Source organism: Eisenbergiella massiliensis, assembly GCF_003435485.1.
In genome coordinates, this window is sequence record NZ_QVLV01000008.1 from 57672 (window position 1) to 115342 (window position 57671).

At 50.5% G+C, this 57671-nt stretch carries 51 protein-coding genes (2 of these 51 cut by a window edge); 44 read left to right on the plus strand and 7 right to left on the minus strand.

The annotated features are described in order from the left end of the window. On the plus strand, window positions 1-528 hold the 3' portion of the coding sequence (locus DXC51_RS30030; protein ID WP_021635308.1) for a cob(I)yrinic acid a,c-diamide adenosyltransferase. 777 nt of this gene lie to the left of the window's left edge; the window shows 528 of its 1305 coding nt (coding positions 778-1305); its start codon lies off the left edge, out of view; the stop codon is at window positions 526-528. 98 nt (window positions 529-626) lie between these two features. Beyond that, complete coding sequence (locus tag DXC51_RS13100; RefSeq protein WP_021635306.1) at window positions 627-2963, plus strand: glycoside hydrolase family 20 protein; 2337 nt, start codon at window positions 627-629, stop codon at window positions 2961-2963. A 13-nt stretch (window positions 2964-2976) separates the two neighbouring features. Here the strand turns inward: DXC51_RS13100 and DXC51_RS13105 are convergent, their stop codons facing one another. Next, entirely contained in the window at window positions 2977-3876 is a 900-nt protein-coding gene (locus DXC51_RS13105) for a helix-turn-helix transcriptional regulator (protein ID WP_025491582.1), read from the minus strand. A gap of 377 nt (window positions 3877-4253) precedes the next feature. Between DXC51_RS13105 and DXC51_RS13110 the strand changes: the two genes are divergently transcribed. The 6 genes from DXC51_RS13110 (at window position 4254) to DXC51_RS13135 (ending at window position 10791) form a co-directional block, all read left to right on the plus strand. After that, window positions 4254-5306 carry a zinc-dependent alcohol dehydrogenase family protein gene (locus tag DXC51_RS13110; RefSeq protein ID WP_021635302.1) on the plus strand — a complete coding sequence of 351 codons (1053 nt, stop codon included), beginning with the start codon at window positions 4254-4256 and terminating at the stop codon, window positions 5304-5306. 97 nt (window positions 5307-5403) lie between these two features. Then, entirely contained in the window at window positions 5404-6417 is a 1014-nt protein-coding gene (locus DXC51_RS13115; RefSeq protein ID WP_021635301.1) for an aldo/keto reductase, read from the plus strand. Next, window positions 6411-6851: an RbsD/FucU family protein gene (locus DXC51_RS13120; protein ID WP_021635300.1), complete on the plus strand. Its 441-nt coding sequence runs from the start codon at window positions 6411-6413 to the stop codon at window positions 6849-6851. Before DXC51_RS13115 ends, DXC51_RS13120 begins: the two co-directional genes overlap by 7 nt. After that, on the plus strand, window positions 6851-8326 hold the full coding sequence (locus DXC51_RS13125) for an alpha-L-fucosidase (protein ID WP_021635299.1): 1476 nt from the start codon (window positions 6851-6853) through the stop codon (window positions 8324-8326). The genes DXC51_RS13120 and DXC51_RS13125 overlap by 1 nt, the downstream gene beginning before the upstream one ends. Window positions 8327-9093: 767 nt before the next feature. Continuing rightward, entirely contained in the window at window positions 9094-9960 is an 867-nt protein-coding gene (locus DXC51_RS13130) for an Rpn family recombination-promoting nuclease/putative transposase (protein WP_117544746.1), read from the plus strand. A 150-nt stretch (window positions 9961-10110) separates the two neighbouring features. After that, on the plus strand, window positions 10111-10791 hold the full coding sequence (locus DXC51_RS13135) for a YjjG family noncanonical pyrimidine nucleotidase (protein ID WP_021635100.1): 681 nt from the start codon (window positions 10111-10113) through the stop codon (window positions 10789-10791). A 93-nt stretch (window positions 10792-10884) separates the two neighbouring features. Here DXC51_RS13135 and DXC51_RS13140 read toward each other — a convergent pair whose 3' ends face one another. Then, window positions 10885-11787, minus strand: a complete 903-nt coding sequence (locus tag DXC51_RS13140; protein ID WP_021635099.1) for a LysR family transcriptional regulator — start codon at window positions 11785-11787, stop codon at window positions 10885-10887. A 531-nt stretch (window positions 11788-12318) separates the two neighbouring features. On the opposite strand from DXC51_RS13140, the gene DXC51_RS13145 reads away from it, so the two are divergent. From DXC51_RS13145 to DXC51_RS13240, 21 genes are all read left to right on the plus strand, one after another. After that, window positions 12319-14100, plus strand: a complete 1782-nt coding sequence (locus DXC51_RS13145) for an ABC transporter ATP-binding protein (RefSeq protein WP_021635098.1) — start codon at window positions 12319-12321, stop codon at window positions 14098-14100. A 4-nt stretch (window positions 14101-14104) separates the two neighbouring features. Further along, window positions 14105-15865 (plus strand): ABC transporter ATP-binding protein, encoded by a 1761-nt coding sequence (locus tag DXC51_RS13150; RefSeq protein ID WP_021635097.1) that lies wholly within the window; start codon window positions 14105-14107, stop codon window positions 15863-15865. A gap of 241 nt (window positions 15866-16106) precedes the next feature. Continuing rightward, window positions 16107-17213, plus strand: coding sequence for a C45 family autoproteolytic acyltransferase/hydrolase (locus tag DXC51_RS13155; protein ID WP_025491590.1), 1107 nt, complete (start codon window positions 16107-16109; stop codon window positions 17211-17213). Between the two features lie 470 nt (window positions 17214-17683). Continuing rightward, window positions 17684-18637 carry an Rpn family recombination-promoting nuclease/putative transposase gene (locus DXC51_RS13160; RefSeq protein WP_021635095.1) on the plus strand — a complete coding sequence of 318 codons (954 nt, stop codon included), beginning with the start codon at window positions 17684-17686 and terminating at the stop codon, window positions 18635-18637. Between the two features lie 263 nt (window positions 18638-18900). Next, on the plus strand, window positions 18901-20760 hold the full coding sequence (locus DXC51_RS13165) for an ABC transporter ATP-binding protein (protein WP_051358329.1): 1860 nt from the start codon (window positions 18901-18903) through the stop codon (window positions 20758-20760). After that, on the plus strand, window positions 20741-21283 hold the full coding sequence (locus tag DXC51_RS13170; RefSeq protein WP_021635092.1) for a hypothetical protein: 543 nt from the start codon (window positions 20741-20743) through the stop codon (window positions 21281-21283). The genes DXC51_RS13165 and DXC51_RS13170 overlap by 20 nt, the downstream gene beginning before the upstream one ends. 21 nt (window positions 21284-21304) lie before the next feature. Next, window positions 21305-22597 carry an ABC transporter ATP-binding protein gene (locus DXC51_RS13175; RefSeq protein WP_021635091.1) on the plus strand — a complete coding sequence of 431 codons (1293 nt, stop codon included), beginning with the start codon at window positions 21305-21307 and terminating at the stop codon, window positions 22595-22597. A gap of 133 nt (window positions 22598-22730) precedes the next feature. After that, a complete protein-coding gene (locus DXC51_RS13180) occupies window positions 22731-23462 on the plus strand; it encodes a LytR/AlgR family response regulator transcription factor (protein WP_021635090.1) in 732 nt (243 codons plus the stop codon). Further along, window positions 23447-24175: a sensor histidine kinase gene (locus tag DXC51_RS13185; protein WP_021635089.1), complete on the plus strand. Its 729-nt coding sequence runs from the start codon at window positions 23447-23449 to the stop codon at window positions 24173-24175. The genes DXC51_RS13180 and DXC51_RS13185 overlap by 16 nt, the downstream gene beginning before the upstream one ends. 53 nt (window positions 24176-24228) lie before the next feature. Continuing rightward, window positions 24229-24687 carry a hypothetical protein gene (locus DXC51_RS13190; protein WP_021635088.1) on the plus strand — a complete coding sequence of 153 codons (459 nt, stop codon included), beginning with the start codon at window positions 24229-24231 and terminating at the stop codon, window positions 24685-24687. A 104-nt stretch (window positions 24688-24791) separates the two neighbouring features. Next, window positions 24792-25487 (plus strand): GNAT family N-acetyltransferase, encoded by a 696-nt coding sequence (locus DXC51_RS13195; RefSeq protein ID WP_021635087.1) that lies wholly within the window; start codon window positions 24792-24794, stop codon window positions 25485-25487. Window positions 25488-25559: 72 nt separating this feature from the next. Continuing rightward, window positions 25560-26372: a GNAT family N-acetyltransferase gene (locus DXC51_RS13200; protein WP_035321293.1), complete on the plus strand. Its 813-nt coding sequence runs from the start codon at window positions 25560-25562 to the stop codon at window positions 26370-26372. 96 nt (window positions 26373-26468) lie between these two features. Further along, complete coding sequence (locus DXC51_RS29520) at window positions 26469-26621, plus strand: hypothetical protein (RefSeq protein WP_021635084.1); 153 nt, start codon at window positions 26469-26471, stop codon at window positions 26619-26621. Next, window positions 26611-27390 carry an HD domain-containing protein gene (locus DXC51_RS13205; protein ID WP_021635083.1) on the plus strand — a complete coding sequence of 260 codons (780 nt, stop codon included), beginning with the start codon at window positions 26611-26613 and terminating at the stop codon, window positions 27388-27390. The genes DXC51_RS29520 and DXC51_RS13205 overlap by 11 nt, the downstream gene beginning before the upstream one ends. A gap of 60 nt (window positions 27391-27450) precedes the next feature. Further along, window positions 27451-28008: a ribonuclease FAU-1 family protein gene (locus DXC51_RS13210; RefSeq protein ID WP_021635082.1), complete on the plus strand. Its 558-nt coding sequence runs from the start codon at window positions 27451-27453 to the stop codon at window positions 28006-28008. Between the two features lie 55 nt (window positions 28009-28063). Then, complete coding sequence (locus DXC51_RS13215) at window positions 28064-28852, plus strand: class I SAM-dependent methyltransferase (RefSeq protein WP_055725874.1); 789 nt, start codon at window positions 28064-28066, stop codon at window positions 28850-28852. A 162-nt stretch (window positions 28853-29014) separates the two neighbouring features. Next, complete coding sequence (locus DXC51_RS13220) at window positions 29015-29584, plus strand: GNAT family N-acetyltransferase (protein WP_021635079.1); 570 nt, start codon at window positions 29015-29017, stop codon at window positions 29582-29584. Window positions 29585-29646: 62 nt separating this feature from the next. Next, window positions 29647-30954: a glycoside hydrolase 5 family protein gene (locus DXC51_RS13225; RefSeq protein ID WP_021635078.1), complete on the plus strand. Its 1308-nt coding sequence runs from the start codon at window positions 29647-29649 to the stop codon at window positions 30952-30954. 117 nt (window positions 30955-31071) lie between these two features. Next, window positions 31072-31914 carry an AraC family transcriptional regulator gene (locus DXC51_RS13230; protein ID WP_021635077.1) on the plus strand — a complete coding sequence of 281 codons (843 nt, stop codon included), beginning with the start codon at window positions 31072-31074 and terminating at the stop codon, window positions 31912-31914. Between the two features lie 360 nt (window positions 31915-32274). Then, window positions 32275-33261 carry a hypothetical protein gene (locus DXC51_RS13235; RefSeq protein ID WP_021635075.1) on the plus strand — a complete coding sequence of 329 codons (987 nt, stop codon included), beginning with the start codon at window positions 32275-32277 and terminating at the stop codon, window positions 33259-33261. A gap of 133 nt (window positions 33262-33394) precedes the next feature. Next, window positions 33395-34291, plus strand: coding sequence for an AraC family transcriptional regulator (locus DXC51_RS13240; RefSeq protein ID WP_035321289.1), 897 nt, complete (start codon window positions 33395-33397; stop codon window positions 34289-34291). Window positions 34292-34331: 40 nt separating this feature from the next. Here DXC51_RS13240 and DXC51_RS13245 read toward each other — a convergent pair whose 3' ends face one another. Then, window positions 34332-35606 carry a helix-turn-helix domain-containing protein gene (locus DXC51_RS13245; RefSeq protein ID WP_035321288.1) on the minus strand — a complete coding sequence of 425 codons (1275 nt, stop codon included), beginning with the start codon at window positions 35604-35606 and terminating at the stop codon, window positions 34332-34334. Window positions 35607-35886: 280 nt separating this feature from the next. On the opposite strand from DXC51_RS13245, the gene DXC51_RS13250 reads away from it, so the two are divergent. The 7 genes from DXC51_RS13250 to DXC51_RS13280 all read left to right on the plus strand — a co-directional run bounded on the left by DXC51_RS13250 (window position 35887) and on the right by DXC51_RS13280 (window position 41784). Beyond that, the gene (locus DXC51_RS13250) at window positions 35887-36531 is read left to right on the plus strand and encodes a corrinoid protein (protein WP_021635072.1); all 645 of its coding nucleotides are present in this window, start codon (window positions 35887-35889) and stop codon (window positions 36529-36531) included. A gap of 26 nt (window positions 36532-36557) precedes the next feature. Beyond that, window positions 36558-37100: a DUF2284 domain-containing protein gene (locus DXC51_RS13255; RefSeq protein ID WP_021635071.1), complete on the plus strand. Its 543-nt coding sequence runs from the start codon at window positions 36558-36560 to the stop codon at window positions 37098-37100. A gap of 26 nt (window positions 37101-37126) precedes the next feature. Next, on the plus strand, window positions 37127-38149 hold the full coding sequence (locus DXC51_RS13260; RefSeq protein ID WP_035321286.1) for a uroporphyrinogen decarboxylase family protein: 1023 nt from the start codon (window positions 37127-37129) through the stop codon (window positions 38147-38149). An 11-nt stretch (window positions 38150-38160) separates the two neighbouring features. Further along, the gene (locus tag DXC51_RS13265) at window positions 38161-39651 is read left to right on the plus strand and encodes an ASKHA domain-containing protein (protein ID WP_051358330.1); all 1491 of its coding nucleotides are present in this window, start codon (window positions 38161-38163) and stop codon (window positions 39649-39651) included. A 66-nt stretch (window positions 39652-39717) separates the two neighbouring features. Next, entirely contained in the window at window positions 39718-40701 is a 984-nt protein-coding gene (locus tag DXC51_RS13270) for a uroporphyrinogen decarboxylase family protein (RefSeq protein ID WP_035321284.1), read from the plus strand. A 307-nt stretch (window positions 40702-41008) separates the two neighbouring features. Then, the gene (locus DXC51_RS13275; protein ID WP_035321283.1) at window positions 41009-41383 is read left to right on the plus strand and encodes a glycoside hydrolase family 2 TIM barrel-domain containing protein; all 375 of its coding nucleotides are present in this window, start codon (window positions 41009-41011) and stop codon (window positions 41381-41383) included. Next, window positions 41377-41784, plus strand: coding sequence for a hypothetical protein (locus DXC51_RS13280; RefSeq protein WP_035321280.1), 408 nt, complete (start codon window positions 41377-41379; stop codon window positions 41782-41784). The genes DXC51_RS13275 and DXC51_RS13280 overlap by 7 nt, the downstream gene beginning before the upstream one ends. A gap of 81 nt (window positions 41785-41865) precedes the next feature. Here DXC51_RS13280 and DXC51_RS13285 read toward each other — a convergent pair whose 3' ends face one another. Continuing rightward, window positions 41866-42732: an AraC family transcriptional regulator gene (locus DXC51_RS13285; RefSeq protein WP_021635065.1), complete on the minus strand. Its 867-nt coding sequence runs from the start codon at window positions 42730-42732 to the stop codon at window positions 41866-41868. Between the two features lie 242 nt (window positions 42733-42974). On the opposite strand from DXC51_RS13285, the gene DXC51_RS13290 reads away from it, so the two are divergent. The 4 genes from DXC51_RS13290 (at window position 42975) to DXC51_RS13305 (ending at window position 47805) form a co-directional block, all read left to right on the plus strand. Next, a complete protein-coding gene (locus tag DXC51_RS13290) occupies window positions 42975-43919 on the plus strand; it encodes an ABC transporter permease (RefSeq protein WP_035321347.1) in 945 nt (314 codons plus the stop codon). Between the two features lie 27 nt (window positions 43920-43946). Further along, complete coding sequence (locus DXC51_RS13295) at window positions 43947-44870, plus strand: carbohydrate ABC transporter permease (protein ID WP_021635063.1); 924 nt, start codon at window positions 43947-43949, stop codon at window positions 44868-44870. A gap of 49 nt (window positions 44871-44919) precedes the next feature. Next, entirely contained in the window at window positions 44920-46566 is a 1647-nt protein-coding gene (locus tag DXC51_RS13300) for an extracellular solute-binding protein (protein WP_035321278.1), read from the plus strand. A gap of 66 nt (window positions 46567-46632) precedes the next feature. Then, the gene (locus tag DXC51_RS13305; protein WP_021635061.1) at window positions 46633-47805 is read left to right on the plus strand and encodes a glycoside hydrolase family 183 protein; all 1173 of its coding nucleotides are present in this window, start codon (window positions 46633-46635) and stop codon (window positions 47803-47805) included. A gap of 50 nt (window positions 47806-47855) precedes the next feature. On the opposite strand, the gene DXC51_RS13310 is transcribed toward DXC51_RS13305, so the two are convergent. Both DXC51_RS13310 and DXC51_RS13315 read right to left on the minus strand, forming a co-directional pair. Beyond that, window positions 47856-49649, minus strand: a complete 1794-nt coding sequence (locus DXC51_RS13310; RefSeq protein ID WP_021635060.1) for an ABC transporter ATP-binding protein — start codon at window positions 49647-49649, stop codon at window positions 47856-47858. Further along, window positions 49642-51357: an ABC transporter ATP-binding protein gene (locus DXC51_RS13315; RefSeq protein WP_035321277.1), complete on the minus strand. Its 1716-nt coding sequence runs from the start codon at window positions 51355-51357 to the stop codon at window positions 49642-49644. Before DXC51_RS13315 ends, DXC51_RS13310 begins: the two co-directional genes overlap by 8 nt. Before the next feature lie 390 nt (window positions 51358-51747). Here DXC51_RS13315 and DXC51_RS13320 point away from each other — a divergent pair, with 390 nt between their 5' ends. Beyond that, the gene (locus tag DXC51_RS13320; protein ID WP_021635057.1) at window positions 51748-53601 is read left to right on the plus strand and encodes a sensor domain-containing diguanylate cyclase; all 1854 of its coding nucleotides are present in this window, start codon (window positions 51748-51750) and stop codon (window positions 53599-53601) included. A gap of 16 nt (window positions 53602-53617) precedes the next feature. Here DXC51_RS13320 and DXC51_RS13325 read toward each other — a convergent pair whose 3' ends face one another. Then, the gene (locus DXC51_RS13325) at window positions 53618-54604 is read right to left on the minus strand and encodes a MerR family transcriptional regulator (RefSeq protein WP_035321276.1); all 987 of its coding nucleotides are present in this window, start codon (window positions 54602-54604) and stop codon (window positions 53618-53620) included. 232 nt (window positions 54605-54836) lie between these two features. Here DXC51_RS13325 and DXC51_RS13330 point away from each other — a divergent pair, with 232 nt between their 5' ends. From DXC51_RS13330 to DXC51_RS13340, 3 genes are all read left to right on the plus strand, one after another. After that, window positions 54837-55517, plus strand: coding sequence for a response regulator transcription factor (locus DXC51_RS13330; RefSeq protein ID WP_025491628.1), 681 nt, complete (start codon window positions 54837-54839; stop codon window positions 55515-55517). A gap of 85 nt (window positions 55518-55602) precedes the next feature. Further along, a complete protein-coding gene (locus DXC51_RS13335; RefSeq protein WP_021635053.1) occupies window positions 55603-56829 on the plus strand; it encodes a sensor histidine kinase in 1227 nt (408 codons plus the stop codon). 150 nt (window positions 56830-56979) lie between these two features. Beyond that, window positions 56980-57671, plus strand: partial view of a COG1470 family protein gene (locus DXC51_RS13340; protein WP_021635052.1) — the 5' portion only. It continues 502 nt past the right edge of the window; 692 of the gene's 1194 nt are visible here — the first part of the coding sequence; it begins with the start codon at window positions 56980-56982; its stop codon lies beyond the right edge, outside the window.

Sequence of the window (57671 nt, forward strand, 5' to 3'; positions counted from 1 at the left end):
CTGGAAAGAGGACTGATTCATTTATATACGGGAGAAGGAAAGGGAAAAACCACAGCAGCCATGGGACTGGCCCTGCGTGCGGCAGGATCGGGGAAAAAGGTGCTGATTGTGCAGTTCATGAAGGGCAGGGATACGGGGGAGCTTCACAGCCTGGCCCGTATCCCTGAAATCAGGCTTCTGCGCAGCGAAAAGGATTTCGGATTTTTTTCCTCTATGACCCTGGAACAGAAGGAGGAGCTGACAGAAATTCATAACCGGATTCTGGAGGAGGCGATTTTGCAGGCACAGGAGGGAAAGGCCGATGTCCTTGTGATGGATGAGGTGACCTATCCTGTGAACTGGGGGCTGCTGGACGGCGGCAGGCTGAAGGATTTCCTGCTGCATAAGCCGGAGGCTGTGGAGGTGGTATGCACCGGAAGGGATGCCCCCGCTTTTTTGACGGATGCTGCGGACTATATTACGGAAATGCGCTGTGTCCGCCACCCTTACCAAAAAGGAATTATGGCCAGGAAAGGGATAGAATTCTGAGTGGATCAGAAGAACAGGCAGCTGAGGACCTGTTGGCAGGAAAAAGAAAAATATACGCAGCTGTGAAGCTGTAAAAGCGCTTCAGCGGTAGGAGTAATATGGCAAAGAATAACGACAAAACTCAAAGATATTATCCAGGAATAAAAACAGCCTGTCTGGCAATGCTGGCGCTGCTTTTTCTGCTGGTGTGCGTCTTGCTTCAGGGGGACGGGGGAGAGAGCCTGGGTGGAGGAGACGCGGCTGCCGGCGCTGGTGAGCATGGTTTTTATTATGAGAATCTGGCCCTGATGCCCGGTGTGGAGGTGACGGCGGACAGTGTGGAGAATGATAGCTTCCTGCCGCAGCTGGCGGCGGATGGAAAGAAAAATGCCGGCGCCGGCCGCTGGTCCAGCGCCAATGAGGCGGGAGCGCCGGAGCACTGGCTGCAGTTTTCTTTTCCACAGGAGCAGAGCTTTGCCTTTGTCAGCCTTTACTGGGAACGTCTGAACGTGCTGGGATTTGTAATCGAGGTATCCCGGGACGGGGAGCACTGGACACAGGCCGCCCTGTGGGAAGGTACGCCGGAAACCAATGAGCAGCATGTGGTTTTGGATAATCAGGCGCAGGGCAGGTTCCTGCGCCTGAGAACCACGGCGGTTTCCGATACGGAGGAAAACCAGTACCTTTATTATCAGAATGTTTCTTTGCTGGAAATGGAAGTGTACGCCCAGGCTCCGGTATCCTGGTGCCTTCAGGTTCCGGAAATCAGGACAGCGGAAGACGGAAGCCGTTTCCTGCCCCTTCCCGAAGCGCCCGCAGGATATGAAATCCGGCTGCTTGGATCGGATTATGAGGAAATCATTGACGAGGACGGCACGGTATATCCCACGCTCGAGGAAAAAGCGGTTACCGTGGGATACCGGATTTCGCAGGGCGATAAATATGAGGATTCCCCTTCTTATTATGTAACGGTTCCGCCCTCCGTTTTTACGGACAATCCGGAATCGCCCGCGGATAATTCTGAAGCGTCTGTGGATAATTCTGAAGCGTTTGTGGTAAATGATCGACCGCGGCTATCGCCTGAGGTCTCGGAATGGAAGGGAGGCGCCGGTTTTTTCCCTCCAGAAGATGCGAAGCGCATTGTGATGCAGGCCGGCAGGGAGGCAGAGCTTAGGCAGCCTGCCCTGGATTTACAGGAAAGCTGGAAAAAGCTGTCCGGTGGGGAGCTGACGGTGGTTTCCGGTGAGGAAGCTTCCCTGCAGACGGGGGATATTTATCTGGGCTTTGCCGGAAAAGAGATGGGATTGAAGGAAGAAGGCTATTGGCTCGATATCCGGCCAGGCACTATGGTGCTCCGGGCAGAGAAGCTCCAGGGGCTTATCTGGGCAACGGTCACGGCCGCCGATCTTCTTGAAAATGCCGGAGAGGGAATCCCCTGCGGCACGATCCGGGATTATCCCCGCTATTCCGTGCGGGGTTTTCATATAGATATCGGCAGGAGGATGGTTTCCCTGGAAACCCTGAAACAGATTGTCCTGACTCTGAGTGAACACAAAATGAATAATCTGGGTGTGCATCTGAATGACAATGAGATTCTTTCCACCAGCGGAAAAAACGATTCCATTTCCAACGCGTTTACCGCTTATGCGGGCTTCCGTCTGGAGTCCGGGCTGAAAAACAGCAGGGGAGAGGGAATCACCTCCCAGGATGGTTCCCTGACCAGGGAGGAGTGGAAGGAACTCACCCGTTTTGCGGCAGAAAAAGGGGTGCAGGTGATCCCTGAAATTGACACGCCCGCCCACAGCCTGGCGTTGACAAGGATTTTCCCGGAATATGCCCTGGCGGACGAGCCGGATAATGTGGATCAGCTTGATTTGGGTAAAAAAGGGACAGTTGACCTGGTGCAAAAGCTTTGGAAGGAATATCTGGAAGGGGAGGATCCCGTTTTTGAAGCAGGCGGGCTGGTCCATATCGGGATGGATGAATATTTTGCGGACGGGGAGGATTACCGCAGCTTTGCCAATGACATGATAAGCATGATTCAGGAAAGCGGCCGCACCGTGCGTATGTGGGGCAGCCTGAGCCGCCTGCCCGGCAGGACGCAGGTGGCTTCGGAAAATGTGCAGATGCAGATCTGGAATATGGAATGGGCCGATCCGCAGGATATGTATGAGGAAGGTTTTACCATCATCAACTCCCTCAACAGCAGTCTGTATATTATCCCGGGAGGCGGCTACGACCGCTTGGATCTGGAAGCATTGAAGCAGTGGGAGCCAAATCTTTTCGCAGCTGGGACACAGGCGGAAATGCTGCCTGCCTATTCCGGGCGGATGGCGGGGGCGGTTTATTGCCTTTGGAACGATACGATAGGAAGCCTGGATACGGGCGTCACAGAGGAGGAAATTCTGGAACACTTTCTGGAACCGCTGCCGCTGCTTTCGGGAAAGCTGTGGTAGAATTTGATTGCGGCTACGGCTCCGGAAAGCTGTGATAAGCCCCTTCCTTCCGGTACTGCCTTGGACTGAGCTGGTAATAATTCTTAAATGCGGAGGAAAAATGCTCCATGGAGGAATACCCCAGGGCTTCAGCCACGGAGGTGATGCTCCGGCTGCTGTCGGAAAGCAGGATGGCAGCGGCGGACATACGCGCCTCCGTTTTTTTCTGCAGAAAGGTCTTGCCGTAATGCTTCTGCAGGAGCCGTTCCGTCTGCCTTGTGCCAAGCCCCAGCTTGCCGGCCAGCTCCTCTAAGGACAGGCTCTGATATTCATAGAGAAAATAATCTTCAATGATCACGGAGGTTTTATCAGCCGCCGCAGAGAAGCCGGAAGCCCTCCCGGTTTCTTTTTTTTCTTCATAATTGCGCACCAGCCTGACCAGAAGCTGCTGTAGCAGCAGCTCCACCTGCAGCTGAAAACCGGTATAGCGGTTTTCCAGTTCGGAAAAAAGCTCTTCCATCAGAAAAGCCACATTCTGGGTATCCTGGCCGAACCAGAAGGTGGTCCCTTCAAACAGGGACAACGCCCGTTCCCTGCCGTCTGGCTGCGGCCCGGCGGAGGGCTGGGAGCGGCGCTTTTTTTCCGTTTTCAGATAAATGCAATATTCACACATGGGATCCTCCAGGTGCGGTGTCTGCGCGTGCTCCACATGCGGCCCGGTCACATAAAGCGTCCCGGGCACAATATCATAAAAACGCCCATTGATGCGTGCACGGCCGTAGCCGCGGGGAATATAGTGGATTTCATAGCTCCCGCTGCCATGGCTGTGGCTGGGAACCGTGCGGAGAAATCTTTCATAGATAATATTAAGTGCCTGAAACCGCGTATCCCCAATGGTGAAGCGGATATCCAGATCGCTGAAATTCGTGCGCATATCTTCTGTTTCCTTTCAAATATCATCCAACCGTTTAAAAGCTCTGTGTGATGGGCCGGCGGCTGGCTGCTGCCGTATATTCGTTCGGCCAACGCAGTAATGTGGGGCCTGCCTGACCTGTTTCGTTCTGTCTTATATATTAATGTAACGTTTCCTGGCCGGGAAGTCAAGAAACCTGCGCTGATGCGACATAAAATGAAGCAAGTTGTCAAATCCTTCTCTAATACTTTTTCCCATTAGCTTTTATAATAAGGATATCAGTTAACACACAATTTGTGACATATGGTCACTGCTGCTGTAAAGCGGCTGAAGGCTGAAGAAGAGCGGCTGTTCACTGTCCTGACGGTTGCTTTTTTAGAAAAGAAAGGGGTTAAACAATGGAAAAAATGAGAATGAGAGGGGCGACACTGCCCGGCAACAGCTCAGTGGAAATGAAGGAATTTGAAATTCCCAAGCCCGGTCACGGCCAGGTGCTGATCCAGACCAAGGCTACCACCATCTGTGGAAGCGATATCCGCTGCATCTACAGGGAACATGTGGGAAAAGGCCCGGAGGGCTACATTCCCGGTATGGTTGCAGGCCATGAGCCCTGCGGCGTTATCGTGGAAGAAGGAGAGGGTTTAAAACGCTTTAAAAAAGGAGACAGGGTTATTGTTTACCATATTTCCGGCTGCGGCGTATGCAACGACTGCCGCAGAGGCTATTACATATCCTGCAAGAGCCGTTTCCGTCAGGCTTACGGCTGGCAGAGGAACGGCGGCATGGCGCCCTACATCCTGGCGGATGAAAAGGATCTGATCGCGCTGCCTGACGAACTGACCTACAAGGACGGCGCACAGGTAGCCTGCGGCTTCGGCACGGTATATGAAGCCATTGAAAAAATCGGCATCTGCGGCAACGATGCGGTGCTGGTAACCGGCCTGGGCCCGGTGGGACTGGCTGCGCTTATGCTTGCAAAGGCCATGGGAGCTAACATGCTCATCGGCGTGGAAATGAATGATTACCGTATCGGCCTGGCAAAGGAACTGGGACTGGTGGATTATGTGTTCAAACCGGACGAAGCCATGGACGGCATTATGAAGGTAACGAACGGAAACGGCGTGGAGCGCGCCATTGACGCCAGCGCCAGCGATCCGGGACGCCAGCTTGCCATCCGCGCCACAAGGGAATGGGGCAAAATCGCATTCGTCGGCGAAGGCGGCACCTGCACCTTTAATCCCAGCCCCGACATCATCCATGGACAGAAGACCATTTATGGCTCCTGGGTGACCTCGCTGTGGAGAATGGAGGAACTGGTGGAGCGTCTTGTCCGCTGGGGCATCCATCCGGAGGATCTGATTACCGATGAGTTCCCGCTGGAAAAAGCAGGCGAAGCCTATGCGCTTATGGCAGGCGGAAACTGCGGTAAGGTAGCAGTTGTTTTTGACTAAACAGTAACCGGTGAAAGCCGGCGGTAAAGGCGGATGCTGTGTGAAACGGCAGCCGTGAATTTCCAAAGTAAATTCCTGCCGGCAAAAAGGAGAGAATATGACAGCAATCATAGATCAGAATAAAATCCCCCGCCGCGCCCTGTACACAGGCGAGACCATTCCTGCGGTAGGGCTTGGAACCTTCGGTTCCGACAAATACGGCCCGGAACAGGTGGCGGAAGCCGTTTACGGAGGAATAAAGGCGGGCTACCGCCTGATTGACTGCGCAGCGGTATATCAGAACGAAGACAGAATCGGAGAAGTGTTAAAACGCGTTATGCAGGAAGGCATCGTGGAAAGAAAGGATCTGTTCGTAACCTCCAAGGTATGGAACGACATGCATGGTGAAGGCAAGGTACTGGAATCCTGCCGTAAAAGCCTGCAGGATCTGCAGCTTTCCTGTATTGATCTTTATTTTGTCCACTGGCCCTTCCCCAACTATCATGCGCCCGGCTGTGACGGAGATTCCCGGAATCCCGATTCCAGGCCCTTTAGTGTGGAAGAATTCATGAGCACCTGGAGACAGTGCGAACAGCTGGTGGATGAAGGAAAGGTACGCTATATAGGCATGTCCAACATGACCGTTCCCAAGCTGGAGGCAGTGCTGCCGCTGTGCAGAATCCAGCCGGCGGCCCTGGAAATGGAACTGCATCCCGGATTTCAGCAGCCGGAGCTGTTTGATTATGCTGTAGCCCACGGCATTCAGCCTATCGGTTACTGTCCCATCGGTTCCCCTTCCCGTCCGGAACGGGACAGAACCGCAGAGGACATCGCTGATACCCAGATGCCGGAAATCGTGGAAATCGCTGAAAGACACAACATCCATCCTGCCCTTGTGTGCCTGAAATGGGCTGCGCAGAGAGGCCAGATCCCCATTCCTTTTTCCGTGAAGGAACCCCAGTATGTAAGCAACCTTGCCTGCGTAACTGAGGATCCGCTAACCGAAGAAGAGATGGAGAGCATCCGCAGGGCGGATAAAAACTGCAGACTGATCAAAGGACAGGTATTCCTGTGGGCCGGGGCAAAGGGCTGGGAAGACCTGTGGGATATGGAGGGAACAATCACATGTTAAAAGGAATTCCGAAAATTTTATCCCCCGAGCTTCTGAAGGTTCTGTGTGAAATGGGCCACAGCGACCGCATTGTCATAGCAGACGGCAACTTCCCCGCAGAATCCATGGGCAAAAATGCGAAGGTAATCCGCATGGATGGCCACGGCGTCCCTGAAATACTGGATGCCATACTGCAGGTATTTCCGCTGGACAGCTATGTGGAAAAGCCCTTTTCCCTCATGGAGGTAATGCCCGGTGATAAGGTAGAGACGCCTATCTGGGAAACCTATGCGCAGATCGAGGAAAAATATGAAAGCCGCGGCAGAGAGGCTATCGGCCACATAGAACGGTTTGCTTTTTACGAGGAAGCAAAAAAAGCGTATGCAATCATAGCGACAGGAGAGACGGCGCTGTATGCCAATGTCATGCTCCAGAAGGGTGTGGTGACGGACTGATGGCGGAGCTGAAGGAATATCTGGAAAAAATAGAAAAGGTAATCGCACAGGGACCTTATAAGGATACCTGGGAGAGCCTGGGGAACCATCCCATGCCTGACTGGTTCGTGAAGGCAAAATTCGGTATTTTTATCCATTGGGGCGTTTACAGCGTTCCGGCCTTTGCCAATGAGTGGTATCCCCGGAACATGTATATTCAGGGAACGCCGGAATTTGAGCATCATGTGAAAACCTACGGGCCGCATAAGGAATTCGGCTATAAGGATTTTATCCCTATGTTTAAGGCGGAAAAATTCAACCCGGAGGAATGGGCTGATCTGTTTGAAAAGGCGGGAGCCAGATACGTGGTGCCCGTAGCGGAGCATCATGACGGCTTCCAGATGTACAAGAGTGAAATTTCCCACTGGAATGCCGGGGAAATGGGACCCAAAAGGGATACGCTGGGAGAACTGACGGAAGCCTTTGCAAAAAGAGGGCTTATAGGCGGCGCCTCCTCCCACCGGGCGGAGCACTGGTTTTTCCTGGGGCATGGAAAGGAATTCGACAGTGACATTAAGGAGCCTCTGAAAAGAGGGGATCTGTACTGGCCGTCCATGGCGGAGCCGGATCATCAGGATCTGTACGGGAAACCGGAGCCTACGGAGGAATATCTTCAGGACTGGCTGGTAAGAACCTGCGAAATCATTGATAAATACCAGCCGAAGCTTCTGTATTTTGACTGGTGGATACAGCACAGCGCCTTTAAGCCTTACCTGAAAAAGCTGGCCGCTTATTATTATAACCGTGCAGAGGAGTGGGGTGAGCAGGTCCTCATCAACTACAAGCATGATGCTTTCATGTTCGGCACGGCGGTGGTGGACATTGAACGCGGGCAGTTTGCGGATGTGAAGCCGTACCACTGGCAGACCGATACTGCGGTTGCTCTGAATTCCTGGTGCTATACGGAAAATAATGACTTCAGGCCTGCGAAGGATATCATCTGTGATCTGGTGGATATCGTGAGCAAGAACGGCAACCTGCTTCTGAATATCGGCCCGAAGGCGGACGGAACCATTTCGGAGGAGGACACCCGGATTCTGACAGAAATCGGCGACTGGCTGAGAGATAACGGGGAGTCCATTTATGACACAGGGGTGTGGAGAAAATACGGAGAAGGCCCTACGCAGATTGTGGAAGGACAGTTCTCCGACGGAATCAAAAAGGATTTTACCCCTGCGGATGTGCGCTACACGGCGAAGGGAGATCATATCTATGCCACAGCCCTGAAATGTTCGCCGGAGGGCAGCTATCTGTTCCCCGCGCTGGGTGAACAGGATGCTTCCAAGAAGCCCAACTTCCATGGAATCATCCGTAACGTTGAAATTCTCGGCTTTGATTCGGAGTGCAGCTGGTCCAGGGATGAGGAAGGGCTGCATGTGAAGGTGACCGGCGTCAATACCGACAAGCCGGTGGTGTTCCGGGTTACGGTGGACTGATGCGCCAGCTTTGGCAGTGATTTGCGTTTACTCCCGTGGGCAGTGAGCCAAGTAACCATGCTTGCATGGATATTTGGCGACTGCCGCGAGGGTCAAATACCCCGCTGCTTAGCAGCCCTGCAAGTTTGATATCCTGTTGCCGCGGGGGATTTGATTGCGCAGAACATATGAATAAGTGAAAAAGACAGGCATCCAACCAGACAGAGATTGTCGGCGGCGGGATGCCTGATTTTTTAAGCCTGAACTGTTACGGTTATACAAATAAATACTATCAGGAATTGTTGCAGAAACTATATCTGTATGCTACAATCGGGATAAGCAATGACTTCAACAAATCTTTTTATCTTTTAAGATTCTGCGCCGCTCTGTGAAGGCAATTCAGCCCACAGATCGGTATCTGCACGCAGCTTCGCGTGTGCATGGACGGCATATGTACAGACTTCTGCCTGACGGAGGTTTTCATTTTTACATATGTACTGTAATGCATGAACTCCTTGCTGACAAATGAATAAGCAGGGAGGACAAAGCGGCTGCCGGATAATCTGTGCAGCCGCAGAAGGCATGGTTCTCTCTGCAAAAAAAGAAAGAGAGGAATGCCTATGAATTCTAAGACAACCGGAACGGCTGCCATGCAGGCGCTGTCCCAAAACTATCAGTTTAATCTGAGTGATTTTGCTTTATTCTTATCTGTCATGAAGAGTCAAATACCCCGCTGCAAGCAACGGGGTATTTGACTCTCGCGGCAGTCGCCAAATAGCCATGCAAGCATGGCTACTTGGCTCGTTGCTCGCGGAAATAAAACCGCTTATGAAAGTACGCTGAGCATTATTCTGGATGAGCCGGATTTGAAGCTGGCGGAGGTAGAGGTGGAGCAGGTAGTGCTCAACAAGAGCGGAAAACGGGCTATCCGGTTGGATGCCTGGGCACGGGATGTATCTGACCGCCGTTTTAATACGGAGATGCAGAATGATACGGAAGCGGACGATGTGAGGCGGAGAGCGAGATTTTATCAGGGCCTGCTTGATACCCCGGTTTTAAAGGCAGGAAAGACGACCCGGTATAAGCACCTGCCGTCAACTGTCATTATTTTTATCACGCAGGAAGACATTTTCGGACGGGACCGTGCAATCTATACCTTTACGGAACAATGTGAAGAATTTTCAGATCTGCCCCTGGATGACGGCACGAAGAAAATATTTCTGAACATGACCAGTAAAAATGGCCGTCCTGAGCTGATAAGCCTGCTACAGTATATGAAAAATACCACGATTGATAATCCTGAGGTCAAGATAAAGGATAAACGGATTATTACGTTGGATAAAATCGTAAATGAAGTGAAGCAATCGGAAGAATGGGAGGCTGTAAAGATGAATATTCTTGAGATTGGTATTGAAAAAGGAAGAGAAGAAGGAAGAAAAGATGGATTGCAGGATGGATTAAAAATAGGCCGTGCCGAAGGAGAAGCAAAATTAGTATCTATGATAAGAAGAAAACTGAAAAAGGGGCTTAATGCTACTGCAATTTCAGAAGCATTGGAGCTGGAAGATGCTTATGTACAAAAGGCAGTCGATTTAATAACGGAGGATTCTTCCAAAAGCGATCTGGACATAGCTAAGATGTTACTTAACCAATAATCCAATGCCTATATAAACAGGGGCAGCTAAATGCGCTCTATGATGGAGCAGATGTTTGCTGCCGCCGCATATTCTTACAGTCTGTATATTAACTATGCAGACTGTAAGAATTATTAAGATATATTATTTTTTTTACAGAGAGGAAGAAACATGGAATATACTACCTTGCTTTTGGATATGGACGGGACCTTTCTTGATTTCTCAGCAGCGGAGCATTCTGCCTTTTACCGCGCTATGGAGGCTCATGGTTATCCGTGTGACGAGGAAAGCTACCGGATTTATTCCCGGATCAATCATAGTCTGTGGGAGGCCTTTGAACGGGGCGAGATAGATAAGCCGACGCTGCTTTTTACCAGGTTCGGCAGGCTGTTTGAACAGCTTGGGATCGATGGAGACGGTGCTGCTTTTGAAGAAGAGTATCAGATGATGCTGGGAGAGGGGCATGAACTCATTGAGGGGGCGCAGGAGGTTCTGGACTGGCTGTTTCCAAGATATGACCTTTACGTGGTCACCAACGGTGTGGAGGCCACCCAGCGCAACCGGCTGAAGCTGTCCGGGCTGGACCGTTTTATGAAAGATATTTTTGTGTCGGAGGCGGTGGGCTACCAGAAGCCCCAGACGGAATTTTTCGACTACTGCTTTCAGAGAATCCCGGATTTCCAAAGGGAAAAGACCATGATTATCGGGGATTCCCTGACGTCGGATATCCAGGGCGGCAACAATGCCGGGATTGCCGCCTGCTGGTTCAATCCCGCAGGAAAGCAGAATACCCCGGGGCTGCGGATTGAGCGGGAAATCAGAAATTTGCGGGAATTGAAGGATTTTCTGTGAAAGATAAAATGGTGATATTGTTTTTGCTCTGTTGCTTTCGGCGGGGTATTTGACTGACAGTTCTGTTATCCGGACTGCGATCCGTGCGGCAGGTCAGTGCATTTCGGTGATTAAATGTTTTAAGAACATACGGGCGATAGTGGACAGATACGCATTTTTGTTATGGATAACGGAAATGCTGGTAAAGAGTCTGCTGTCGCTTATTTTGTATACTTTTGTATGTGGATTTTGAAGCAGCGGCTGCGAGGAAGCAGGTACGATTCCCACGCCCAGGCCGGCGTCCGCCCAGCGGACGGAGGTCCTGGCATCGTCATTGAGGCAGAAATAGGAGGGGGAAAGTCCTTCCCGGGTAAAAGCGTCGTGCAGGGGTGTCTCCCATCTGCGGTATACGATCAGAGGCAGGCGGCTCAGGGCCTCCAGAGTAATGCAGCCGTCAAAACAGCCGGAATCAGAAGGCACCACAGTTTTTTCCGGGAAAAAGGTTTCACTTCCCACCGCCAGCATCGGTTCCTCGCACAGGGAAGTGCAGACAAAGCCTTCAGCATGAAAAGGAGTACGCACAATGGCCAGCTCCAGCAGGTTGGAGCGCAGCTGTTCCAGGAGCTGATAGGTATTTGCCTCAAACAGTTCAAAGCGTATGTCGGGGTAGGCCTGATGGAACGCGGCGGCCCAGAGCGGCAGCAGGCTGCTTCCCACGGAGGAAACCACACCCAGACGCAGCGCCCCGGTCAGACCGCTGTTATAGTCCAGTAGCTCCCTGCGGGTTGCTTCCGAAAGCTCCAGCATGGTTACGGCTCTTTCATAGAGCAGCTGCCCGGCCTCCGTCAGTTGTATTTTCCGGGAACCGCGTTCAAAAAGGACGCAGCCGAACTCGTCCTCCAGCTGTTTCATCTGGGTACTCAGCGGCGGCTGCGACAGATTCAGTTTCCTGGCGGCGCCGGAGATGGTACCTTCCTTTACCACGGTTACAAAATGTGAAAGCTGTTTTAATTCCATGAATCTACCTCTCCTGTGATTGTTTTTGGGTGAGAAGCAACCGAGGCATCCTGGGTCTGGTGTCCCGGCGCTTTGGCTTCCTGTCCCTCCAGCCGGCTTTCCTGCTGCCGGAGGGTTACCGTAAAACCTGGATCAGAATTTCGGTAATGTATTTGCTAAGAGTATGGGGGTAATAAACCGGGAGCAGAATTTGAGTAATATATATGTTAAAAATATGGATTATATATAAATATAATAATTTTAATATACCTGATTTTATGATACGATAGACGAGGAAATTTGGCAAGTAACTGTTTGGCAGGTGGAACAGCAAATGTAACAGTTCAGGCAGGTATGCGCATTCACTGCGCAAACCGTGAGAAAACGTGATGCCAGCAGGCATCCGCCCCTCGCCGAAGGCGACTTATCATGGGCGGATGCAGTAACAGGTCGGCCTAAGGCTGAACTGTTACCAGCAGATCAGGGCAATTGCTGTGAAGGTGGATTGAACAGTTATTTGGGATTTTTAAAATATACTGAAGGAGTGAGGGTGTGAAGAAGTTACTTGTTTTCTTGAAGGATTATAAGAAGGAGACGGTTCTGGCGCCGTTGTTTAAGCTGCTGGAGGCTTCCTTTGAGCTGTTGGTGCCGCTTGTTATGGCGGCGATTATTGATAAGGGGATTGGGAATGCCGACAGAGGGTATATTGGCAGAATGTGTTTTGTCATGATCATGCTTGGTGTCGTGGGGCTGGTATGTTCCATTACGGCCCAGTATTTTGCGGCGAAGGCGGCGGTCGGGTTTGCGGCGAAGATGAAGCATGCGCTGTTTGCCCATATCCAGAGCCTGTCTTTTACGGAAATGGATACGGTGGGGACGTCCACGCTGATCACGAGAATGACCAGTGACTCCAATCAGGTGCAGAACGGGGTGAACATGGTGCTGCGTCTGTTCCTTCGTTCCCCGTTTATCGTATTCGGCGCTATGGTTATGGCCTTTACCATTGATGTGAAGGCGGCTCTTGTATTTGTGGTGACCATTCCGCTGCTTTCCGTTGTGGTATTCGGAATCATGATGCTGACCATGCCTCTTTATAAAAAGGTGCAGGGAGGGCTGGACAGGGTGCTGGGGATTACCAGGGAAAACCTGACCGGTGTCCGTGTGCTTCGGGCTTTTAATAAGGAAGAAAACGAAATCGACAGGTTTGAAACAAGCAATAATACGCTGACCTCCATGCAGAAGCATGTGGGTAAAATCTCCGCGTTGATGAATCCCGTAACCTATGTGATTATTAACGGCGCGATCATTGTTCTGGTTTGGACCGGCGCGTGGCGTGTGGAAAATGGCATAATTACGCAGGGCGCGGTGGTTGCGCTGGTCAATTATATGTCCCAGATTCTGGTGGAGCTGATTAAGCTTGCCAATCTGATTATTACAATTACCAAGGCTATCGCCTGCGGAAACCGTATCCAGAGTATTTTTGAAATAGAATCCAGTATGAAGGACGGGAACGGCTGCCAGGATGATGGACACAGAGGTAGTGTATCAGGCCAGGACACTGGCGCCGTTGGGAAAAAGGCTTTGGACAGGCTCCCTTCCGTGGAGTTCGATCATGTCTGCCTGACCTATAAAAATGCAGGGGCGGAGTCTCTGACGGATGTTAGTTTTAAGGCCTATAGGGGAGAAACCATAGGAATCATCGGAGGAACCGGTTCCGGAAAATCTTCCCTGGTGAACCTGATTCCCCGTTTTTATGATGCCACAAAGGGACAGGTACTTGTGAGCGGTAAAAACGTGAAGGATTATTCGTTAGAGGAACTGCGCCGGAAGGTGGGAATGGTGCTGCAGAAGGCGGTTCTGTTTAAGGGAACCATCCGGGAAAACCTCCGGTGGGGAAAAGAGGACGCTACGGAGGAAGAGCTTTTAAGGGCGCTGGATATTTCCCAGGCAAGGGAGTTTGTGGATACCAAGGACGGCGGGCTGGATGCTCCTGTGGCTCAGGGCGGGAAAAACCTGTCGGGCGGGCAGAAGCAGCGCCTTACCATCGCCAGGGCCCTTGTAAGAAATCCGGAAATCCTGATCCTGGACGACAGCGCCTCCGCGCTGGACTTTGCAACTGATGCCAGGCTCCGTAAGGCGATCAAGGAAATGGAAGAAGGACCCACTGTATTTATTGTATCCCAGCGGGCTTCCTCCATCCGTTATGCGGATCAGATCATTGTAATGGATGATGGGGAAGTGGCAGGCATAGGCACTCATGAGGATCTGCTGGAAAACTGTCCGGCTTACCAGGAAATTTATTATTCCCAGTTTGAAAAAAGGAAGGAGGCGTAAGCTCATGGCAAAAGCAAAAGAAGATAAGACAAAGCAGAAGGCAACCCTTGTCAAGGTGCTCCGGTATCTGAAGCCTTACTGGTTTTACCTGGGGCTTTCCCTGGTACTGGCCGCCGTCAGCGTGGCGCTCACCCTTTATGTGCCCAAGCTTACAGGGCGGGCCATTGACCATATCATTGCCAGGGGGCAGGTGGACTTCCCGGCAATTCTGGCCGTCCTGAAACAGATAGCCATAGCCATTGCCGTTACTGCCCTGGCTCAGTGGATCATGAATATCTGCAATAATAAAATGACATATCACATCGTAAGGGATATCAGGAACGAAGCCTTCCGAAAGATAGAAATCCTTCCGCTAAAATACATTGACAGCCACTCCTACGGCGAGATTGTCAGCCGGGTCATTGCAGATGTGGATCAGTTTGCGGACGGCCTGCTCATGGGCTTTACCCAGTTTTTTACCGGCGTAATGACGATTGCGGGGACTATCCTGTTCATGCTTGCAACCAATGTGGGAATTACCTTTGTGGTAGTGCTTATCACACCGTTGTCCCTGTTTGTGGCGGCTTTTATCGCAAAAAAAACCTTCACCATGTTCCGGCTTCAGTCGGAAACAAGAGGGGAGCAGACCGCTTTGATTGATGAAATGCTGGGAAACCAGAAGGTGGTGCAGGCCTTCAGCCATGAAGAAAAGGCGATGGAGCAGTTTGATGAAATCAATGAGCGGCTGCAGAAATGCTCCCTGAAGGCTATATTTTATTCCTCCATCACCAATCCTGCCACCCGCTTTGTCAATAACGTGGTTTATACAGGAGTCGGGCTGGTGGGCGCGCTGGCGGCGGTGGCGGGCCGGATCAGCGTGGGCGATTTGTCCTGCCTGCTCAGCTATGCCAACCAGTACACCAAGCCCTTTAATGAAATATCCGGCGTGGTAACGGAGCTGCAGAACGCGCTGGCCTGCGCGGGACGCATTTTTGATTTAATAGAGGAAGAACCCCAGACACCGGAAAAAGAAGGGGCAATGCACCTGAATAATATCCGGGGAAATGTGGAGCTGTCCCATGTGGCATTCTCCTATACGCCGGAGCAGAAGCTGATTGAGGACTTCAATCTGCAGGTAAAGCCTGGACAGAGAGTGGCAATTGTAGGCCCTACGGGCTGTGGAAAGACGACCATGATCAACCTGCTGATGCGTTTTTATGATGTGGACAGCGGCCAAATCCGGGTGGAGGGAACGGATATCCGGGATATGACACGCAAGAGCCTGCGCGCCGGTTACGGTATGGTGCTGCAGGATACCTGGCTGAAGGCAGGAACTATCCGGGAAAATATTACCATGGGAAAGCCCGATGCCACGGAGGAGGAAATCATAGCGGCGGCCAGGGCCTCCCATGCCCACAGCTTTATCAAACGTCTGCCGGAAGGCTATGACACAGTGATTTCAGAGGATGGGGGAAGCCTTTCCCAGGGACAGAAGCAGCTTTTGTGCATTACCAGGGTCATGCTGTGCCTGCCGCCCATGCTCATTCTGGATGAAGCAACCTCTTCTATTGATACGAGGACGGAAATGAAAATCCAGGAAGCCTTTGCCCGCCTGATGGAGGGCAGGACGAGTTTTATTGTGGCGCACCGGCTTTCCACAATCAGGGAGGCGGATGTAATCCTGGTGATGAGAGATGGGAAAATAGTGGAACAGGGCCGCCATGAAGAGCTGCTTGAAAAGGACGGCTTCTATGCCGGATTGTATAACAGCCAGTTTGCAGTCTGACGGGGGCAACGGGGGCTGAAACGGCGAAGAGGAGTGCAAGGGGCTGTGGCGCAGCGGAGTGCGGACGGCAGCCAGCATAGAAAATCTTTGTTTCCAGACAGCCTGCAGGACATTTCCCGGCAGAAAAAGACAGGATTAATAAGCAAACAGAGAATAGAATAGATTCATCCACCGTAACAGCCAGGATATCTGAGCTGTTGCCAGACGAAAACGCAGACAGGAAGAAAGGATGAAGCATTCTATGGAAAAACAGAAAGTAAGCTATTATGAACTGGAAGGGACGTACCGGGAAATAGGAAGACAGATAGCAGGACAGGAGGATACGGGAAAATGGTATATTCCTGCCCCTGAATATTTTACCAGGGAGGCGCTGGAGGAAGCGCTTGGGCTTTACGATATGTACTGTCCCGGCATCCGGGAGGAGCTGGAGGGATTTTCGGAGGCGGCCGGCATTCCGGTTAAGGACATTGCCTATACCTGGATGACCATGCTGGTGCCCCGCTGCTCCGGCCTGATACTTACCGGAAAGAAAACACTGGACGGGCATCCAAAAATCGCCCGCAATTATGAATTCACTATTGAGGATGAGGATCTGAAGCTTTGCAGGACTGCGCCCGCGGGAAAATACGCTCATATCGCAGGTACGATCGTGGAGTTCGGCAGATGCGAGGGAATCAATGAAAAAGGGCTGGCGGTATCCATGTCCTCCTGCGGCTTTCCGGTCAGCAACATGCCCGGCATGCGTGCGCCGAAGATAAAAGGGCTGCAGTTCTGGGCGGTTATCCGCAGCCTGCTTGAAAACTGCGCCGATGCACAGGAGGCTTTGGAAAAGGTAATGCAAATGCCCATTGCCTATAATATCAACCTATACCTGGCGGATCCTTCCGGCACAGGGATTTTATTCGAAACCATGGACGGAGAAAAAGCATATGAGCAAATCAGTCCGAATGAAGGCCCCCAGTATCTGTGCGGCACCAATCATATCGTAATAGAGCAGCTTAAGCATCTGGAACCGGCCGGTATGAATAATTCAATTGTAAGGTATGACAGATTGAAGAAGTTTGCAGAAGAAAAGGAACGGTATTCGGAGGAAGAAATCCGTAAATTTATGCTTGCAGAATATCCGGAGGGAATGACTGCGCATTACTATAAGGATGGTTTTGGTACGATTAAAACAGTAATTCTTGATCCCGTGGAAAAACGCTACAGTATCTGCTGGCTGGGTCAGGAGGAAAACGGTTGGAAGGATTATCTGGTTGATGAAAAAAAGGGAGCCTGTGTGGAAGAGCTGCTTTACAGAAATGAGGACGGGAATCCGGAATTCTTTGCCTTCCGGCCCATTGGATGATCTGTATTGTTACAGGAATAACTCAGATGGAGACGGGAACAATCCGGTATCCGGCTGAATGAGAGGGCACTTGGTAAAGTTGTTTTTTACCAGGTGCCTTTTGACATCCGTAAATGCAGTATTTATGCCTGGTTACAGCTTTTTTTAAGAACCATTGCAACTAAAAAACGTCATTTTGCCTATTGAATTAAATATGTTATGCGATTAATATAAAAACACGAATTCGTTGTAGCTGAAATTGGCAGTGCCAGAATGAAAAGTAAATCGGTGCCTCTTCTTAGGTGCCTGCAATCCTGTGTTGTTGCACTCATAAAAATTGTGAGTAGCCGGTTTATCCGGCAGGACAGCATGTCATTTTATCAGAGCCGGTAAGAATCAGTCTGTTAAATTTCAAGGAACATTAGTTAAATGTTAAAAAAGCCAAAGACATAGACTGATACGGGATCTGTTCTCATCGGAGGTAGCATATCTTGCAAAGGGAAAAAGGATTAGATATCAGGGTAAAGCAGCAGCTTCGCAAACCTGTTATTTTTTGTGATTTAATAAACGGAGGTCTGTTTTGCGGCGAACAGCGCCTGCATCCGGAAATGCTGCAAAGGATGCCTGAGATCCTCAATTACAGTGAGGAACAAACGGAAAGGGAATACCGCAGCTATGAGCGTATCCCGGATGTGGTTTACGCGGCGGGAGCAGGGGAGGGTTATCTTGTACTGATGGATGAAAACCAGAACTGTACGGATTATGCCATGCCGTTGCGTAATATGTTTGATACAGCAATTGCTTACATGCAGCAGAAAAAAACAATTGAAAAAGCGCACAAAGAAGCAAAGGACTTGAAAACCGGCGGTGAATATCTCAGTGGATTTGCCAAACAGGACAGATTGCATCCGGTAATCTTCCTAACCTTCTATCATGGAGAAGAACCGTGGAAAGGGGGAAGCAGTCTGCATGATATTTTAAAATTTCCGGAAGGACTTGAGGATATGAAGCAGTTCTGTCCGGATTTCCGGATGAATCTGATTCACGCCTGGAATGTGAACCCGGAAAATTTTCGGACCGGCTTGCGGGCGGTCTTTGAACTTCTCCCTGTGGCGGCAGACAGGAAGGGATTAAAGGATTACGTAAAGGGACATACAGAGCATTTTGGAAATCTGACGGAGGAAGAATGCGATTTGCTGGAGGTATTCATTGGAATGAAGAAGCTGGGCAAAGGAGAGCGGGAAACTTACCGAAATGAGAATGGAGGATATAATATGTGTACGGCGTTGATGGATATTAGGGAAGAGGGAATCGCAGCGGGTGAGTCTGCATTATCCAAGTTGGCCCGGCTGATGCAGGCAGATGGACGTGAGAAGGAATTTTTTGAATGCTGTGGGAATGATAAGAAACGAAAGAAACTGTATAAGGAGTATGGAATAATATAATATGACTGCAAGTGGCCTGCTGGTAATTTCAGAACAATAGATACTACCTGAATTAAGTATAAGTATGAATGTATTTTATCTGCCCTTTTAGGTGAAAAGCCTTAGGGGGCAGATTTTTTGTTGCAGTTTCCATTCGTGCGCCTTCAAAACCATTCGTGCAGCAGACCGGACAGAGAAAAAGGAATATGCTATACTGTCATTAAATTTCCGGAACGGTCCTGCGGCCATGCCTTCCGGAAAAAAGCATGGAGGCAAATCAGAGAATGAGTTCGGAAGATAAAAGAAATCCAGCAGATAAAAAATATAGTTTCGTGAGCAATGCGCTGTTTCACTGGAAGGAACTGTTTGTAAGGGAACCGGCAGTTGCAGCCTGCACGATTGCTCTGACAGCCGTAGGAACGGCTCTTCCCCTGATGAATGCCAGGCTGCCGAAGATGGTGCTTAAGGGGTTGGAGGAGCATTGGGATTTTCCTGTATTTTTTGGGAGGCTGTCGGTGCTGATTCTTTTGCTGGCAGCGGCAGGAATGCTGAAAGAAGGCATAACAGCATATGTGGACGGAATGAGAGGGCCGTTTGAGGACGCTTATAATCTCCGGCTTTTAAAGAAAAGGCTGACCGTGGATTATGACATCCTGGAAAGTAGGAAATTCAATGACGACGCCTATGCCATATATGATTCCTTATACCGTAACCAGGCGGAAATGAAGCATTGTATACTAATTTGGCAGCAGTTTCTGCTGGCCGTCGTTGGTCTGGTTATCTATGGAAGCATTTTGCTTGAAGAGAGCGTTTTCCTGCTGGGCATGGTGTTGCTGCCTACGGTGCTGACCTTTTTCCTGAGAGGAGGGGCGCAGCAAAAGGACAGAAAGCTGCGCAGGTCTGCGGAAGAAGCAAATCGTAAAATGCAGTATGTGGAATCGAAGGCCGGGGATTTTTCGGCAGGAAAGGATATCCGCATTTTTGATCTTTCCGGATGGCTGATGGGTATTTACAGGAAGGAAAGGAATAGCAGCGAAAAATATGTGAAGGAGTGGGAAAATGGATATCTGGCAGCTAATATCTGTGATGCGCTGCTTTGTTTTATCAGGGATATGAGCGCTTATTTTTTCCTGATCATTCAGATTGTGCAGGGAAAAATGGCAGTCTCAGATTTTGTATGGTACATGCCTTTGGTCGGCAGCTGTCAGCAGGCGTGTCAGGGTTTATTGGAGATGGGGGAGCGTCTGGGAAAGTTAAATCTGGATTATGCCAGGCTCAGGGCTTTCCTGGATGAAAATGACGGAGATACCTTCCGGGGAAGGAAAAAGGAAAAGAAGCAGGGCGCCGTCAGCGTGGAATTTTGTCATACAGGCTTCACCTATCCGGGGAGTGAGAAGCCAACGCTGCAGAACCTTAATTTTACAATTCGTGCAGGAGAAAAAATAGCCATGGTAGGCTTAAACGGAGCAGGGAAAACTACGCTGGTGAAACTTCTTTGCGGATTGTATAAACCCACAGAGGGAGAAATCCGGATAGACGGCAAGGCGATAGGCGATTATGAAAAAGAGAGCTATTATGGCCTGATATCTTCCGTGTTCCAGAATGTGCAGCTTCTGCCTTTGACAATTGCGGAAAATGTAAGCTCGGGAACGAAGGAAAATATGGATCGGGAAAAAGTCATAAACTGCCTGAAGCTGGCAGGACTGTGGGAAAAGATAGAAGATTTTCCTGATAAAGAAAATACCTCGCTTGGGAAAGGGATACAGAAAAATGCAGTCGGGCTTTCCGGTGGAGAGCAGCAAAAGCTTTGGATGGCCAGGGCTTTTTATAAGGAGGCGCCTTTGCTGATTCTGGATGAACCGACGGCTGCGCTGGATCCGCTGGCAGAGCAGGAGGTTTATGAGAAATATGTGCGTATGTCGGAGGGGAGAACATCGCTGTTTATTTCTCACAGGCTGTCCAGCACCCGGTTCTGTGACCGGATCCTTTTCATGGAAAACGGAAGTATTCTGGAGGAGGGCAGTCATGAACAGCTGCTTGCCTCCGGCGGGGCATACGCAAGGCTGTTTGGAATTCAAAGCAGATATTATCAGAAGGAATGTATGGGACAGGAGGTGCAAAGGGATGCATTGGCTGCAGAATAAACGGGAGGAAATGAGCAAGGACATCAGCTGTCATCTGCGCGCGCTGAAGCTTTTGTTCTGTTATAACCGGGAATGGGCGCTTGTAGGGCTCACCATACTGATGGACAGTCTTTCCCCATTTGTTGTGATTTATCTGTCTTCCATGCTTCTGGCGGCCTTGTACGAGCAGCGGCCGATCCGGGAAATGCTCGTCTGGGCGGCAGCAGGAGCGGGGACGGCGCTTTTTATCAATGTCGTCAGGCATTGGGCGGCCAAGCATAAAAATGTCATGTGGTGGGGATTGCAGTACCGGATGGCGGAGCCGGTGCTTATGAAAACCATGGGTATGGACTATGAGCTGACGGAAAATGAAGAAGTGCGTGCAATGAGAAGCCGGCAGGAGGAATACAGGAAAAGAAATATCGGTGCCTTTGAAGTTTTTATCCGTTTCATGCAACAGCTTCTGACGGCTTTTCTGAAGCTGGTGATTGCGGTGGCAACGATACTGCCGCTGTTTGTTTCACAAGCGGCGCACAGGAGGTAGGAAACACCCTTTGTTTTTCGTATGACGGTACTGACAGGGCTGCTGCTTATCATGGGCTTTGTTCTGATACAGAAAGCGGTCCGGCGGAAGGATAGAAAGAAATATGCCATAACGCAGACCGTAATTGAGAAGAACCGTCTGAATGAATATATGATGGAAAAAGTGGTGCTGTCTACAGAAGCGGGAAAGGATATCCGTATTTTCCATCAGGAAAAGCTTATGGAGGAATATGGTGATAATATGACCTCCGGATGGAGGAATGCAGCAAAACAGCTGGCGGGCAACGGCGCAAAATGGGATGGTATCCAGGGCTTTCTTTCTGCCTGTATCGGAGGGATAGTCTATCTTTACATCGCGATATGCGCCTATGTGGGAGAAATTGCAGCGGGCAGTGTTGTCAGATATGCCGGTGCGATCCAGCAGCTCATCCAGGCTTTAACCGATTTGATGAGCGCGTGGACGCGGCTACACAGAAACCGGGCGGTAATGGAGGAGTATCTGGCATACCTGGATCTGAAGGATGTGAAGAAAAAGGGAACCATTCCCGTGGAAAAAAGAAGGGATGGCAAATTCCTGATAGAGTTCAGAAATGTTTCCTTCCGTTATCCGGGTACGGAAAAATATGTACTTAAGGGAATGAATGTGACGCTGGAGATCGGGGAACGTATGGCGCTTGTAGGACCGAACGGTTCCGGAAAGACAACCTTTATCAAGCTGTTGTGCAGACTTTATGACCCCACGGAGGGAAGTATTTTACTGAACGGTGTGGATATCAGAAAATATGATTATCAGGAATATATGCAGCTGTTTTCTGTGGTTTTCCAGGATTTTCAGATATTTCCCTTCGCATTGGGGGAATATGTGGCAGGCAGCGGGCAGGTGGAACGGGAGAGAGCCATGGATGCGATCCGGCGGGGCGGTTTGGAGGAGCTGCTTGGGAAAATGCCGGAGGGCCTGAATACTATGCTGAACCGGGATTTTTCGGATCAGGGAGTGGAAATATCCGGCGGAGAGGCCCAGAAGCTGGCAATGGCCAGGGCTATCTATAAAAATGCGCCCTTTGTAATTCTTGATGAACCGACAGCCGCGCTGGATCCGGTAGCTGAGAATGAAATATACACCAGGTTTCATGAGATTATCGGCAGCAAAACGGCGCTGTTTATATCCCACAGGCTTTCCGCCTGCCGTTTTTCCAAGGAGATCCTTGTCTTTGAAAACGGAAATATTATTGAGCGTGGAAGCCATGAAGAACTGTCGGAAAAGCCGGGGCTTTACCGGCAGATGTGGCAGGCGCAGGCCCGGTATTATCAGTAGATGCCTGGAAGTGCGGTATCAATAAATTCCGGCAGTCTTTTGAAGGGGCCGGAAAAACGAGATTGCATATGCAGCGGCAGCTTGCTACAATAAAAGCAGACTTGGTTACAGGTCTGTTCAGGGAGGCGTTTCATTGAAGATAGCGATATGCGATGACGAGAAAATATACAGGGATTTGATGGAAAGCTATATTGAGGCATGGGCAAAGGAAAGAGGGCGCACGGCGGCTCTGTTTCCTTTTTCCAATGGGGAAGAGCTGCTGAAATCCCGGGAGGAAAATTCCTATGACGTTGTGCTTCTGGATATCCAGATGCCGGGAATTGACGGCATGAGTATTGCCAGGCAGCTCAGGGAAGCGGGGGATGAAACCTGCCTCCTGTTTATTACCGGATATGAGGAGTATATGGCAGAAGGGTATGAGGTGGAAGCCTTTCGTTATCTGCTGAAGCCGGTAAAGGAAGAAAAGCTGTGGGAAGCGCTGGACCGGTTCTGTCTGCGGAAACGGAAAACACCGGAATGTCTTGTGGCGGAAACCGGAGAAGGAAGAAAAAGAGTGGCTGTTAAGGAGATTACGTTCATAGAAGCGTTTGCCCATAACTGTGAGCTGCATACGGTAAAAGGGGGCATTGAAGTAAAGACGGGAATTTCAGAGCTGGAAAAGCAGGCAAAGGAATTTGGGCTGCCGCTGTTTCGCTGTCACCGTTCCTACATGGTAAATATTGCACAGGTGACGGGCATCGAAAAGGATGCTGCGGTTTTGGCCGATGGGGGCAGGATACCGGTGAGCAGGAGGATGTACCATGATTTGAATCAGGCCTTTATCCGTTTTTTCAGCAGAGGAGGAAATGAATGGCCGCATGGATAATAGGAATTTGCATTTGCCTTCTGGCAGGCAATGCCGCGCTTCTTTTTTTATGGATCCCAGGATATGTGGATCGCAGAATAGAATGCTTCCAGAGCGATCTTGTTGACCAGCATTATGCCGAAGTGGAAAGTATGTACCGTACCATGCGCGGCTGGAGGCATGATTATCATAATCATATTCAGGCTATGAAGGCATATGCACAGCTGGAAAAATATGACGAGCTGATGGTTTATCTGGGACAGCTGGATGAAAGCCTTTCTCAGGTGGATCAGGTGATAAAGACGGGAAATCTCATGGCGGATGCCATTTTAAACAGCAAGCTGGGCTTAATGAAAAGCCGGAACATCCATACGGATGTAACGGTCCATGTGCCTGAGCAGATGAAGACATCGGATATGGATTTGTGTGTTCTGGTGGGAAATCTGCTGGATAATGCAATTGAGGCCTGTGATGCGGTAAAAGAGGAGGAAAATCGCTTTATCCGCATTTATATTGATACCCTGCAGAATCAGCTGTACATTTCAATCATGAATGGCATGGAGGGAACTGCAAGGCGGCAGGGAGCCCGCTTTGTGAGCAGTAAAAGAGGCGACAGGCGGCAGGGCTTCGGTTTGCAGCAGGTGGATCGGATCGTGGAAAAATACGGCGGCTACCTGAACCGGCAGACGGAGGAAGGCGCATTTGCTACGGAAATCATGCTTCCTTTGGTATAAGACGTAAATTCCATGGGCGCCCTGGCGGAACTAAGGAGGAAATGCAATGCTATATGAAGAAATTGGGAAAAGTTTTAAAAATAGCTTTCTATTGTATGTTTACAATGATTTGCCTGTTCATCATTTCCATTCCCGTGGTAAATAACCTGACGGCAAAGGGAGTGGAGAACCACTTGAAAAGCCTGCCGCTGCCGCCGGATACGGAGCTTGCTGCTTCTGTTTCCAGAGCGGACAAATTAACCGGGAATGGGAACGGCATGCAGTATTTTGGAGCCATCCTGCTTCGGAGTGAACTGACGCTTTATGAGCTGGAAACTTTTTACTCACAATATCGCAGGACGGAATGGGAATGCAATGTGGTGAGCCAAAAGGAGCCGGGGCTTGATTTTTTGGATTATTACGATGAATTAAGGTTCAGCCAGTATGAAGATGTGCCTGGAAATTTTTATATTGTTTATTCCTGGGGAGATGGGGTGAAGCCGTTTGTAACGTGGGATCTGCGGGGACATTAGCAGAGATTTAGATGCAGGATAACAGTAGATGTGTAATTTCTCACATAGGCCGCCATTTTTAAATCTTTGATACGAAATATTGAAAAGAAAACAGAGGTAATACTATGCTTGTAAATCAGCCCTTGCTGCTCCAGGCCTGCCTGGACGGAAAGTTCGGAACTATATTTGAATATGGGAGGAGCTGTGTTTGTGAAGCTGGATTTATCTATCTGCTGGGAGAAGCAGAGGAGGGTATCCTTTCTGAGTTGAAGAACAGATGGAACAACCGGATGTTTATCTGCATGACGCGCCAATGGGAGGAAGCACTACTGACATCTTACCCGGGAATGGTGCATGTAACGCGGTATCAGATGAAATATGAACCGGGCAGTACGGATGAAAAAGTGCTTTGCAGATACATGGAAATGCTGCCACATGAATACAGATTGACCATGTTTGACCGGACTGTATTTGAACAAAAACCCTTTATGCATGCAAGCACCTATTCATCCTATGAAGATTTTCAAAGGAATGCATCCGGTGCGGTAGTTTGGTATCAGGGCCAGATTGTTTCGTCCGCCTCCTCTTTTCTTTCCTGGGAAAACCAGTTGGAGCTGGATATTGTAACTGCAAAAGAACATAGGAGAAAGGGGTTGGGAATTGCCTGTGCCTCTGCAATGCTTCTGGACTGTAAGGCGAGAGGGCTTGACGTACACTGGGATGCACAGAATCCGGCGTCACGCAGCCTGGCGGAAAAAATGGGGTACCGGCTGGATTGTACCTATCAGGCATATTCGTTCATGGCTCCTGAGGAACCTTAAAAATATTAAAACCTGACATACTGTTGTCACGCCTGTTTGTTATACTGGATGAAAAAGGGGAGGTATTACAGAATGGAAGAAAAAAATCATCTGCAGAATGATGCGGGCGGGGCGGCAGAATTTGAAGCGGGAATGATCGTAAAGGGGATAGAAATATCCTGGACCACCTGGGGAAGAATGCGTGGGGAGAGACTTATAACGGGGCCTGTCAGTTATCTGAAGGCAGAAGGAGACAGCGGCTTTGAGCGGATTTATTCGGTGGATATGAAAGAAAATCAGGAGCTTGAAATACCGAAGATGATATCTTTGATAAAGGCAGGTATTCTTCCCGATTCCATACTGATTACTCCGATGACAAGACCCTCTAATCTGGCGGAAATACTGGCAAACAGAGGATTTGTAGTAAATGAACAACCTCCCTGCATACTGCTGTATCTGGATAATTTTAGGGAAAATAGATATCTCATTAATCAGTACACCATATCTGAGGTAACTAAGATGGCGGAACTGAAAAGCTGGCTGGATATTATAAATAAGAACCTTTTTGAAGGGGAGCTTGTTACGACAGAGCAGTTTGGCGATGTACTGAGGCTTGATAATACCAGTTTTTATCTTGGTTTTTCGGAGGGCAGGCCGGTGAGCACCTGCATGACAATCTCAGATGGTGATACCGCTATATTGGAAATGGCTGCGACTTTAAAGGATTACCGTTGCAGAGGCTTTGCATCCTGTCTTATCAGGAAGGCGCTGGCAGATTTGCAGGAAAAAGGCATCCGGACGGTTTCGCTTCGCGCAGAAGAGGACGGCGTCGGGGTTTATACACGCCTTGGCTTTAAAGCCTGTTTTAACCGTGTAATTGCTTTTTACAATAGGAAAAGTATTTGATTACAGTATGTGGGAGGTATATGCTTCTCAAAAAACAAAAATGCACCTGAGCCTGGAGGGGATTGAACAAGAAAATTGCGGCAGGATTTGAGCGTGATGTTGCACAAGAAGATTGCCGCAAGATTTGACAGTGATGCAATAATGGTCTACAATCTGAAAATCAATGCTGATGAAATCCGGGTTACGGAGAAGGTCAGCAATCTCCTGTTTCTAAAGGTGAGGGAAAGGATCGATTATTATGAAAATTGACAGAATTAAAGCGGAAAAAGTCTTTCGGGATTATGTGAGCGCCTATAATGCGCAGGATGATAAGGTCAGGCTGAAGATAGAACATACCTTCCGCGTGGCGGTGTTATGTGAAAAAATAGCGGCTTCGCTGGGCATGGCGGAAGACGAGCGGGATTTGGCCTGGTTTACCGGGCTGCTGCATGACGTGGGGCGGTTTGAGCAGCTGAGAAATTACGGAACCTTTATAGATGCTGAATCCATTGACCATGCGGTGTATGGGGCGCAGATTCTTTTTGATGAGGGGAAAATCAGGGATTATACGGAGGATTCCCGCGAGGATGGGCTCCTTCGTACCGTGGTCGGCGTCCACAACGCTTACCGTATCCCGGAGGGGCTGGATGAAAGGACGCAGAGGTTTTGCCATATCCTGCGGGATGCGGATAAAATCGATATTCTGAAGGTGAACGTGGATTTTCCCCCGGAGGAAATCTATAATGTTTCCACCAGGGAGCTGAAAAACTGTATGGTTTCTGAAGCTGTGATGACAGCTTTTTTTGAAGAGCATGCCATACTGCGTACCCTGAAAAGGACGGCGGCGGATCATCTGGCCGGTCATATTTCACTGGTGTATGAGTTGGTTTTCCCTGAGAGCCTGCGGATTGTGCTGGAGCAGGGATATCTTTCGAAGCTGATGGCTTTCGAATCCGAGAACCCTGTGACGAGAGAGCAGTTTTGCAGGATGAAAGAATATATGGAATTGTATGTGAAGAGAATACAGGCGGTGGAATGACGCCGCCATTTTGGTATATGCCGGAAGGGGATTGTATTTTTACGGGAAAAGAGAAATGCCATGAAGAAGCTGGAAATAAAGCATGTCAGATTAATCTATGATGAATGGAAATGCATAGAGAGAAAGAGCTACCGTCAGAAAAGGATAAAGAACCCGGATTTTTCAGGCTTTCTGGCTCTGATTGATATCGAAAGGGTGAAGGAAAAGCAGGTCTGGAGCTGGGGGCAGGAAAGTCTGACCGTATGTGACGACGGCATGAAATGGCTCATTATTGTTCCGGAAAACGGAAAATATGCTGTAACCGTATATATGAATCAGGAATACAGGCCGGTGCTTTGGTATATTGATATTATTGACGGTATAGGTGTTGATGAAGACGGGATGTTTTTCGTCAGTGATTTATTCCTTGATTTACTGGTATCGCCGGAGGGTGAAGTTAAGGAGGAGGACAGGGATGAACTTGAAGCGGCGCTGGAGCAGGGCGTGATTACGGAATGCCAGTTTGCACAGGCTGACAGGACCGCACAGGAGCTGCGGCTTTATTTGGAGAAGAATTTTCAGGAGTTTTGGGTTTCCTGCGGCCGAAGGCTGGAGGAAATTATGGTACAGGGAAATTAGGGCGCGGAAGGCGGTTATTTCCGGAGCCTTCTGTTTGTATTCGGAGGATGCAATTGTGTGTAATGAAGAAAAAATAATTGCAGCATGGAATGCGGAAATGTATGAAAAATATGAGACAGAGACAGATGACGTGGACTTTCTGCTGTCTGTGATTGGTTCAAAGCCTGTGAGAGTATTGGAGGCAGCCTGTGGAGGCGGGCGTATCCTTGTACCGCTGGCGCAGGCAGGACATGCTGTAACAGGTTTTGATATTGACGATTGCCTTCTTGAAAAAATAGGGGCAAAGGCAGAAGGACTTGATAATATTGTCTGGTATAAGGCTGATGCAGTAGAAGATGCTTGGGGGAGCGGATTTGATGTTGTAGTTCTTGCAGGAAATATTCTGTTTAATATAATGTCGGAGACAGACTATGCTCAGGCGCAGCAGCAGATGATTCGGAGGGCTGCAGGAGCGCTGGATCCGGGAGGCCATATTTATATCGACTATCAGTTTTCAATGCATCCCGGGCTGTTGTTCCGGTCATCCGGTGAAATGGTAATCTGGGAGGGAACCGACAGCGAAGGCAATTCAGGGAAAATGTTCCTGACGGAACAAAGCTTTGAGGAATCTACAGGAATGCTTTCGTTTGTCCGTAATTTTGACTTGATACTGAAGGACGGAAGAAGATTAGAAAGGAAGATTCCTTCTAAGAAGCATTATATACAGTTGGAACAGCTGCATGACTGGCTGGATTCTGCTGGCTTTGCCATAGAAAAAGAGTATGGAGACTATGCTGGAAATCCAATAGGAGAGACAACCGGCAGAGCCATTCTATGGGCAGTAAAAAAATCCGTGGGTAAATAATGAGTGAAATGGATTCCCCGTGATCATGCGGCACATGGATTCTGAAGGTGTTGAAGGGGATCCTTGCCGGAAAGCCTCATGTAGAGGTTATTACGAAGGATATGATGAAGAAACAGGACAGGTAGTGTTCCTGGAGGAACAGCTTGGAATAGGAGAGGCCTTATGAGAATACAAGGAGATAATATCTATCTCAAAATGCTTGAGCGCAAAGATTGTAAAACCTTATGGAATGACTATGAGTATGATTTTAATAATCCGACGGAAGAGTTTAATATAGGGCATTCCGATGAAAAGGCAGAGAAATGGTTTGATGAGATTCAAAATCTACAGGGAAATACAAATGTAAGACTCGGGATTTTTCTTGCTAATGATATTGTGATTGGAGATATCGCACTTCAGGATATTGACCGAATTAACAGAAATTGTTCTATTGGCATAGGAATTGCCAAGATAGTTAACCGTTCTAAGGGATATGGAGGAGAGGCAGTAAGGCTGATGCTTGATTATGGTTTTACTTATCTGGGCATGGAGCGCATATATGCGAATACTTTGGATATTAACACAGGGGCACAGAGAATGCTTGAAAAAAATGGGTTATGCCTGGAAGGTATTGAACGAAAAGTTAAGTATCTTAACGGAGAGATGCATGACAGATTGCATTATGCTATCCTGAAAGAAGACTATTACAAATATTTCGTGAAAGGTATTACACTTGGTGGAGTCAAGGGATGATGAAGCGTATGTAACTTTGATTGTACGATTGTATGAGTGCATAAGGTGCACGGACAGGAGCTATGATGAAAAAGACAGTTGATTATCAGAAACTGCGTGGGTTCAACTATACACAGCCGGATGCTGTGAATGACAGGGATTTTTGGGCTAATTACCATCATGATATCGTGGATAGGGATATGGGGTATGCTGAGAGGCTTCATCTAAACAGCGCCCGGATTTTTCTCAGCTATGATTTTTACAAGGAAAATCCCGACAGGTTCCTTGCCAACGTAAAGGATTTTGTACAGACGGCATGGAAACATGGCATTTCTACAAACCCTATTATTTTTATGGGGTTCCGGTTCCGGGAGGATGAGCTCCCGCCGGGTGGATTTATGTTAGAAGCAGGGTTAAGGCCGATTTATAAAACGCTGGAGGATCCCGCCAGCTGGCAAATCGGCGAGAGGTACTTTGACGCACTTTACGAGGCAATCGGTCAGGAGGAAGGACTTCTGTTCTGGGATATTGCAAATGAGCCCGGTTATACGGACAACTTTGTAACATGGTATGACGAGGAACCTGTTTATGTACAGGATTATCAGGAACGTCCCGATATGGAGACACTCCGTTACAGGCAGGAAAAAACCTGGGAAATCGTCCGGCATTTCTGCAAATATGTGAAAAGTAAGGATCCGGATCATGATATCGGCGTCGGCAATATTTTTATTTACGAAACAGAGGCCAGCAAAACAGCTGAGCTGGTCGATGTAATTGTGTTCCATGATTATTCCTCAACCCGTAAGCGTTTACGTGAAGCACTGGAGTATGCGAAAAAAATGGGAGAAAAATATGGCAAGCCCGTACTCGATAACGAAATGTGCTGTCTTGCAAGAGCTAACCCCTATGATATGTCTATTGAGCTTCACAACGAATATCAGACTGGCTGGTATCTGTTTGAACTGATGATTGGAAAAGATATGTGGTCGCGCGTACATGGGGTGGTTTATCCGGATGGCACGATCCGGGATCCTTCCATTGTTTCCGCTATCTCCGGCTTTTTCCGCAACAGGGGCGAGAGTGCCGTCCGTTCTGATGTGAATCAGGAGGATTATGTGAGGAGAGCCTGCATACTGGCGCAAAGAACCCTGCATGCCGCAAGGCAGAATCAGGGATTTGATCACAGTAACGATGTGGAAAATCTGCTGGAAGCCTGTGAATATATTGCCAATCTGTTGGAGGCAGGGGAATTAGTCCCCATGGCTTATCCGCCTACTGCCAGGATTGCATCCTACAGAAGGCAGCAGCATGTGGAGGCCTATGAAATTGCGGACTATCTGACAGAATTGCTTGAAACGTTGAAAAAAGCATGCCATGTTATAGATATTTGAGACTGAGCTTAAAGGGGGCTGGCAAAGGGACACGTTTTTCGTCAAATAATGAGCATGAATTAACGAGCGTATTATGCTGCGATACGATAGACTGAATATGGAAGGAGGACGGGAGATATGGATTGGCTGACACAGATGAATGAGGCACTTGACTATATTGAATCTCATCTGACAGATGAAATAGACTTAGATGAGATTGGACGCATAACCGCATGCCCGGCGGGATTATTTCAGCGAATTTTCCCTAAAATCATCGGTATTCCGCTTTCAGAGTATATTCGGCGTAGAAAATTGACACTTGCAGCGTATGATCTTCAAGTATCTGACTGTAAGGTGGTGGATGTTGCGATGAAATATGGATACGAAACTGCCGATGCGTTTACCGTGGCCTTTAAACGAATGCACGGCATCAACCCTGCGGCAGTAAAAGAGAATGGCGTCAGTTTAAAAGCATATCCACGTCTGACCTTTACACTACTTGTAAAAGGAGTAACGGAAATGAATTATCGTATTGAGGAAAAAGAGGACATTCGCACCGTAGGAGTTGTCATTAAAGCATCGCAGGAAAATAATCCGATACCGGACTTTTGGGGAGAGTGTTATGAAAACGGCACAGCGGAAAAACTCTGCAAAACATCTCCGGGCAAGCCGCTGATTGGTATATGCTGCAACATGAATAACGATGGAACATTTAATTACATGATCGGTATTGAGACAACGGCCGCAGTGCCTGACGGTATGAGCGAGCTGATAATTCCCAAATCGACATGGGCAATCTTTGAGTCCGTGGGTCCAATGCCGGAGGCGATTCAAAATGTATGGCAGAGGATTTATTCTGAGTTTTTGCCTCAGGGTATCTACAGCCATGCGGGAACCCCCGACCTTGAAGTGTATTTTGAGGGGGATAATTCGGCCTCCGATTATCGCTGCGAAGTTTGGATTCCTGTAGTCAAAAAATAGGACGCCATTATTGGAAAAGGGGCTGTGAAAAAACAGACGGAATAAAAAAGAGGATTTTCAATTCACACTTTCGGTTGAAAACCCTCTTTTTTGTGTAAACGATTTCCATCTGCATTTACGGCTCTGCTTCTGGTATAGTGCCGAATTCATCCGTTTTTTTCTGTCCAATCGGACACAAGATTCCATTTATAAATCAAAGTAATCCCATAAGACAAATTGGAAAATTCAGTAAGTCCATGTTTAACCATTACAGCAAAAATATTAGACAAAAATGTAGAATACGGTTGCCCGGTGTCGAATTAACAGCTATAATTGAATGACAGACAGGATTTTATACATAGCTTACGGAACAGAGGCTGTGTGAAAGAACACGAGAAAAAAGCAGAAGCGAAGAAAGGAAAAGCTTTAAAAGAAAAAGCTTCAGAAGGAAAAACTTCAAAGCGAAAGCAGGGACAGGCCCTGGCTTCACAGCAAAACATTGAACAGGCTGAAAAGACCAACTGGCACCATGAGGATCTGGCCATGAAAACGGCGGCGCAGTATTTTGGGGAGGAACTTCTTCCGTTGCTGGAAATCCGGGGCGAGGTGGAATATATTGTACCCACCGAAACTGTTAAATTGGAGACCAGACAGTTTTACCAGGATTTTAATTATGCAATGAAGGAAGGTAACTGGGTGCATCTGGAATTTGAAAGTGATGAAATCACCCGGGAGGATCTGAAACGCTTCCGGGAATATGAAGCAGCTGCCAGCAGAGCCTATAAGGTTGACATAGTTACCTATGTTATCTGTTCTGCCGATGTTAAGGAACTGCTCTGTGAGCTGAAAGCGGGCATTAATACTTACCGTGTTGAAGTTATCCGGTTGAAGGGAAAGGATGCGGATCGCCTTTTCAAGGCTATCGAAGAAAAGAAGGCAAAAGGCGTGGCATTGACGAAAACGGATCTTGTACCGCTCCTGCTGACACCCCTGATGTCAGGGAATCTGGAAATCGGGGAGCGGATTATAAAAAGCCTGAAAATCCTGCATATGGCAGAAGCGCCCATAACCCAGTTGGAGCTGGAAAAAATGCAAGCGGTTCTATATACTTTTGCAGATAAGTTTCTGGATAAAAATAAGTTAGCTAAGGTGAAAGAGGTTATAAGAATGACACTGCTAGGAGAAATGTTGATTAATGACGGAATCGAACAGGGGATTGAAAAAGGACGCGAACAGGCGCTGCAGGTAGTAATAGAAATCTGCGAGGAGTTGGGCCTTACCTTTGAGCATACAGTAGAAAAGGTGGAAACACGGTTCGATAAGGAGCCACGATCTGCAAGAGAAATTGTAGAACGTTACTGGAAATAAAAGCTTCCGTAAAAGTGGATCCCAGCCGCAGGGCTCCGGACGTGGCATGGATCCTGCACTCCATCGCATTAAAAGTCAGGAAGAAAACACAGTTCTCCGATATGATGGGTACATACGGAAGGGAGATGAGAAAATGAACTGGATAAACGATCTGCAGAAGGCAATCAACTACCTGGAGGATAATCTGACGGAGGACATCAGCTATGCGGATGTCGCCGGCCAGGCCAATTACTCGCCATATCATTTCCAGAATGTATTCAGTATTCTGTGCGGCTGTACACTGGGAGAATATATCCGCTGCCGCAGGCTGACTCTTGCCGGCAAAGAGCTTGCCTCGACGAAATGCAGGGTGATCGATGTGGCGTTGAAGTATGGCTACGATTCTCCGGACAGCTTTGGCAGGGCGTTTTCCAGATTTCATGGGATTACGCCGTCACAGGCCAGGCTGAGCGGGGCAAAGCTGAATTCCTTCTCCCGTCTTTCCGTAAAACTTATTTTAGACGGAGGAAGCACGATGAATTACAGGGTTGAGACAAGAGGAGAAATTGAGGTTATTGTCAGAAAGAGGAACTTTTCCGATAATTTGGAGGAGAACAACAGGCAGTTGCCCGCATTCTGGGAGGAATGCAGGCGGGATCAGACGCTGGATAAGCTTTCTGCCTATCAGGCGGCGGAGGATATTTTTGGAAATGCCCTGATTGGCATGTGCCTGAGTGAGAATGCACAGGAGAAAGAAATCACTTATGCGATAGGCGCAGGCTATCATGGGGAGCCGGTGGGGGAAGGGCTGAGTGTGGAACGGATCGCGGCAAACACCTGGGTGGTTTTTGAAGGCACAGGCCCTATGCCCGGCGCATTCCAGGAGCTGCAGAAAAAAGTATATTCCGAGTTCTTCCCCGGAAGCGAATACCGGCCGCTTAGCGGCATGGATATCCAGGTATACCCGCAGGGCGACATGCAGTCGCCGCAGTACCGGTGCGAGCTCTGGATTCCGGTGGAAACGGATAAGCAGTTCCGTAAAAAAGGATGAGTGATTCCGACAAACAGTTAAGTAATTATAGCAGGGGGATTCAGGCTTTCTCGGGAGCCTGGATCCTCCTCGTTTTTTTCCCGTATTCCCCTGGGGAAAGGCCGGTAATGCGACGGAAGACCTTGGTAAAATAGCTTTGATCATCATACCCAACCATCTGGGAAATGTCCGTCAGGCGGTATTCTCCGCGGCGGATCAGCTCCTTGGCTTTGGTGATGCGCACATTGTTCAGATACCGGTTGAAGGTGGTTCCGGTTTCCTCTTTGAAAATGCGGCTCAGATAATCGGGGGACAGGGAAACGGCGCGGGCGGTATCCTCCAGCGTCAGGTGCTCCGCATAGTTGGTCCCTATGTGCTGGATGCATTTATGTATGATATTGGCATGCTTGGCGTCAGGGTAGGACTGGATGCTGTCCATAAAACGGTCAACCGTATGGTACAGCCAGTTGCTCAGGGCGCTGAAGCTGCCCAGGGAGGGGATGGTTTTCTGGCAGATATGGTTAAAGAGCATCGTCTCTTCTTCATCCGCCCCGTTTTCCGCCGCAGTCCGGGAAATCATGACGATAAGCTCCGAAGCCCTGGATTTCATCCAGTCCAGCCGTCCGCCTCCGGAAGCCAGAAGGGCGGCAAGCAGTTCCTTGAGCTGCTTGCGGGAGCTTTCCCGATCCCCGTGTGAGATTGACAATAGCAGGGCGCGTTCCTTTTCAAAAGGATAGCGGGGCGGGGCGTCCTGGTTTTTCAGGCCGGAGATATAGGCGCTGATCTGCCCCTGCAGAAGGTCGGAACGTTCGGCCTCCAGAAGCCTGTTTTCAGCGGAGACGTTATTCATGAAGCCGACGGCCATAAAAAGAAGAACAGACAGCTCCTGCACTTTTGTGGGCGGCATCTGCGGAACCTCCTTAAGAAGCCGGATCAGCTCCGTACGCGCTTCCTGAGTGAGCGGCAGATTGTCGGTGAGTTCACAGTCGATAAAGTCCTGGAAATCCACCATCATAAACGGCCCCACGGTGATCTTGGCGGTACTTTTCACCTCGCCGATGATAGGGGAGACAAAGCAGGTCAGTCCCAGGGGGCAGAAATAAATATACTTCCCGCCGAAACGCTCCGCCTCAGTCATTCCATAGTTATGGGCGCGGATACAGTTCTCATGGGGAAGCCCCGCCGCCTCGCACAGCGTACAGCTTCCGCATCCCTTCCCATGTTCATAAAAAATATGTCCGGCCGTATCCGAAACCGTACAGCCAAGCCCTGTGGACACCGAAAAAGCCCGTGCGCACTCCTGGGCCAGCTTGTGATCAAACGTATCCTGCACCATTAAAGAAGCCTTCCTTTGTAAAATACCGTGTAATTGTTCTATAAATTTAAGTGATCGTTCTATAAATTTAAGTGATCGTTTTATAAATTCAAAGTAATCCTTCGATCCATCCATAGCACCAATATTGCTCTATCTGCATTATGCCCGTGAATTTTTGGTATGTCAAGGAAACAGGTCGGAAAATTACCAAAACGGGCGAATAACTACAAGGAAAAAGAAAAGGAGGATGCTATAATCAGGGCAAATAATGTAGTCATACTCAGTAAGGAGGATTTTTTTTATGGCTGTCTTGGAGGAAATTTCACAGAATCTGCAGAGAGGCAAAGCGAAGATAGTAAAGGAACTGGTACAGCAGGCGATTGATGAAGGAATCCCTGCGAAGGAGATCCTGGAGAAGGGACTTCTGTCCGGTATGGATATTATCGGGGAAAAATTTAAAAATAACGAAGTTTTTGTACCGGAGGTGCTTGTGGCGGCCCGCGCCATGAATATGGGAGCTTCCCTGCTTAAGCCTCTGTTAGCTGACGGGGACAATACCTCGGCCGGCAGGGTCTGCATCGGAACCGTACGCGGTGACCTGCATGACATCGGAAAGAACCTGGTAAAAATGATGATGGAAGGCAAAGGCCTGGAGGTTATCGATCTGGGAACGGACGTATCTCCTGAAACCTATGTGGAAACAGCGGTTTCCCAGAACTGCCAGATCATCTGCTGCTCCGCGCTTCTGACAACTACAATGTCAGTGATGAGCGATGTGGTAAAAGAAGCTGAAAAAGCCGGAATCCGTGATCATGTAAAAATTATGGTGGGGGGCGCGCCTGTAACAGAAGCCTTCTGCGAACAGATCGGCGCTGATAAATACACAGCTGATGCGGCAAGCGCTGCGGATGCTGCTGTGGAAATCTGCAGGAGCCTGGCAGGTTAAGGAAAACGGCAGACAGCGGGGGAACTATGGAAAAAGAAGCATTGAGAGAAGAAGTGCTGCGCCTGGGAGCTTACCGGGCGGAATTTATTGAGACGGAACGGATTGAGGCGGATGCTTCCTTCCGCAAGCTGTGCGAATCCAACGCCTGCGGCAATTACGGCAGGAGTTACATGTGCCCGCCCGATGTGGGAGAGGTGGAAACCCTCATGGGCAGACTGAAGGATTATCGTCTCGCCCTTGTTTACCAGACAGTGGGAACGCTGGAAGACAGCTACGATTTTGAAGGAATGATGGAGGCCGGAAAACGGCATAATGACCTGGCGCAGCAGGTGCGGCGTCTGACGGAACAGCTTGACTGTGAGAAGACGCTTCATCTTGGGGCCGGCGGCTGCAGGGTGTGTGACGTCTGCGGTAAAAAGACAGGCGATCCGTGCAGGCATCCGGAGCAGGCAATGTCTTCCCTGGAGGCCTATGGAATCAACGTTTCAACGCTGGCTGCGCAGTGCGGAATGCGCTATATCAACGGCAAGGATACGGTAACCTATTTCGGCGCCGTGTTCTTTTCATAAAGCCGGGAACCGGGAGGATGGAGTTCATGAGTAGAAATATGAAGCAATGGCTTGCGCAGTTAAGGGAAATGCCGGAAAAAAAGGCGCTCCCCGTTTTATCCTTTCCTGCTGTGCAGCTGATGGGAATCAGCGTAAGGGAACTGATTTCCGACAGTGACAGACAGGCGCAGGGAATGAAGCTGGTTGCGGACAGGACAGACGCCGCGGCAGCGGTGAGCCTGATGGATCTTTCGGTGGAGGCGGAGTGCTTCGGTGCGCCGATTTCCGTAAGCGATGATGAGGTGCCGACGGTAAAAAGCAGCGTCGTATCCACGCCGGAAGAGGTGGAAGCGCTTGCAGTGCCGGAAATCGGCGCCGGAAGGACGCAGATTTACATTGACGCCATTAAGAAAGCGGCGAAGATGATAGAAGACAGACCCGTGTTCGCCGGGATTATCGGGCCGTACTCCCTGGCGGGAAGGCTTTTAGATGTGACGGAAATCATGTTTTATTGTTATGATGAACCGGAAATGGTGCAGCAGCTTCTGGATAAGGTGACGGAATTCCTGATTGCCTACGGACAGGCATATAAGGAAGCGGGAGCGGACGGCATCGTAATGGCGGAACCGCTGGCAGGCCTGCTCTCACCGGCGCTTGCAGAAGAATTTTCTGCGCCTTACGTCAAACGGATCGTGGAAGCGCTTCAGACGGAGGATTTCCTTGTTATTTATCATAACTGCGGCAACAGCACCATCCAGATGATAGATTCCATACTGGATACGGGCGCCGCGGCCTACCATTTCGGCAACGCCATCAATATGGCGGAGATGATGACCCATATCCCGCCAGATACCATAGCCATGGGAAATGTTGATCCAGCGGGACAGTTCCGGAACGGGACGCCGGAAAGCATCAGGGAGGAGACCTGGGCCATTATGGAGGCCTGCTGCAAATATCCTAACTTTGTCATTTCCTCCGGCTGTGATATCCCGCCGCTGTCCAAATGGGAAAATATCGACGCCTTTTTTGAAGCGGTGCAGGAATTCTACGAAAAAAAGCGGATGGCATGAGGATGCAGGACATGGAAAAGGTAACGGTAAACGGCCGGATTTTTCAGACGGAAAAAGGAACGGTGTTGGCAGATGTCCTCCGGGAAGCCGGAGGTTTGAAAATGCCCTGCGCAGGGAAGGGAATCTGCGGCAAATGCAGAGTCCGGGCGTCAGGGCTGCTCAGCGAACCGGATGAAACGGAAATAAAAAAGCTTACCAGGGCGGAGCGTGAAAACGGCATCCGCCTTGCCTGTCGTACCCGGGTGCTGGGAGAATGTGAGGTGTCCTTTGAAGAGGAGGCTACGCGCCAGACTCCGGAGGAAGCGCTTTTGGGGCTTCAGCCTGTGAGGCCTTTGTTTGAAGGGCTGGGCGCTGCGGTGGATATCGGTACGACGACGCTGGCGGCGGTGCTGTTTGATAAAAACGGCTTCCGGGCAAGGGCCGGGGCGGATAATCCCCAGTCTGTTTTCGGAGCGGATGTGATTTCCCGGATGGAAAAAAGCATGGCAGGGGAGCGGGAGGCGCTGGCCCTGTGTATCAAATCGGGGCTGACGTCCCTTTTGGAGGAGCTGGCAAATAAAGGCGGCTGTTCCCCGGTAGATATTGATACTTTGGTGCTGACCGGAAATACGGCCATGCTTTATTTTTTTACCGGAAGGGATCCTTCCGCCCTTTCCCATGCGCCCTTTGCCGCGGACTGGCTGGCCGGGGAATGGCTGACAGCGGAGCAGCTGGGTCTGCCGGGGATACAGGCGAGGGCCTGGCTGCCGCCCTGCGTGTCCGCTTTTGTGGGAGCGGATATTACCACGGCCATGCTCAGCGTACGGACGGAAAAGCCCGGAAATGACCGCCTTCTTGTGGATATCGGGACGAATGGGGAGATTGTGCTGTGGAGACAGGAAGGAATTTTCTGCTGTTCCACAGCGGCAGGGCCGGCCTTTGAAGGGGCGGGGCTGAAGATGGGAATGCAGGGAACGGACGGCGCGGTTGCCCATGTGCGGGTGGCGGAGAACGGGCTTGCGGCTGAGGTGATAGGCGATAAAGAGCCGATGGGCATCTGCGGCAGCGGCGTCATTGATGCGGTGAGCTGCCTGCTGCAGACGGAGGATCTGGATGAAACCGGCTATCTGGAGGATGAGGAAGCGGTGATTGCCGGGGAGGTCCGTCTGTTCCAGGAGGACATAAGAAAGGTCCAGCTTGCCAAAAGCGCTATCTGTGCCGGAATCAAAACCATGCTGCACCGGGCGGGCATGCAGCCGTCGGAGCTGCAGGAGCTGTTGGTTGCAGGGGGCTTTGGCAGCTTCATCCATCTGGAGAATGCGATTGCCATCGGGCTTTTGCCGGAGGTGGAGTTGGGGAAAATTACGGTGACGGGAAATGCGGCGCTTATGGGAGCGGCCATGCTGCTGCTGGATAAGGAAAAGCTGCCGGAGGCGGAGCGGCTGGCAGCGGTGGCACAGACTGTGGATCTGGCGTCGGATGCGTTCTTCAAAGAATGTTATATGGAAGGAATGCTTTTTTAAAAGCGCTTGTAACTGTTGGATTCCTTCACAGTTACAAGCGTTTTACTACTAAATGGGGATTATAAAATGACGAACAGAGAGAGATTTATACGGACCTTAAAATGCGAGCCCATCGGCGGCCAGGTGCCCACCTTTGAGCTGGTCTTTTTTCTGACCATGGAGGCCTTCGGCAAGGTGCATCCCTCCCACCGTTTTTATGAGCAGTGGAACCAGATGAGTTACCGGGAGCGCAGCCTTCATATGAATGAAATGGCCCAGCTTTATATCGATACGGCAAAAAGATATGGCCACAGCGCTATTTTTATCCATCCCAATCCCGGGGACGTTGAGAATATCCAGTGGCTGCTGGAGCTGATCCGGGAAAAAAGCGGGGATGAATATTACATAATGATGCACGGCGACCCCACCTGGGCCATTCCTGACGGAGAAAATATGATGGAATTTTCGGCCAGAATGTTTGATGAGCCGGAGAAACTGAATGAGGAGAGCAGGATCCGGGTGGACAAGTCCCTGGAGCTTGCCGCAAAGCTTGATGAAAAAGGGCATCTTCTGGACGGCTTTGCGCTTTGCTCGGATTACTGCTTTAATGTGAATCCGTTTTTCAGCCCGGATTCCTTTGATGAACTGATAGGGCCTTTCCTGAAGGAGGTCATTGCGGAGTACCGGAAGCTGGGGTATTATACCATCAAGCATACGGACGGGAATATCATGCCGATTCTGAAGCAGATCGCTGACTGCCGGCCGGACGCCATCCATTCCCTGGATCCCCAGGGAGGCGTTTCCATCCCTGAGGTGCGTAAGATTGTGGGGCCGGATATTGCGCTTGTGGGCAACGTTAACTGCGGGCTTCTGCAGACGGGCACTGATGAGGAATGCCGCGCGGATGTGCTGCGCGCGCTGCGGGAAGGCATGGCGGCGGGCAGGGGATATATTTTTTCCACCTCCAACTGCGTTTACACCGGCCTGCCTCTGGAGCGGTACGAAATGATGATGGACCTGTGGAGGCAGTACGGCAGCTACGATGCTTATGAAAAAAAGCTGAAACAGTAAAAAAGGCGGCTGGGTAACGGCTTGAAAATCCTGTGTGAAGTATCGCGTGAAGTCGCCCCTCTTGTAAATGTACCGTCGGTCGGCTAAAATGGAGCTATCGATGACGGGGAGGGGAATGCTATGGATATGGAAACCTGGTTTGCGCCGGCCATTGAAATGGGGCGGCTGGTCCGGCAGTACCGGATTGCGCAGGAGGACGAAAAAGAGGAACTGGAGCGTCGGATCCAGAATTCCGCGTATATCTCCCGGTTAAATACGATGCAGAGCTTTAACAGCGTGGATTTTTTACGGGGGATAGTGGAGGAGGATGCGGGCGGAGGCAAAGCTGAAGGAGAAGGAGAGCGGAAGCTGCGTCAGCCTGGGCAGCAGCCGTTTCGGCTTCAGGCAGGCCCGGTTTACACCGGAAGGATTTTTCCTGAACGGCGTGAAATGCAAACTCATCGGCCTGAACCGCCATCAGTCATGGCCCTATGTGGGCTATGCCATGCCGGAGCGGATACAGCGCCGGGATGCGCAGCTTCTGCGCCGGGAGCTGGGCTGCAATGTGGTTCGCACCAGCCATTATCCCCAGTCCAGGCATTTCCTGGATGCCTGCGACGAGCTGGGACTGCTGGTAATGGAGGAGATTCCGGGCTGGCGGCGCGTTACAACAGGGAAATATCGGGGCTTATCGGCATGGTGATCAAATCCGCAGGCGGCTGGGGAGAAACGGAAAACAACCTGGTGCTGGAGGGATGGCTTGGGGACCGCATCGTATGTAGAAAGGAAGTGGGTGAAAGCCGGTATGCCGCCGGAATCACCGCCAGGGCTGATGATACCGTCCTGTACGCAGACGGCGATACCTATGACGCCACCCGTATTACGGTGAAGGCGGTGGACAATATGGGAAATCTGCTGCCCTTTACCCAGGAATGTGTGGAAATCCGACTGGACGGCCCTGCCAGGCTGCTGGGCCCTGCGCGGTTCCCCCTTACCGGAGGCGTATCCTCCTTCTGGATCAGAACGGTGGGAAAGACCGGCACGGTGCGGATAGGCGTGTTGGGGGTGGAAAGCAAAGCAGAATGTACAGTTGATGTGAAATAGGGGAAACAGGAGAAAACTATTTCAGATTATGGATGCTCCGGAGGCCATGGGATTGCGTGGCCCGCCGGAGCTTTTTTGCGCCTAAAAATCAGCTCGTGTGTATTCGGAAGGCGTGATATTTTTATAACGTTTGAAAACCTTTACAAAATAGCTGGCATCGTGGAAACCGCAGTCAAAAGCGATTTCCGTAATCGTTTTATTCGTATAAGACAGCTGCTCGCAGGCGGCCTCCACACGGTAATAATTCAGGTAATCCAGTGGTGTGCGGTGGGTCAGCTCCCGGAAATAGCGGCAGAAATAATTGCCGTTCATATTTGCGCAGGCGGCAAGGTCGGAAAGCCGGATATCTTCCGCATAGTGCTCATCTATAAAGGTAAGCACATCCTTCAGATGCAGCACTTTTTTCTGGGTGCTGAGAGCGGGTGCTTCGGAATAAAAATGGTTCTGGAAAAGCTGGCCGAACAGCAGGAAGGTATAGCCCTGCAAAAGAAGCGTATAGCCCTCAGGCTTGAAACGCAGCAAATCCAGCATACTGCAGAGAATATCGTTGATTTGCGTGCATGCTGCAGGAAAATAATTATGGATAAGTATTTTCTGGTTCAGAAGGTCGAAGATTTTATGCTCATAAACTCTGGTGGATGAGCCGGACTGAAAAATAGTATCCAGATCCATCAGCAGACATTCATAACAGCAGCTTTGTGCTTCCAGGGGCGCGCCGCCGTGGGTGACGCCTGAGGAAATAAAAGCGCTGTCTCCGGGAGAAAGCAGCAGTTCACAATCTTCCAGCTGCAGCCGGAAATGCCCGGAGAAAACATGGACGATTTCACAGAGGGGATGCCAGTGATAAGGCATGGTGTAGCGGGGATGAATATAAGTAACATGGTAGAAAAAATAGGGGAAGTCCTGGCTTCCATGTCTTTGCTGCTCCGGATAGTCCAAAAATTTCATAAAAAAACTTCCTTTCCTTTTTCGATGCGGGCCCTAACCATATCTATATTTCCTTACTATAACACGAAAAGTGAATTTATTACCAGAAATCACTAAAATTTTACAAGAAGAAAAGGCTCCGGCACATTAAAATAATAGTATGCACAAGCGGAAAGGCCTGGGAGGAAACGTTTGTAAGTCCTTTCCAACTATGGATGGATACTATATCGCAGGAAAGCCTGCGGTATGCGGGAGGTATAAAAATGAAAAAGACAGTAGCTGCCATGAATAGCAGAAAAAAGAACCAGACCTGGAAACTGATGAAGAGAAACTGGTGTCTGTACCTGTTTCTGGTTCCCGCCGTGGTGTTTATAGGAATATTCTGCTATGCGCCGATGTATGGCGTACTAATGGCCTTTCAGGATTATTCGCCGGGGAAAGGGATAATGGGGAGCAACTGGGTGGGGTTAAAATGGTTCCAGACCTTTTTCCATCTGCCCCGTTTCTGGCAGATAGTGAAGAATACACTGGTGGTGAGCCTCTATTCCCTGGTGGTGGGCTTCCCTATCCCCATAGTGCTTGCGCTTATGATAAACAGTGTAAAAAGTACCAGATTCAAAAAACTGACACAGACGATAACCTATATGCCGCACTTTATTTCCACAGTAATTCTGGTCGGTATGATGTCGGTTTTCCTCTCTCCCAGATCGGGGTTTTTAAATCATCTGATTGCTATGCTGGGAGGACCGGATGACCTGTATTATATGGGCAGCGCCTCAGCCTTTGCACATCTTTATGTCTGGTCGGGGATCTGGCAGAACATGGGCTGGAGCTCCATAATTTATCTGGCAGCGTTGGCCGGCGTGGATCAGGAGCTGCATGAGGCGGCCATGGTGGATGGGGCGAACAAGCTGAAACGGATTATCCATATTGATTTGCCCGCCATTATGCCTACGATGGTTATACTGCTTATCATGAACGCAGGAAACATTATGAGCGTAGGCTATGAAAAAGTATATCTGATGCAGAATGATCTGAATCTTACCACGGCGGAGGTGATCTCCACCTATGTTTATAAAATCGGCCTGAAACAGCAGCAGTACAGCTACTCGGCGGCCATAGGGCTGTTTAACAACGCAATAAATTTTTTCCTGCTTGTGGTGGTGAATAAGATATCGAAAAAGGTATCCGGTTCCAGTCTGTGGTAGGAATAATAGGAGACAGGAGGAGACGATATGACGACGCAGGGATCCCTTTCCCGAAAAAAGAAAAAATTCCGGTTTACCCAGGATACGGTTTTTGACATTGTGGTTGCGGCAGCGCTGCTGTTGATAATAGTTATTATGGCATATCCGATTTATTTCGTTTTTGTAGCTTCTTTTTCGGATCCGGCGTATGTCAATAACGGGAGTATGCTGCTGTGGCCGAAGGGCTTTACGCTTTTGGGATATCAAAAGGTGTTCGAGGATGCCCGGATTTGGATCGGTTACGGTAACACACTGATTTATACGGCCGGGGGTACGGCGCTGGGGACACTTGTAACCATGATGGCAGGCTATGCCCTGTCCAGAAAGGACCTGCCCTTCCGTAATACTTTGATGGGTTATTTTGTGTTTACAATGTACTTCGGCGGCGGCCTGATTCCTTTTTATATGGTAATAAAGAAGCTGCAGCTGACCAATACAAGAACCCTGATGGTAATTATCAGCGCAGTGGCAGTCTATAATATCATTATTACCCGCTCCTTTATGGAAAGCAATATACCAGAGGAACTGCGGGATGCGGCCAGAGTGGACGGCTGCGGAAACGGACGGTTCTTTTTCAGAATTGTAATGCCGCTTTCCAAGGCGATTATGGCGGTACTGGTACTTTATATTGCGGTAACCTACTGGGATTCTTATTTTAATCCCATGATATTCCTTACCGACAGAAGCAAATATCCGCTGGCGCTGTACCTGAGGGAGATCCTGCTGACAGCGGCGACCGGGGCCGCCAATTCCATGACCACAGATGCGGATGCGGCGCGCAAGCTGCAGACCATGGTGCAGGTGATTAAATACGGCGTAATTGTAGTATCCACGCTGCCTATTATCTGTGTATATCCTTTCCTGCAGAAGTATTTTGTAAAGGGCGTCATGATTGGCTCTATTAAAGGGTGAAATCAATGGGTGACAATCCATTTTGATGAATAAAGAAGGAGGAATAGTAATGAAAAGAAAAGTACTGGCGATTTTAATGGCGGCGGCTATGACTATGACCGTCATGGCTGGCTGCGGCGGCGCGGCACCGTCGGAAACAAAGGATCCGGGGGCCCAGCCGCAGACCGGAGCCGATGCGGCGTCCGGTGAAAAGACAGGGCAGGAGGAAAAAACCACCTTTAAGATTGCAGTGGTGCTCCATCCCCTGACCAAAGATGAGGATTTTAATAATAAGGAAATCTACAAAAAAGCAGAGGAAGCCACGGGCGTACATATTGAGTGGATTCCCATTGCCTCCTCGGATGCGGAGGATAAGGTGAATATTATGCTGGCTTCCGATTTGCCGGATGCATTTCTCGGTCTGATAGGCGAGAACCAGATTGCGAATAATATGGATTCTTTTGCGGATCTGGCAGCTGACGATGTCCTGAAAAACTATGCGCCCCATGTGTATTCAGACTATGAAACGATTCCGGGCGGCCTTGACCTGGTAACTTGGCCCGACGGCTCCATCCGTTCCCTCATGACAGGCAGACAGACCAGCTATGAAAACGACGCTATGGGCATTATGTTTATGAACAAAGAATGGCTGGACAAAGCAGGAAAGGAAATCCCGAAAACAACAGAAGAATTTATGGATGTGCTCAGAGCCTTCCGGGATGGGGATATGAACGGCAATGGAGATCCTGCAGATGAAATTCCTTTTGAGCCTTCCCAGAGTGACTGGTGCTCCAAAATTATGAATGCGGCAAATCCCTGGGGAATTGCAGGAACCGATTCCGGGGATGAAGAAGCCTATAAGATGGTAAAGGACGGCAAAGTGGTGGGAACCGTCAACACAGATGAATTCAGGAGCTTCCTGGAATTTTCCCATCAGATGATCGAGGAAGGGCTGCTGGATATGGAAGCTTTTTCACAGACCTCGGAACAATACCATGCGAAATTGAACGAAGGAGTGGTAGGCTGTTATTATACCTGGACTCCCAATGGGGACATGAGCGATGCCGCAGCCGCCAATTATGTGCCTGTGGGAGAAATAAGGGCAGAGGACGGACCAGGCTACAAGAAGACCGGTGCACAGGATAAATTTGCGGCCAACCGGACAGGCTTTACCATTACCAGCGCATGTAAGGATGTGCCCAAATTGCTGGAGTGGTGGGATTATATATCCAGCACCACAGAACTGAAATATATCTCCCGTTTCGGCCCGAAGGGCGAGGCCTGGGATGTGGATGAAAACGGGCAGGTGTTCGAAAAGCTTCCCGACAGCCTGACAGATGATTTTACTATTGAAAATTATAAATATACCTATGGCATGGTGGATTACGGCCCGTTGATCAGGAAGGACGAAAATGCAGAGGTACTGGAGGATATTGCATGGACCTCCTGGTATCGGATCGAATGTGTGAAGGAAGTCCATGATTTCTGTATACCGGTGGAAGATCAGATCCCAATCCGGTTCGTGGATCCTGCCAAAACGAGTGAAAGAGCTTTTATGGAAACGGAGCTTTTTTCCTATATTAAGAATTTTACTGCCACAAGTATTCTGGAGGGAATCGATGATGCGGCCTGGGAGGCCCACCTGAAACAGCTGGATGCGATGCAGTATGGCGCCTGGCTGCAGTGGTATCAGGATTTCCTGGATCAGAAATTTTAAACTAAAGTAAGGGAGCAGGAGAGCGCCGGCAGTGTCTTCCGGCCGCTCTCCTGCACGGACAAATGTATGAAAATCAGAGAAATTACAGGAATAGATGGTGACAGAAGAGATTATTATTTGTACCCGAAGGCAGTCCCTCCATATGAAAAATCAGATTATATCGAGCAGGTGCTCCCGGATCGTTTCCGTTATCACAGCGGGGATGGGGATATGTGGCCGTTAACCTGGGCAGAGGATGATATGATTTACGGCGGCGCCGGGGATAACCGGGGCTGCCCTATGAATATCTGGAGAATAAAGACGCTCCGGTTTTTACCGGAAAAGCTGACCTGCACGGGACACTGGTGTATGGATGTAATCAATGAAAAGCCGGTGGATTTGAATAAATACTGCACGCCCGCGGCTCCTTATGTGAAGCCGTCCGGCCTTCTGGATATCGGCGGAACCCTCTATCTGAGCATTGAAGCTCAGAATTATGGGGATAACCCTTATTTTTGCAGACAGAGAAATCTTCATGGCTGGATTGTAAGATCAACGGACGCCGGCAGAAGCTTTGATCCGGAAACGACGCCCCGGGATTTTTTCCGGGGAAGGCTGTCTTCCTGCCATTTCCTGCAGTTTGGAAGAGGCTATTCGGGGGCGAGGGACAGTTATGTATATGCTTATTTTCCCTGTGATTTGGAGGATGGCGGCAGCTATTGGGAAAATAACGACGCGCTGCTGTTGGGACGGGTTCCCAAAGAAAAACTGACTGTGCGGGATTCCTGGGAATTTTATTGCGGGAAGGACTCCCTGCATCCGGCATGGAGCCGCGAAGAAGAGCTGGCCGTACCGGTATTTTCCTATTATAAAATGACCGGAGCCAATCATGTGGCCTATAATGCGGGCATACAAAGATATCTGATGGGAAATTACAGCTTTGTGGATGAGAACCTGAATCCCCGCCCGATTCATCAAATGCGCTATCCGGAATCCCATTACAGCCAGCTGACGCTTTATGAAGCGCCGGAGCCCTGGGGACCCTGGAAGCTGTTTTACCGGGATGACCGGTGGGGCAGCTATGGAGATTATCAGCCCAACTTTCCTGTGAAATGGATGACTGAGGATGGACGGATTGTTTATATGGTATCCTCCGGTTCCTGGGATGATTATAATTTTGTTGTGCAGAAGTTTGCGTTGAAGCTGAAAGGAGACAAAGCGTTTCCGGAAAAAGCGAAATATTTTTCCTATAAATTATAATGGGAAAGGTGCGTTATGGCAGCCGGATTCCCGGACGGGGGAGACGTCTCCTATTCCCCCATCTGGGTCCGGTACATCCCGGCATACCTGCCGTTGAGCTCCATCAGCTCTTCGTGGGTGCCTTTCTCGGCGATCCGGCCATCTTCTATCAACAGGATAAGATCCGAATCCCGGATGGTGGAAAGCCGGTGGGCGATAATAAAGGAAGTCCGCCCACGGGTGATTGTCAGCATGGCCCGGCGGATCCGCTGCTCCGTTACCGTATCCACGGAGCTGGTGGCCTCATCCAGAATCAGAATCGGGGCCTCCTGCAGTACGGCGCGTGCAATGGTGAGAAGCTGGCGTTCCCCCTGGCTCAGGGCGGCGCCGCCCTGGGTGAGTATTGTATCGTAGCCCTGGGGCAGGCGGCGGATGAAGGAATCAGCGCCGGCGGTTTTCGCTGCGGCCCGGATGCGTTCCGGCAAAACGTCCTTATTACCGTAGCTGATATTGTCCCGGACGCTCATGCCAAACAGCGCCGTATCCTGAAGCACCACGCCGAAGGTACGGCGCAGATCCTGCAGCCGGTACTGCCGGAGATCGCGGCCGTCTAACAGGATGCTGCCGCTGTTGACATCATAAAAACGGGTCAGCAGGTTGATGAGCGTGGTTTTTCCCGCGCCGGTGGATCCGACCACCGCCACACGGGTTCCGGCGGGCACGCGGAAGCTTACATCCTTTAAGACAGGTTCCTGCGCCTGATAGCCGAAGGTGACATGGGAAAATTCCACTTCCCCGCGGGGAGCCGTAAGCGGCAACGCGTCCGGCGCATCCGCAGGCTCCGGTTCCTCCTCCAATATTTCGAAGATACGTTCCGCGCCTGCCACAGCCGTCTGAAAGTTATTGTAAATATTTGCAATGTCAACAAAGGGCCTTGAAAACTGCCTGGAATACAGCAGGAAGCTGGAAATCAGCCCCACGCTGATCCGGCCGTAAGCCGCCAGGATACCGCTGACGACCGCCACAATGACGAAATTCAGGTTGTTGATTACATTGGTGAGTGGCATGAGGAAACCGGACCAGATTTGTGCCTTTGTAGCCACCTGGCAGAGCCTGGCGTTGCTTTCCTCAAACTGCTCTGTCATTTCGGCTTCCCGGCCAAAGGCCTTTACCATGTTCTGTCCGGAAATACTTTCCTCCACCTGTCCGTTGAGCTTTCCCAGAATCTGCTGCTGTTGGGCAAACAGCTTCCTCGTATGCTTTGTAATCGTGCGGGTCAGCAGAAAGATAAGCCATACGGATATAAAGGCAATACAGGTCAATGGCAGGCTGAGCCGCAGCATAATGCACAGTATGCCTATAATCGTAAAACCATATGTCATCAGCTGCGTAAGCGAATCCGAAATGGTGGTGCTGATATTGTCCACATCATTGGTCAGACGGCTCATCAGCTCGCCATGCTGCCGGCTGTCAAAGAAGGAAAGCGGAAGTGCTTTCATTTTTTCAAACAGCGTGCTGCGGATATGAAGAATGATTCTCTGCCCGATGGCCGCCATAAAAAACTGCTGTAAAAACCGTACCAGCCAGTCCGTCAGGTAAAGCGCCGCCAGCAGTATCAGAAGCTGCAGCGCGGGGTTACCCGTATCAATGGCGGTTACGGCCGTTCCGATAAGCAGAGGCGAGAGGATGGTTGACGCGCTGGCAACTGCGGAAAGCAGCATCAGCCATCCAAGCCCCTGTCGCTGGCCCTGTGTCAGCTCCCACAGCCTGCGCAGGGTTCCCTTCATATCCTTCGGCTTTACCACCGGCTTGCCGCGCTGGCCTTTTCCGAAGGAGGAGGGCGGCGGCGCCATTTCCTTACTCATGCCGGTCACCTCCAATCTGTGAAGTATAAATTGCCCGATATACCGGACAGCTGTCAAGCAGCTCCCGGTGGGCTCCAAAGCCCATGACCCTGCCGTCCTCCAGGCAGAGGATCCGATCTGTACGCATAACCGTGGAAATCCGCTGGCTGATGAGCAGTACTGTCATGCCCGAGCACTGTTTCCGCAGCATGGAGAGCACAGAGGCCTCCGTGGTGGCGTCCAGGGCGCTGGTACAGTCGTCGAGGATGAGGATTCGCGGATTTTTCAAAAGGGCGCGGGCAAGGGAAAGCCGTTGCTTCTGCCCGCCGGAAAGGTTGACGCCGCCCTGGCCGAGGTTCGTCTCATAACCGTCGGGAAAGCTTTGCACAAAGCCATCCGCACAGGCGATTTGGGCCGCCCGCCTTATTTCTTCGTCTGTGGCATCCGGCTTCCCCCAGCGGAGGTTTTCGGCGATGGTTCCGGAAAACAGCAGCGCTTTCTGAGGAACCACGGCGATTTCAGCCCGCAGCTTTTCCTGGGACAGCAGCGTAACATCCACGCCGTCTACAAACAGCGTTCCCGAGGTAGCGTCATAAAAACGGGGAACCAGATTTACCAGTGTGGATTTCCCGGAGCCTGTAGGCCCGATGATCCCTATGGTTTCTCCGGGCATGGCCGTAAAGGTCACATGCTCTAAAGCCGGCTCCGGCGTACCCGCATAGGAGAAGGTTACATCACAGAAGGAAACGCCGCCCTCCCCGGAGGGGGACTTGGCCTGGGGCGCCTGCTTCTGCGCGGGCTCTTCCATGAGGATTTCCTGAACGCGTCCGGCGGAAGCCACGGCGCGCACGGCCGTATTCAGGATATTGGAAACCATGCCCAGGGAGAAAAGCACCTGGGTCATGTAGTTGACCGAAGCCATCAGCCGTCCGATCTGTCCGTTATCCTGGCTGCCGGACAGCCAGAGCAGAACAACGATGCCCGCATTTACCGTCAGGTTAATCAGCGGCGAAAATACGGCGGCCACCCGCATGGCGGATACACCGGCGCCGGCAAAATCCTCTGCGGCACTCCGGAATTTTTCCCCTTCCTGCTCCTGGGCACAGAAGGCCTTGACCACCCGCACGGAGGATAAAAATTCGCGGCTGACCTCATTGAGCCGGTCCAGCTTACGCTGCAGCCGCCCAAACCTGGGATAGCCAAACCCCATATTGGCCGCTATCAGCAGAAAGGAGATACATAAAATTAAGATCATCATGGGAATCTGTTTCGGTGTCTGGAGAATGATCAGAGCGATTGCGCCGATGCAGGTAATGGGAGCCTTCATCATAATGCGCATGCTGCCGTTGATGAAATTCTGAATCTGTGTCACATCATTGGTGATACGCGTAATGATGGAAGATGGCTGCAGCCGGTCAATATTTTCAAAAGAAAGGGTCTGGACTTTCCTGTAAATATCGCTGCGCATTTCCATGCTGATTTGCTGGGAGGTGCGGCTGGCATAAATGTTGCGCATCACGGCGCCAAGGGCGCCCAGGGCGGCGATTCCCAGCATCATTGCGCCGTACATCAGTATTTTGGAGATGCTTTGTCCTTTAACCCCGTTGTCCACGATGTAGGACATGAAGGTGGGCTGCATCAGATCCGCCAGCGTTTCCAGGCTCAGGAAAAAAAGAGCCGTGGCAAACATACCGATATGCCGCCGGATATAAGTCAGGATCAGATTCATAAAGCTGCCTTTCCGATGCGGCATCTATAGGAGTGTCGTGCGCATCTTATCATAGTTTTTATTTTATATACGGAGAACCGTTCGTGTCAAGAAAGAAACGCACACAAAAAACTGCCGTGTACATAAAAAACTGCCGCTGCGGATCCAGATGAAAGTATTCCGGGCGGATAAAAATATTCCGGGCAGATAAAAATATTCCGGGCACGCAATATTATTCCGGGCACACAATATTATTCCGGACAGGAAGGGATTGCGCAGTCCTGGAAAAAGGAATAGAATCATTTTATAAATAAAAGCCCTGAAATCAGCAGAAAATTATGGTAACTGTGAAGGAGACTGAACGGTTATAAAATAGGTAGGATAGGGCGCTGGGGTCAGGAGAGGCAGCATATGGACAAAACGAAGGGTAAGGATCTGCACAAAGCAGTGAGAAACCGGGGAATGGTGCTGATAGCAATAGGAACGGCCGTGATGGGATTGGCGGTCTTTTTTTTGCTGCATATATATCAGAACAAGAATGAAGAAATATTCCGCACATTAATAGAGGAAAACCTGACCTCCACCCATCAGGGACAGGCGTCGGACATCAGGGGAATCATCCGGGAAACGGGAGGGCTGCTGGAGAAGCTGGCCGACGTGTACGCAGATACGGCGGAGGGCGGAGGAAGCGGTGCCTATCTGGAGGCCATACGGGAATTGGAATATTTGTATGAGGTTGATTATTACCCGGCGGAGGGGCTGCAGGAGGCGCTGAAGGCGGCCGGACTAACGGAGGGCGGCCGGGAAATCAGGAATCGCCTGGAAAAAGGGGAGACGGTGGTAAGCGATATTTTCCTGCATGGCGGAAAGGAGCCTGTCTATGTATTTTCCATTCTGGCACCGGCGGAAAGGGACGGCAGCTTCACAGGGGTGTTCTGCGCCTATCTGAACGCGGATTTGCTTTTGTGGACCTCGGAAAAACAGAAGTACGATCATGCGGACAATATGCTTTTAAGGCGCGGCGGTGAGCTGATACTGGACGGGAGTGACTATGTGGAGGGACTTTACAACCTGTATGACGATTTGGAGGAAATGAAAATTCCGGTGGCAAAGGTAGAGTTGGTGCGCGATGCCATGCAGTCGGACGAGACGCGGCTGGTGGTGCTCAAAAGCCCGCGGCAGGGAGAATTTTATATGCTGACATCTCCTTTGGGCTATAATGACTGGATGCTCCTGTCCATCACGCATTCCAATGAGGTGAGGGGCTATGCGGCGCCCATTATGAAGAATACGGTATTGCTGGTGGCGGTGCTTCTTATTTTTCTGGCGCTGCTTCTTGGCGGCGGCTGGTGCGTGTATGCCAGGCAGCGGGAAAAAATCCTGCACAGCCAGGCCAGGTATGAGCTTCTGGCGGAATTTTCCGACACCGTGCTCTTTATTTATGACTGCGCCGCCAAAAACCTTGTGTTTACGCCGAATATCACAAGCCGCTACCAAATCCCCAAGTCCGATGTCATCCGCCCCTTTGACGGGAATGCGCTTCTTACGCTGCTGCATCCGCAGGATGCGGAAATTCTGCGGGATATGCTGAAAAATACGGATCAGTTTGGGAAAAATCAGGCAAAAAGCGTAACGCTGCGATTCCTCAACAGGGAAGGGGAGTACCGGTGGATGCGCTGCCAGGGGCAGCTGCTGCAGGATAAGCACGGCAAGCCGCTTTCCGTGGTGGGGAAGCTTTCGGATGTGCATGAAATGAAAGCCAAGGAGCAGGAGCTGATTGAAAGCTCCTCTGCGGATGCCCTGACCGGCGCATTGAACCGGAGGGCGGCGCAGGAACGGATTGAAGAGCTGCTGACGCATGTGCGCTGCGGTTTCCTTTTCATGCTGGATGTGGATGATTTCAAGAAAATCAATGACAGCAGGGGACATACCGCAGGGGATGCGCTTCTGGTCAGCCTTGTGGAGGGGATCAGAAAGGAATTCCGGCAGGAAGATATTACGGGGCGTATCGGCGGCGATGAATTCGTGATCTTCATGCCCGACACCGGGGACGCCGCGGTGGCCTGCCAGAAGGCGGAATCGCTCCTGGCCAGGCTTCCCGCATTAGGAGAAGGAATGTCGGTCAGCATCGGCATCGCCGCGTTTCCAGCGGACGGCGATACCTACCAGGCGCTTTACGAAAAAGCGGACGCCGCCATGTATCAGGCAAAAAGGCTGGGGAAGCACAGATATTCTTTATTCACGGAAGACTCTGCCGGCAGCTGAAATAGGCTGCCCGGCCTCAGGGCTGTTTTTCACGAAGCGGCAGCAGCAGATCCAGCTGGAAATCTTCCGGCTCCGTGTTTTCCAGCTCCACATGGTTCACATAGTTCAGATGCTCCTCCAGCATGCCGCACATATGCTCCTGATCCTTCATATCCCCGGCAAATTCATATTTTTCGCTCTGATTTGCCCAGATAAAGAGCTGTTCCCATTCATTAAAATTGCCGAAGGCAATCATATGGGCGGCATACAGGCCGCCGGCAAAATGTTTTTTGATGAGCGGGGCGGGAACCTCCATATCCTCGGGAATGGTTACCCACGCTTCATAGCCATGATAGCCTGTTTCGTCAACCGGGTTAGGATGGTTGAAGCCATAGCGGCGCAGATCGGGCTTGATTTTATGAAGCTTATTTTCCCTTACAAAGCCGTCAAGCAGGGTATTTACGTGGTTTTCAGGCTCGTCCCCCACATAGTGGGCTGCGGCAATGGCGGCGGGGGGCAGGTAGATGACCCGTATATCTGTGGGCTGCGACAGGCTGATGTTGGCCTGATTCAATTTTTCCATAGTCTGATCCTCCTTAAAATTAATGCTGACAAGGGCAAGGGATTCGATGGATTCCAGCAGAATATCGTCCTTTTCCAGGAGGCTCTGCAGCGGAAGCCCTGTGGCGTTGGCAAGCTCGTTGGCAAAACGGCTGAGAATTTCACGGATGGTGGAAAGCGCGGTGATTTCCTCGTCCAGTTCGTTGATGTTTTTCTGAAAAATCTCCACGGCTGTGGCGGCATTGGGATTTTGCAGGATAATCTTAATCTGCCGGACAGGAATGCGCAGCTTGCGCAGCAGCAGAATCCGGCGGAGGCGGCAGACGGTGTTTTCATCATAGATGCGGTAGGCGTAGCCCTCCTTCCGGCGGCTTTCGATTAATCCGGCTTTTTCATAATAACGCAGCATTCTTGTGGAAATCCCCAGGATTTTTGATACCTGGCTGATAGTCATGGGTTCCATATTTATTACCTCCCTGTAAATGCAGTATAAACTACGACACGGTGTTAAAGTCAAGGCTTTGTTACAGCATACGCCTGCCCTGTGCAGGCTGCTACACCTGGCCGGGGCTGTGGCTGTTATGCCTGGCCGGGGCTGTGGCTGCCATACCTGGCCAGGCGCGGCATTGACAGAAAAATGCGCCGACCTTACAATGGGAAGAAAGATAATTACGGAAGAGAAGGGAAGAAAAACGGTGCGTATATTGATAGCGGACGATGAAGAGGAAATGACGCAGGCGCTGTCTGCGATCCTGAAGCATGAGCATTATTCGGTGGATACGGTCCATGACGGACAGGCGGCGCTGGATTACGGCATGGCGGAGAGCTGTGACTGTCTTGTGTTGGATATCATGATGCCGGGGCTTGACGGCCTTCAGGTCCTGAAGAAGCTGCGGGAGAACGGCATTTCCACCCCGGTGCTGCTTCTGACGGCAAAGGGGGAGGTGGAGGACCGCGTCGCAGGACTGGACTGCGGCGCGGATGATTATCTTCCCAAGCCCTTTGATGTGCGAGAGTTCCTGGCGAGGGTGCGTTCGCTCACCCGCAGAGGCGGCACCTTTACGCCGCAGATTCTTACGGTTGGGAATATAAGCCTCAACCGTTCCACCTTTGAGCTGAGCAGCGGCGGGACAGCCGTGCGGCTGGGAAACAAGGAATTTCAGATGATGGAGCTTCTGATGCGCCGTCAGGGGCAGTTCATTTCCACAGAACAGTTTATGGAGCGGATCTGGGGCTACGAATGCGACAGTGAAATCAATGTGGTATGGGCATATATCTCCTATCTGCGCAGGAGGCTTGCCTCCCTGGGAGCCGATGTGAAAATAACGGCCAGCCGCGGGCGGGGGTACATGCTGGAGGCGGAGGGCGGACAATGAACCGGCCGGGCAGAGGAAGCCAAAGGGGCGGAGGAAGACATAAAAGGGCTGCGGATTTTAACGGCGTATTAACGGAGGATTTTAAATGATACAGACGCTTCGCAGAAGGTTTATTCTGACGGCAATGCTTTCCCTGATGGGGACGCTTTTTTTGATTGGGATTGCCATTAATCTGGGAAACCTGTTCCGGATTATCCGGCTGGCGGATACTGCCATTGAGCTGCTTTACCGCAATGGCGGCGCCTTCCCTCTGCCGGATGCCGTTGTCCCCAATGTGGCCGGGGGGTTCCAGATTACGGAGGAGACGCCCTTTGAGACTCGTTACTGCATCGTCTACCTCACAAAAAAGAGAGAGGTGATAGAGGTTGATATCGAGCACATTGCGGCCCTGGATAGGGATCGTGTGGAGGAGCTGGTGGGAGATATCGTAAAAGAAGGGAAGAAAAGCGGTTTTGTGGGCTATTACCGCTACCGGGTCTATGAAGAGGCGGACAAAAATACGATTGTGGTGCTGAACTGTTTTTTACAGCTCCAGTCGGCCCATAACGTGCTGCAGGTAACCCTGCTGGTGTTCCTGTGCTGTGTGGCCATTGTTTTTTTCCTTCTGCTGCTTCTCTCAGGCAGGGTGATGCGTCCCTTTGCGGAAAACATGGAGCGCCAGAAGCGTTTCATCACGGATGTTTCCCATGAGCTGAAAACGCCCCTGGGCATCATTTCCGCCAACATGGGAGTGCTGGAAATCGTAAACGGAAAGGATGAATGGATCGAAAGCACCCAGAACCAGGTCAGGCGGCTGGACAGCCTGATCAGGGATTTGATTGAGCTGGCAAAGTCCGAGGAAATGGGGAAGGCCGGGGAGCTGCGGGTTTTTAACGTAAGTGAAGCTGCCCGGAATGCGGCGGATACCTTCCGTACGTCGGCGCAGGCGCAGGGTAAACAGCTGGAAACCGCAATAGAGCCGGAGCTTTATATGAAGGGGCAGCAGGAGGCCATCCTGCGTCTGCTGACGGTGCTTCTGGACAATGCGGTAAAATACTGCGATGACGGAGGAACGGTGAGGCTGACGCTGAAAAAGAAGGGACGCCAGCTTATGCTTCGGGTTTCCAATCCCTGTGCGGATCTGGATGCTTCCCAGCTGCCGCGCCTGTTTGACCGTTTTTACAGGGCCGACAGTTCACGCTCCCGTAAGAGCGGGGGCTACGGCATCGGCCTGTCCATTGCCAGGGCGGTGACGGACGGGCATAAGGGAAAAATCAGCGCGGAATATGAGGACGGGACCGTCTGCTTTACAGTGACGCTCCCCAGGCAGTAGTTCACAAAACTTTCACATAAGATCCTGCGGACCAGGGCGGTCTGCGGGATCTTTTTTTAAGTTCATTTATACTTCGCGGGCTATAATCGGAAGCAAAGAAAAGGCGGCTTACCGCCGTTTCATAAACCGAAAGGAAAAGGAGAGAGAATTATGAAAGCTATCACAGCAACGCAGAACAAAACAGCAGCGCAGATAATAACGGCCCTTTTTATCATGGCTGTCCTGTTTTTTACCGCCGGAGGGAAAGCATCCGCCGCTGGAGGGCTGCAGATGAGCACGGGCTATCCGGGCATGACGGTAAATGCAGGGGATGATCTGAGCTTTTCCCTGGATTTTTCCAATACCACGGGAGCGGGGATGGCGGTATCACTGGAAACGGTTTCCCTTCCTGAGGGCTGGGAAGGTTATTTTACAGGCAATGGAAGCGAAGTGAGCCAGGTCTATGTAAAGAGCGGCGACAATGCGGGGGCGGCCGCCTATTCCCTGTCCATCCCGGACGATGCGGCCAGCGGAGATTACGAGGTGGTGCTGCGGGCCTTTGCGGGCGCGGAAGCAGAGGATACGCTTACATTAAAGCTGAAGGTTGCGGCGGAGGAAATCGGAAGCAGCAGCTTCGAATCCCAGTATCCGGAGCAAGAGGGCGCATCCGGAGCCAGCTTCAGCTTTGAAGCTTCCCTGGTGAACAACAGCGCGTCCCAGCAGAACTACAGCTTTTCCTCCAATGCGCCTGCCGGCTGGACGGTGAGCTTCACCCCTTCCGGAGAGAGCAGCCCGGTGAACAGCATTACGGTGGAGCCGCGCCAGAGCCAGACGATCACAATCGGCGTGACGCCCTCCGTGGA

What these genes read in the sequence shown, in the direction of transcription:
- DXC51_RS13100 (WP_021635306.1), top strand. Translation starts at nt 627, where the DNA reads ATGGCAAAGAATAACGACAAAACTCAAAGATATTATCCAGGAATAAAA.
- DXC51_RS13105 (WP_025491582.1), bottom strand. Translation starts at nt 3,876, where the DNA reads ATGCGCACGAATTTCAGCGATCTGGATATCCGCTTCACCATTGGGGAT.
- DXC51_RS13110 (WP_021635302.1), top strand. Translation starts at nt 4,254, where the DNA reads ATGGAAAAAATGAGAATGAGAGGGGCGACACTGCCCGGCAACAGCTCA.
- DXC51_RS13115 (WP_021635301.1), top strand. Translation starts at nt 5,404, where the DNA reads ATGACAGCAATCATAGATCAGAATAAAATCCCCCGCCGCGCCCTGTAC.
- DXC51_RS13120 (WP_021635300.1), top strand. Translation starts at nt 6,411, where the DNA reads ATGTTAAAAGGAATTCCGAAAATTTTATCCCCCGAGCTTCTGAAGGTT.
- DXC51_RS13125 (WP_021635299.1), top strand. Translation starts at nt 6,851, where the DNA reads ATGGCGGAGCTGAAGGAATATCTGGAAAAAATAGAAAAGGTAATCGCA.
- DXC51_RS13130 (WP_117544746.1), top strand. Translation starts at nt 9,094, where the DNA reads ATGGCTACTTGGCTCGTTGCTCGCGGAAATAAAACCGCTTATGAAAGT.
- DXC51_RS13135 (WP_021635100.1), top strand. Translation starts at nt 10,111, where the DNA reads ATGGAATATACTACCTTGCTTTTGGATATGGACGGGACCTTTCTTGAT.
- DXC51_RS13140 (WP_021635099.1), bottom strand. Translation starts at nt 11,787, where the DNA reads ATGGAATTAAAACAGCTTTCACATTTTGTAACCGTGGTAAAGGAAGGT.
- DXC51_RS13150 (WP_021635097.1), top strand. Translation starts at nt 14,105, where the DNA reads ATGGCAAAAGCAAAAGAAGATAAGACAAAGCAGAAGGCAACCCTTGTC.
- DXC51_RS13155 (WP_025491590.1), top strand. Translation starts at nt 16,107, where the DNA reads ATGGAAAAACAGAAAGTAAGCTATTATGAACTGGAAGGGACGTACCGG.
- DXC51_RS13165 (WP_051358329.1), top strand. Translation starts at nt 18,901, where the DNA reads ATGAGTTCGGAAGATAAAAGAAATCCAGCAGATAAAAAATATAGTTTC.
- DXC51_RS13170 (WP_021635092.1), top strand. Translation starts at nt 20,741, where the DNA reads ATGCATTGGCTGCAGAATAAACGGGAGGAAATGAGCAAGGACATCAGC.
- DXC51_RS13175 (WP_021635091.1), top strand. Translation starts at nt 21,305, where the DNA reads ATGACGGTACTGACAGGGCTGCTGCTTATCATGGGCTTTGTTCTGATA.
- DXC51_RS13185 (WP_021635089.1), top strand. Translation starts at nt 23,447, where the DNA reads ATGGCCGCATGGATAATAGGAATTTGCATTTGCCTTCTGGCAGGCAAT.
- DXC51_RS13190 (WP_021635088.1), top strand. Translation starts at nt 24,229, where the DNA reads ATGAAGAAATTGGGAAAAGTTTTAAAAATAGCTTTCTATTGTATGTTT.
- DXC51_RS13195 (WP_021635087.1), top strand. Translation starts at nt 24,792, where the DNA reads ATGCTTGTAAATCAGCCCTTGCTGCTCCAGGCCTGCCTGGACGGAAAG.
- DXC51_RS13200 (WP_035321293.1), top strand. Translation starts at nt 25,560, where the DNA reads ATGGAAGAAAAAAATCATCTGCAGAATGATGCGGGCGGGGCGGCAGAA.
- DXC51_RS29520 (WP_021635084.1), top strand. Translation starts at nt 26,469, where the DNA reads ATGTTGCACAAGAAGATTGCCGCAAGATTTGACAGTGATGCAATAATG.
- DXC51_RS13205 (WP_021635083.1), top strand. Translation starts at nt 26,611, where the DNA reads ATGAAAATTGACAGAATTAAAGCGGAAAAAGTCTTTCGGGATTATGTG.
- DXC51_RS13210 (WP_021635082.1), top strand. Translation starts at nt 27,451, where the DNA reads ATGAAGAAGCTGGAAATAAAGCATGTCAGATTAATCTATGATGAATGG.
- DXC51_RS13220 (WP_021635079.1), top strand. Translation starts at nt 29,015, where the DNA reads ATGAGAATACAAGGAGATAATATCTATCTCAAAATGCTTGAGCGCAAA.
- DXC51_RS13225 (WP_021635078.1), top strand. Translation starts at nt 29,647, where the DNA reads ATGATGAAAAAGACAGTTGATTATCAGAAACTGCGTGGGTTCAACTAT.
- DXC51_RS13230 (WP_021635077.1), top strand. Translation starts at nt 31,072, where the DNA reads ATGGATTGGCTGACACAGATGAATGAGGCACTTGACTATATTGAATCT.
- DXC51_RS13240 (WP_035321289.1), top strand. Translation starts at nt 33,395, where the DNA reads ATGAACTGGATAAACGATCTGCAGAAGGCAATCAACTACCTGGAGGAT.
- DXC51_RS13245 (WP_035321288.1), bottom strand. Translation starts at nt 35,606, where the DNA reads ATGGTGCAGGATACGTTTGATCACAAGCTGGCCCAGGAGTGCGCACGG.
- DXC51_RS13250 (WP_021635072.1), top strand. Translation starts at nt 35,887, where the DNA reads ATGGCTGTCTTGGAGGAAATTTCACAGAATCTGCAGAGAGGCAAAGCG.
- DXC51_RS13255 (WP_021635071.1), top strand. Translation starts at nt 36,558, where the DNA reads ATGGAAAAAGAAGCATTGAGAGAAGAAGTGCTGCGCCTGGGAGCTTAC.
- DXC51_RS13260 (WP_035321286.1), top strand. Translation starts at nt 37,127, where the DNA reads ATGAGTAGAAATATGAAGCAATGGCTTGCGCAGTTAAGGGAAATGCCG.
- DXC51_RS13265 (WP_051358330.1), top strand. Translation starts at nt 38,161, where the DNA reads ATGGAAAAGGTAACGGTAAACGGCCGGATTTTTCAGACGGAAAAAGGA.
- DXC51_RS13270 (WP_035321284.1), top strand. Translation starts at nt 39,718, where the DNA reads ATGACGAACAGAGAGAGATTTATACGGACCTTAAAATGCGAGCCCATC.
- DXC51_RS13275 (WP_035321283.1), top strand. Translation starts at nt 41,009, where the DNA reads ATGCGGGCGGAGGCAAAGCTGAAGGAGAAGGAGAGCGGAAGCTGCGTC.
- DXC51_RS13280 (WP_035321280.1), top strand. Translation starts at nt 41,377, where the DNA reads ATGGTGATCAAATCCGCAGGCGGCTGGGGAGAAACGGAAAACAACCTG.
- DXC51_RS13285 (WP_021635065.1), bottom strand. Translation starts at nt 42,732, where the DNA reads ATGAAATTTTTGGACTATCCGGAGCAGCAAAGACATGGAAGCCAGGAC.
- DXC51_RS13290 (WP_035321347.1), top strand. Translation starts at nt 42,975, where the DNA reads ATGAAAAAGACAGTAGCTGCCATGAATAGCAGAAAAAAGAACCAGACC.
- DXC51_RS13295 (WP_021635063.1), top strand. Translation starts at nt 43,947, where the DNA reads ATGACGACGCAGGGATCCCTTTCCCGAAAAAAGAAAAAATTCCGGTTT.
- DXC51_RS13300 (WP_035321278.1), top strand. Translation starts at nt 44,920, where the DNA reads ATGAAAAGAAAAGTACTGGCGATTTTAATGGCGGCGGCTATGACTATG.
- DXC51_RS13305 (WP_021635061.1), top strand. Translation starts at nt 46,633, where the DNA reads ATGAAAATCAGAGAAATTACAGGAATAGATGGTGACAGAAGAGATTAT.
- DXC51_RS13310 (WP_021635060.1), bottom strand. Translation starts at nt 49,649, where the DNA reads ATGAGTAAGGAAATGGCGCCGCCGCCCTCCTCCTTCGGAAAAGGCCAG.
- DXC51_RS13315 (WP_035321277.1), bottom strand. Translation starts at nt 51,357, where the DNA reads ATGAATCTGATCCTGACTTATATCCGGCGGCATATCGGTATGTTTGCC.
- DXC51_RS13320 (WP_021635057.1), top strand. Translation starts at nt 51,748, where the DNA reads ATGGACAAAACGAAGGGTAAGGATCTGCACAAAGCAGTGAGAAACCGG.
- DXC51_RS13325 (WP_035321276.1), bottom strand. Translation starts at nt 54,604, where the DNA reads ATGGAACCCATGACTATCAGCCAGGTATCAAAAATCCTGGGGATTTCC.
- DXC51_RS13335 (WP_021635053.1), top strand. Translation starts at nt 55,603, where the DNA reads ATGATACAGACGCTTCGCAGAAGGTTTATTCTGACGGCAATGCTTTCC.